Genomic DNA, 56152 nt, shown 5'->3' with positions numbered 1-56152 from the left:
AGGCATCGGCTTTCGCGGGGGTGTCGGCCTTGGCGGTTACCGCGGACTTGGCCTCGCTCTTGGCGGGCTTCTCCGCCTTGGCTGCCGCCGCCCTTCCGGCGGCCTGATTCTCCTTGATGGCGGCGATGAGATCGCCCTTGCGCATCCCGGAGGTGCCTCGGATACCGAGCTCCCCCGCAAGCGCGCGCAACTGCGGCAACAACATTCCAGTCAGCCCCGATCGTGCGACGTCGGTGTGTTCGCTCATCTTCGAAATCTGTCCGGATTCACTTTCGCGCTCGCCCGTCGGGTTCGATTCCACGCCGGGTGTCGCGAGCAGGTCCGTATCTGTCACGGAAATCCTTTCCTTCCCTCGATCGCCGTGTGCTGTTTCGAGGGTTCGTCCCGCAGCCCGGGCATTCTGCCGGACTGGGATGCGTCCGTCCGGGCGCTTTGTGCCGTATCACCTGCTCCGCCGGACCGGCGGCTTCTCCACCATTGGTGAAAGGTGGGGAGAGATCATTCCAGTTGCGCAGCTACGCAGCACCCCCATGGCCTGGAGGCTCGAGCCTGGAGCCTGCTGGAGCGATTGCCCTGATGAAGCACCGGCGTCTGATGCGCACGATGTACGGACTTGCCCAGGATAGCTGTCTATTGCGAATCTCGGCAAGACAGACTCGCCGTCAGTCGACCAGGACACCTTCGGCGATTCCCGGCTCCACCACGCGCAGGCCGTCGGCCGCCGCCAGTTCGCGCAGTTCCGCTGGAAATTCGCTGGTACCCAGGGCCAGGATGGTCGGGCCCGCCCCGGAGACGGTGGCCGCGATCCCCGCCGTGCGCAGGCGGGTGATCCAGGCCGTGGTCAGCGGTAGCGCGGGGGCACGCTGGGCCTGGTGCAGACGGTCCGCGGTGGCCGGCATCAGCAGGTCGGGACGCTGGGTCAGCGCCACCACCGCCAGCGCGGCGCGGCTGACGTTGAACGCGGCGTCGCCGTGCGACACGACGTCGGGCAGCAGGCCGCGGGTGTGCGCGGTGGACGAGCGCTCCTCGGGGATCAGCACGACCGGACGCAGCGCGGGATGAGCCTCGAGCCGCACCGCGCGGTAGGTGCGGCCGTGGTATTCGGTGCCCGGAGCCTCGTCCGCGGGATGCTCGCTCTCGGTCCACGAGACCACGATCCCGCCGAGCACACTGGCCGCCGCGTTGTCCGGATGACCCTCGAATTCCGCGGCCAGCTGGACCATTCGGTCGGCCGACGTGGCCAGCGCCGGGTCCAGCTTCGCGGCAAGGGCGCACCCCGCGGCGAGTCCGCCGACCACCGCCGAGGCCGAAGAGCCCAGCCCGCGCGAATGCGGAATCACGTTGCGGCACACCACATCGAGACCGTCGGCCCATACACCGGCCGACTCCAGGCCGCGCTCGATCGCGCGGACCACGAGATGTGAGGGGCCCCAGGGGACATCGTCGGCGCCCTCGCCCTCGACCCGGATGGTGAGCCCGGAATCGGTGGTGCGCACCTGGATCTCGTCGTAGATCCCCAATGCCATACCGAGCGAGTCGAACCCGGGACCGAGGTTCGCGGTGGACGCGGGTACCCGCGCGGTCACGGTCAGACCGGCGGGCAGCGTCGCGCTCATGAGCTGGCTCTCGCGCGAATTCAACTCAGGCCAGCTCTAACTCGGCGGCGACCGCGACCGGGTCGACCGAGATCGGCTGCACCTGCGGCATGCCCGACAGTGCGGTGTCGGGATCCTTCAGACCGTTGCCGGTCACGGTGCACACCACGGTGAGCCCGGAGTCCAGCCAGCCTTCCTTGCGGGCGGCGAGCACACCGGCCACACTGGCCGCCGACGCGGGCTCGACGAACACGCCTTCGGTGGCCGCGACGAGGCGGTACGCGTCGAGGATCTCCTCGTCGGTGGCGGCGCGGAACGCGCCATCCGACTGCTCCTTGGCCTCGACGGCGCCGTTCCAGGAGGCGGGCGCGCCGATCCGGATCGCGGTCGCGATGGTCTCGGGGTCCTTCACCGGTGCGCCGTTGACCAGCGGGGCAGCGCCCGCGGCCTGCACGCCGAGCATGCGCGGCAACCCGCCGGTGACGCCGTCGGCGTAGTACTCCCGGTAGCCCCGCCAGTACGCGGTGATGTTGCCCGCGTTGCCGACGGGAAGGGCGTGCACGTCGGGCGCCTTGCCGAGCACGTCGCAGATCTCGAAGGCCGCGGTCTTCTGGCCCTCGATGCGCGCCGGGTTCACCGAGTTCACCAGGCCGACACTGGGGAAATCGGCGGTGACCTTGCGGGCGAGTTCGAGGCAGTCGTCGAAGTTGCCCTGCACCTGGATGATCTTCGCGCCGAGCATGACCGCCTGGGCCAGCTTGCCCATCGCGATCTTGCCCTGCGGGATCAGCACGGCGCAGCTCATGCCCGCGCGGGTGGCGTACGCCGCGGCGGATGCCGAGGTGTTACCCGTGGACGCGCACAGCACCGCTTGCTGGCCGCGGTACTTGGCGTCGGTCATCGCCATCGTCATGCCGCGGTCCTTGAACGAACCGGTCGGGTTCAGGCCCTCCACCTTGAGGTACACGTCGCACCCGGTGATTTCCGACAGGTGCGGCGCGGGCACCAAGGGCGTGCCGCCCTCGTACAACGTGACCGGCTCCCAGTCGGCGGCGCCCGCGAGCCGGTCGCGGTAGGCCGCGATCAGGCCCGGCCAGCGGGAGTGCACTCCTGCCTGGGGCGCGACGCCGGTCGTACGGCCCCCCGGCTCCCGGCCGCCACCCCTCATGGAGTCGCTGCGCGACGCTGTGGTCATTCTTCGGTGCCTTCCAATCTCAGAACGCTGGTCACAGATGTGACGGATGCCATTTCCGCCAGGGCGGCCACGGTGTCCGCGAGCGCCGACTCCACTGCGTGGTGGGTCACCACGACGAGGCGCGCACCCGAGCCGTGCCCTTCTTGACGGACGGTCGAGATGCTCACCCCGTGATTGGCGAATTCGCCCGCCACCGCCGCCAGAACCCCAGGACGGTCCTCGACCTGCAAGTTGACGTGATAGCGGGTGGGCGTATCGCCGATCGGCGCGATCGGTAGCTCAGCATAAACCGATTCGCCGGGAGCGCGACCCCCGTAGAACTTGTTCCGGGCCGCCATCACCAGATCGCCGAGGACGGCGGAGGCGGTCGGGGCGCCGCCGGCGCCCTGCCCGTAGAACATCAGCCGCCCGGCGTTCTCCGCCTCCACGACTACGGCGTTGAAGGCTCCGGTCACCGCCGCCAGCGGGTGCTTACGCGGAATGAGCGCGGGGTAGACGCGCACCGAGACGCGCTCTTTGCCGCCGTCCTCCGGTCCCGGCTCGCCGGGACCCGCGTCTACCCGCTCGCAGATGGCCAGCAGTTTGACCGTGCAGTCGAGCGCCGACGCGGTCTCCAGATCCTCGGCGGAGATCCGCGAGATCCCCTCGCGGTACACGTCGGCGGCGGTGACCCGGGTGTGGAAGGCCAGCGAGGCGAGGATCGCGGCCTTGGCCGCGGCGTCGTAACCCTCCACGTCGGCGGTCGGATCGGCTTCCGCGTAGCCCAGCCGGGTGGCCTCGGCCAGCGTCGCCGAGTAGTCGGCGCCGGTCTCGTCCATCGCGGAGAGGATGAAGTTGGTGGTGCCGTTGACGATGCCGACGACCCGGTTCACCCGGTCGCCCGCCAGCGACTGGATCAACGGGCGCACCACGGGGATGGCGCCCGCGACTGCGGCCTCGAAGTACAGGTCGGCGCGGCTGCGCTCGGCGGCGGCGGCGAGTTCGCCGGTGTAGTCGGCCAGCAGGGCCTTGTTCGCGGTCACCACGGATTTGCCCGCGTTCAGCGCGGCCAGGATCAACCGGCGCGGCGGATCGATGCCGCCGATCACCTCCACCACCAGGTCGACGTCGTCGCGGGCGACCAGTGCGTCGGCGTCGGTAGTCAGCAGGCCCGCGGGAAGACCGCGGTCGGTGTCGAGGTTGCGGACCGCCACACCGCGTAGCACCACGGGGGCGCCGACGCGGGAACGCAGGTCCTCGGCGTGCTCGCGCAGGATGCGCACGACCTCGGTGCCGACATTGCCCATGCCCAGGACCGCGACACCGATCGGGCGATCGGTCCCCCACGCACCCTTGTTCGCGTTCGCCGTCACGCTTCCACCTCCAAGCTGAGCAGGTCCGCCACCGTCTCCCGGCGAAGGATCAGGCGTGGCTGTCCGTCCCGCACCGCGACGACCGCGGGACGGGTCAACTGGTTGTACCGACTGGACATCGAGTAGCAGTACGCGCCGGTGGCGGCGACGGCGACGAGGTCGCCGGGGCCGACATCGGCGGGCATCCAGGTGTCCCGGATGACGATGTCGCCGCTCTCGCAATGCTTTCCGACGACGCGCGCGACCACCGGTCCGGCCTGCGACGACCGCGAGACCAGGCGGCAGTCGTAGTCGGCCTGATACAGCGCGGGCCGGATGTTGTCGCTCATACCGCCGTCGACGCTCACGTAGCGGCGGCGCAGGCCACCGTCCAGCGAGACGTCCTTGATGGTGCCCACCTCGTAGAGCGTCACCGTGCCGGGCCCCGCGATGGCACGGCCGGGCTCCACCGCGATCACCGGCGTGGGCAGGCCCGCGCGTTCGGCTTCGGCCGCGACCAGCTCGCGCAGGTTCGCGGCGAACCGGTCCAGCGGCGGCGGGTCGTCCGACGGCAGGTACGAGATCCCCAGTCCGCCACCGAGGTCCAGCGTCGCGATCTGCGCGGTGCGCTCGACGCCGAACTTGTCGATGGCCTCCCGCAGCAAGCCGAGCATGCGCCGCGCGGCGATCTCGAAGCCGTCGATCTCGAAGATCTGCGAGCCGATGTGGCTGTGCAGACCGACCAGACGCAGGTTGTCGGCGTCGAAGACGCGCGCGAGCGCCTCCATCGCGTCGCCGCCCGCGATCGAGAAGCCGAACTTCTGGTCCTCGTGCGCGGTCGAGATGTATTCGTGGGTATGGGCTTCCACCCCGACGGTGACCCGGACCAGCACGTCCTGCACCACGCCCGCGCGGATCGCGACGGCTTCCAGGCGCTCGATCTCGATGAGCGAGTCGACCACCACGTGGCCGACACCGGCGGACACCGCGGCTTCCAGCTCCGCGACGGATTTATTGTTGCCGTGCAACGCGATTCGCTCGGCGGGGAAGCCCGCGTGCAACGCGATGGCCAGTTCGCCGCCGGAGCAGACGTCCAGCGCCAGGCCCTCGTCCCGGATCCAGCGGGCGACCTCGCCGCACAGGAACGCCTTGGACGCGTAGTGGACTCGCGCGTTCGCCCCGAAGGCGCGGACCATGTCACGGCAGCGGGAACGGAAGTCGTCCTCGTCGACCACGAACAGCGGAGTGCCGAACCGCTCGGCCAGCTCGTACACCGGCACGCCCGCCAAGTGGACGATGCCGGCCTCGTCGCGAGTGGCGTTGCGCGGCCATACGTTGGCGGGCAGGTCGATCATCTGCTTCGGATCGCTCGGACGCTCCGGCAGGTTCGGCGCGTGCGGAATCTCGGCATGCCGTGGACCGGCCGGATGCGCGCTCATTCTCCGACCTCGCTGTGCTCGCTCACTGAGCCTTCCTTCCTCGCTGTGGTCGACCGGCCGGTCACATGCGCTCCGGCGCGCCGACGCCGAGCAGGGCCAAGCCGTTGGCCAGGACCTGGCGGGTCGCGTTGACCAGAGCGAGCCGGGCCGCGTTCGTCGGGGAGACGGGGTCGTCACCCAGCGGCAGGACGCGCAGGTTCTTGTTGGTCTGGAAACGGTGGTACGCGCCGGCCAGCTCCTCCAGGTAGCGGGCCACCCGGTGCGGTTCACGCAGGCTCGCCGCACCGGCCACCACGCGCGGGTACTCGCCGAGGGTGCGGATCAGCTCGCCCTCCTCCTCCGCCGACAGCAGCGCGAGGTCGGCAGTGACGGAGTCGTAATCGAACTCGGCGGCGTTGCGGGCGATGGACGCGGTGCGCGCGTGCGCGTACTGCACGTAGTAGACCGGGTTCTCGTTGCTCTGGCTGGCCCACAGGTTCAGGTCGATGTCGATGCTCGAGTTCACCGACGAGCGCACCAGCGAGTACCGCGCCGCGTCCACGCCGATCGCCTCGACCAGGTCGTCGAGCGTCACCACGGTGCCCGCCCGCTTGCTCATCTTCACCGCGACGCCGTCGCGCAGCAGGTTCACCATCTGGCCGATCAGCACCTCGACGGTCGCCGGATCGTCGCCGAACGCGGCCGCGGCGGCCTTCAGCCTGCCGATGTAACCGTGGTGGTCGGCGCCGAGCATGTAGATGCACAGGTCGAAGCCGCGGGAGCGCTTGTCCTGGAAGTAGGCGATGTCGCCTGCGATGTAGGCGGCTTTGCCATCGCTCTTGAGGACCACCCGGTCCTGGTCGTCACCGTATTCCGAGCTGGCGATCCACCAGGCGCCGTCCTTCTCGTACAGGTCGCCGGAGTTCTTCAGCCGCTCCACGGCCTGCTCGACCGCGCCGGAGGCGAACAGCGAGCTCTCGTTGAAGTAGACGTCGAAGTCGGTGCCGAACTCGTGCAGCGACTCCCTGATGTGGGCGAACATCAGCTCGACGCCCTCGGCCCGGAACACCTCGAGGCGCTCGGCCTCCGGCTTGCTCAGCGCGTCCGGGTGCGCGGCCAGGATCTTGTCGGCGATCTCGCCGATGTAGGCGCCCGCGTATCCGTTCTCCGGGGTCGGCGCGCCGGTGGCGGCCGCGACCAGCGAGGCGGCGAACCGATCGATCTGCGCCCCGTGGTCGTTGAAGTAGTACTCGCGCACCACGTCGGCGCCCTGCGCGGCCAGAATGCGGCCCAGCGCGTCGCCGACCGAAGCCCACCGGGTTCCGCCCAGATGCACGGGACCGGTCGGGTTCGCCGAGACGAACTCGAGGTTGATCCGGGTGCCCTTCAGCGTCTCCGCGGTGCCGTACGCGGCGCCCGCGGCGAGTATCCGCTCGATGATCGCGCCCTGCGCGGAGGCCGCGAGGCGGATGTTCAGGAACCCGGGCCCGGCGACTTCGGCGGCGGCGACGCCGTCGGCCTCGGCCAGCGCGTCGGCCAGCCAGGTGGCCAGGTCACGCGGCTTGGTTCCGGCGCGCTTGGCCACCTGCATCGCGACATTCGTGGCATAGTCGCCGTGTTCGGGGTTGCGGGGGCGTTCCACGGTGACCTCGTCGGGCAGGACCGCAGGGTCCAGTCCACGTTCGACAAGCACCTTCGCCGCTGTCGAGCGAAGGAGATCTGCAAGGTCAGCTGGAGTCACGAGTCTCTATCCTATGGTCTTGGCGGGTGTACACCTCGGGGTGGGCACTGCGCAGCCAGCGGATCCATCAACGTCGAAAGAGCACACTGAGCGATGCCTAGCAGTCCCAGCGCCAAATCGGCCAAGGCCGCCAAGGCCGCGGCGAAGTTGTCCGATCCCCGCAAGCGAGGCAGACAAGGACAGCTTCCGAAGAAGAACCGGCAGATCCCCTGGCCGGCCATCGGCGCGGCCGTAGTAATCATCGCATTGATCGGCGCGCTGGCTTACAACCTGGTCCCCAAGTACCGGGAAAAGGCCGACCTGGACAAGTACACGCCGAGCGCGCAGAAGAAGGATCCGTCCGACGGGATCGCGGGTGTGGTGAAGAAGGAATACCCCGCGGGTCTGCACATCACGTCCAACCAGCGCGTGGCCTACGACCAGGCGCCGCCGTTCGGCGGTCCGCACGACCAGTCCTGGGCGACCTGCACCGGCATCGTCTACAGCAAGCCGATCCGGGTGGAGAACGCGGTGCACTCCCTCGAGCACGGCGCGGTGTGGATCGCCTACAACCCGGACAAGGTGAACGCCGACGGTATCGCCACGCTGAAGGCGAAGGTCGAGGGCAAGCCGTACACGATGATGTCGCCTTACCCCGGCCTCGATTCCGCCGTCTCGCTGCAGTCCTGGGGTCATCAGCTGAAGCTGGACAGCCCGGACGACAAGCGCGTCGGCCAGTTCATCACCGCGCTGCGGCTGAACAACTACGCCTACCCCGAAGTGGGCGCCGACTGCTCGACCATCGTCTTCGACACCGACAACCCGCCGCCGTTCGACCCGACGCCGCCCGGACCGGACGCGGTGCCGATGGACGGCAAGGGCCTGCAGCAGGACCAGTCCGAACTCGGTGGTGCGCCCGGCGGCCTGCCCGGTGTGCCCGGCGTTCCCGGTCTTCCCGGCCTGCCGGGCATGCCCGGCGCTCCGGTGCCCGCGCAGCCCGCCCCTGCCCAGCCCGCCCCCGGCGCGGGGCAGTAGTGGCCGACGATCGGAATCGCGGAGCCTCCGCTGCGCCCGGTGATCCCGAAGCCACCGGCTCGGGCCGAGGCAAAGCCGCGAGGTCCGGTGGTGCCGAAGCCACCGGATCCGGCGACCGCGCGGCGTCTACCCAACCCGGCACTCGTGCGGCGACCGGGACCGGTGGTGGCGAAGTCATCGGGTCCGTCACTCCCGAAACCATCGGCTCCGGCACTCGCGAGGTCGCCGGACCGGGCGGTCGCGACGCCACCGGATCCGATGAACGCACGGCGGGCACCGAACCCGGCACTCGCGAGGTCACTGGGCCGGAAGGTCGCGACGCCACCGGATCCGGCACTTCCGAAACCGTCGGCTCCGGCACTCGCGAGGTCACCGGACCGGGCGGTCGCGAAGCGTCGCGCGAGAGCAACCGAGTCGCCCAGGAGGCTCACATTTCGGCCGAGAAAGCACCTACCAGATCCGGCACGGGCGAAGCACCAGCCGGATCCCGCGATAGCGAAGCGGCCGGTTCAGATGCCCGCGAAGCACCGGCCGGGTCCGGCAGCGGGGGACAGTTCCGCCGACAGCGCACCGCGCTGCTGACCCTCGGCATCATCGGGGCCATTCTCATCGGCTTCGCGATCGGCGTGCTGGCCCGGATTCCGCTGGACAGGTCCCCGGAACCGGATCCGGGGCCGGTCGACGTCGGTTTCAGCCAGGACATGTCGGCGCATCACGCGCAAGCGGTCGAAATGGCGGGCGTGGTGCTGGTTCGTTCCACCGACACCGAGGTGCGCCGTCTGGCCTACGACATCCTCACCACCCAGCAGAGCCAGATCGGGCGCATGCAGGGGTGGCTGCAGCTGTGGGGCGAACCCGCGCAGGGCCTGGACGGGTTCATGGGCTGGATGACCGAACCGATGGGCGGCCACGACCACGCCGGGGGCGACATGCCGCATCACTCCGGCCCGGTGTCCGCCATGCCCGGCATGGCCACGCCCGCCGAACTCGCGGCGCTGCGCCAGGCCACCGGCCCCGCCCTGGACACCAAGTTCCTACAGCTCATGCTGCGCCACCATCAGGGTGGGCTGTCGATGATCGACTACGCCGCCCTGCACGCGGCCACCACAGCGGTGCGCACCCTCGCCGAAACCATGGCCACAACCCAGCGCGGCGAATCCGATCTGATGACCACCATGCTCACCGCCCGAGGCGCCGCCCCCCTCCCCTGACCCGAAACCACACCGCCGCCCGCGCTTTTTGGCGGACGGCCACCGATACGATAGGCTGACCCAGCCCGATCGGACCGCCTCCCCGGCCCCGACCGAGCCCTATCCCGCCCTCGTAGCTCAGGGGATAGAGCGTCTGCCTCCGGAGCAGAAGGCCGCAGGTTCGAATCCTGCCGAGGGCACGCACGACAAAGGCCCCATGACCAGCACTCGCTGGCAGGGGCCTTTCTCGTCCGCACCGTCAGCCCGCCTCGTTGACACGAGTCGACCCAACCTCGCCCGAAGTCTTCGCCGCCTCCCCCAGCGCCCCGGCGCACTTCGCACCGCCGCCGCGCCGAGACGCGCAGCGCGTACTGATGAGGCGTCGCCCGCACTGATGTTCCCCTCCGGTCGCATCAGCATGAACCGAAGGAGTGCTCGGCACGGCGAGAACCGTACCCGCGACCTACCTCCCGCCGACAGCACGGGCCGGACGCATAACGTCGAAGTCCGAAAGACGAAGCTTCGACTTGTTCGGGGGCGGCCCTCGGTCGCGTGCACCTGCGGTGGTCGCACCCGCTTTGATTACTCGTAGTGGAAGCGACAGGCGATGATCACGACCGTATCGTCCTCGATGACGTACACGATCCGGTGTTCAGTCGTGATCCGTCGCGACCAGTAGCCAGCCAAATTGTGTTTCAGCGCTTCTGGCTTTCCGATGCCTTCGTAGCCGTTGCGCTTGATGTCCGCGATCAGCGTGTTGATGCGCCGCAAGATCTTCTTGTCGTTGGCCAGCCACCATTGGTAGTCGTCCCAGGCAGGTTCCGTGAACGTAAGTTTCACTTACCCGCCTTGCGACGAGTCACCTTGCGCTCGGACTCAGGAAGACCCACTCGCGACAACCATGCACTGACCATGCGCAGGGCGGCTGAGAATTCCTCCGGATCGACGTCTGCGGGGGCCGCAAACGTCGGGGAAACCAGATCATTGAGGTAGAGAGCGGCCCTAGAAAACTCGGCGTCGAAGTGAGGGGGCCGCGCGGAATAGACCCGCACCCACTGACGCTTCGTCTCCCCATCATCCTCGTCCTCAGCAACCTCGACCAGTTCCCGAGGCGTTGCGCCGCCGCCACGATGCTCTGCGATAGAACGTTCGAGATGTCGCGCATTGGCCGGACTGCCCAGCAAGTACGCGGTCTCCTGGAGTGCCTGATACTCGCTGAGCGCGACAACGACGGCAGGCTCGTGACCCGCGCGAGTGATCACCACCTCTTCCAGGTCTTCGGTGGCAGTGTCGAGAACCGATGCGAAGTTAGCTCGCGCCTCGGTATAGCTCATCGGCTTCATGACTTCACTGTACAGGATTCTGTACAGATCGACCGTCGCGATGTCACCACGTCTCACAGCCGCAAGCGAATGAACGCCGCCGGACACCAGCGGACTGAACCGCCAGGTGACGGAACCACGATGACCGTGCAGATACTCCAGCGTCCGACCCGGGGGACTGCGGGGGCGGAGTCAGTCCAGTAGGCGGTGACAGACGCTTGCGTCCGCGCCACGACCGTATGCCCGTTCGAAGTCCTCGTAGCCCGGATCTATCTTGTCGTCCAGGTAGTACGGGACGAGAGCCGCCTCGACGCTGTTGCACACCCACGCCTCACCCGATCCGCTGTTTCGCAGCTGGAAGGTGATCCAGTGGTGGCCGGTGAGAGGAGCGCCCGCCGAGGCCGTGCATTCGCGACCTTTGACGGAGCCGAACTGGGGTAGGTCGATCGTGTAGCCGCAGGTGTAGGTCGGCAGAGTTTGGGCCTCCGCGGCGGGGGCGGTCACCAGACCGGCGGTGGCGGCCAGCAGGAATATCGGCAGCCCGAGTCGGGCCGTGCGGGTCGTTTTCATCACGGGTTCCTGTTCGAAAGAGAAATCAGTACTTCTCGGCACTCATAAGCAGCTGTCGCGCGCGCATCGCGGTCAGATCGGGCGACAGTTGCTGGCGTCCACACCGGCGTTGAGCACCGCCTCCGCCTCGTAAGATCCCATTTCCGGATGGATCGGCTTGCCGAGGTACGGAAACGCGCCACCGCACTCCCATTTCTCACCGGTGACGCTGTTCTCCATCCTGACCGGATAGAAGTAATTGCCGTCCAGCGGAGCGCCCGGAGACGCCGCGCACCTGCGCGCTCGCATCGAGCTGAATACCGCGAGGTAGCTGGTGATAGGCGTGTATCTGCAGGTGTAGGTCGGCAGCGGGGGCTGCGCCACGGCAGTCGGTGCCGTCGCCAGACCAGCAGTCGCGGCCAGCACGAGCACGGGAAGTCCTAGGAGGGTCAGACGGGCTGTGATCATCAAGGCTCCTACGCGAGAAGGTAATCACTGTCGCGCGACCCTCACAGGACGGCCTGAAGGAATCCTTAACGACTGGTAAGCACGGGCGGGTCGACCGGCCGCGGCTTCCGCGCCGGACCGGCCGCTGGAGTGTCCGGACCGTCCCGCTGGGATCGGCTACCTCGACCGACCGCGGAACAGCGACGCACTGCGCGCCGACGTCGCCGCTGGGCGAAGCGCTCGTCCGCCGAGTCGCGGTAGCCCTATGCCCGGTCGAACCTGCCACGGACGACGCCGACGGTGAAGGTGTCCCATGCGCCGGGCGTGAAGATCAGCGCCGGGCCGGTCGGGTTCTTCGAGTCACGAACGCCGACCGTGCCTCCGGCGAGGTGGGCGACCTCGACACAGTCGGCTCCGCCTTGGCTGTGGCTCGATTTGAACCAGCGCGCTCCGGACAAGTCAGCGTTCACGATCGAACTCCCTCGCAATCTCTCGCAACAGGTCACGGCTCGGTCGGGCGTCCGGACCTGCCTGTTGAAGCATCGCGAACGCCTCACGGAATCTGAGCACGTCCGCTCGCCTTTCAAGGTACGCGGCGCCAGTGTAGTTCTCGCAGTAGATGACCGGAGGCTCCGCCGTCTTGCCGCGCCCGTCGCGGACGAAATCCAAAATGGTGAACGGTGGCAGAGCTGCGCCGAGCGGAATTCCGGCGTGGAACGGCAGGATTCGGATATCTACGTTGGCGAGAGTGCTCATGTCCGCCAGGTGCCTAGACTGGGCAGCCATGACACGTCGGTTTCCGACCACAGTTCGCAAGACGGATTCGTGAAGCACGAACGACGCTCTTGTCGGGTTGCGAGACCGGGTGAGGATGCGTTGCCGCTGAGCACGAACCTGAATACGGCGTTCCAACTCCTCCTCTGTGTCTTCGGTGAAGTAACGGCGGTCGATGGCTCGCGTGTAGTCCGGTGTCTGTAGCAGTCCGGGTATGAGCAATGGCTGATAACTCGCCAATTCTGTCGCGCTGGCTTCCAATCCGACATACAGGTTGAACCAGGCCGGGATCAAGTCACCATAGGTATGCCACCACGACTTCGCCGGTGTCTGTTCGGCGAGCACCTTGGCGACAGCCGCGTTCTCGTCACTCAATCCATAGATTTCACAAAGCCCGGAAACATCCCGAACTCTGACCTTTTCGGTCAAACCGCGCTCCAGGCGGCTCAAAGTCGATTTGTTCCACTCCATGAGGGACGCGGCTCGCTCCAGGGTGAACCCGGCCCCCTACCGAGCCTCTTTCAGATACCTGCCGAGCTGCCGACGCGGCAGTGTGCTGCCCGTTTCCTCCGCGCGGTCGTCTGCCATGCACGCCTCCCCTGCCGTTGCATTCCGCGATCTCTGTTTGTTGCGGTCCGCGCCGATCGTAGGGGGCCTTGCACAACCGGAGCTGCCAATTTGCGCGAATTTGTGCACGTAATCCGTTGCAGGAACCGGCTATCCGCACTTCGCACATCCTTTGCCGCATGCCACCGGACATCCGACTCAGCAGAACTCAGGCCGACGTGCTGGCAGCACTCGAGCCGGGCGGAATCTTGTCCGTCGATGCGCTGATGAAGACGGTGAACCTGGCCGGATGGCAGGTCCGCCGCACTTTGCCACATCTCCAGTCGGCGGGGCTGATCATGCATGCCGGGCTGATCAGCCGTCGCGGATACCAGATCACCGCCCTCGGCAGGCGGGCGCTCGCCACCTACGGCGGGATCGACACCACGCGAGGGAGGCCCGATGTTGCGCCGCACGACATGTGGTGATCACACCGTCCTCTGGCGGATCATCCGAGAGTCACGGATCGCGATCGAATCACTGATCGACGATGCCGCGACGACCCCTGCCTGCCGGATGAGAATGGACGGCTCCATTGTCGATATCCCGAACGGCGACCCCGGCGTGGTCCTTTTCGGCCAGGGCGACCACCGCCCCGACCTCGCCCAAGTCCGCGAGTGGTTCCCCAGACACTTCCACCTCTGGAATGCGGTGAAATCCGACTACTGGAACGCCGTAGCGCCCCGTCGATAACGCGAGTGGCACACCACCGAGAGGTCTACTCGGCGTTTGCCTCAGCCATGTGCCACTCGTCGATTAGGCCGCCGGGAGGCGAGGCGCCGGTCGGGGGGACGGTTTGCGTTATCGGGGCGCCTACTATGGCACCGTGTGAGGTTGTCGACGCTGGTCATCGGAGGCGTGCGCGATGTGGTGCAGCGGGGTGTGTTTACTCGGAGGAGGGTGAACAGTATTGGCTGACAGTGGGATTCGGCGCGGATCGGTACTGCGCTGGATCATGGCGGGGATCCTGGCGACGGTCGCGGGGCTCGGGATCGTACTGCTGGCCGAGATCACCGGAAGTCGGCCGCCTTTCGATCCGGACGTGGTTCCGGGAACGCAAGTCGTTTGGGTGACAGCCCCGGCAGGCGCCGATCGAGGGACGTTGGAATTGTGGCAGCGGAACCGGTTTCGACGGTGGGAGCGCACGTTGGCGGTACCCGCCTGGGTGGGCTCGGCGGGGATTTCACGGGAGGCCAGAGAAGGGGCGGCGTACACGCCGGAGGGGACGTTCACGTTGACCGAAGGGTTCGGTCGATTGCCCGGTGCGGACGCGAAGCTTCCCTATCTGGCGGTGGATGAGTCCATGTGGTGGGTGTCCGATACGGAGAGCCCGCTGTACAACCAGGAATATCGGTGTGCCGAGGGCGAATGTCCGTTCGACACCACGCTCAGCGAGAATCTCGGCCGGACCGACCCGCAATACAATTACGCGCTGGTCATCGACTACAACCGTTTTCCGGTCGTGCCGAATCGGGGCTCGGCTTTCTTCGTCCATGTGGAGGTCGGCAGGCCGACGGCAGGGTGCGTCGCGGTCGGTGACGACGTCATGCGTACGTTGCTGACCACCCTCGAGCCGTCGCGGAAGCCTGTTATCGGCATCTACGCGATCTGATCCGTTGCCGCGACCGGCTCGATGGCGATGCTCGGTTACTCGGCCGGAGCGACTCCGCTTCGCGCCGCCGGTCACCAGGTCGGCCACCCGGCGGCACGTAGCCCGCCGACAGCTGCGAACGAATCCGGCGATCGACGGCGTTGCGTACGTAGACGAGGGTTTTCTCGAATGCCGCCGTGATATGAGCGAAGGGCCCCGGAAGCCGGAGCCCTTCTCGAATGGTGGGTGACGCGTGCGATCAGAGGGTCACGACAAAGGTTCGGTGGGCTTGGCGGCGGACGTGAGGACGCCTGCGTTGGTGAGGTAGGTGAAGGCGGGGGCCGTCAGACCAGGCTGGAGGAAATAGAAATGAGCCTTGGTGACGGTGCCGTTCTCGGTGGCGTCGCAGAGGGCGTGCAGGGCGGTGGGGTCGACGGTGAGGGCGGTGAGCTTGCCCGCCTCGTAGTCCATCTCCACCCACTTCGCGTGGATGGCGGCGCTCATGACGCTGCCGGTGAAACTCTCCCGGTCGGAAGCGGCGCTCAGGCCCATTTCGAGACCGTCGTCGAGGTCGGTCGGCGTGTGCTGCCAGCGGCCGAACTCCCACCAGCGCACGAAGCTGACCGGGCCGTCGACGCCGCCGGGCAGCTTCGCCGTCGGTTCCACCGAGCGCACCCAGGCGGGCGCCGCGGCAAGCGGATCGTAGGAGGTCCCAGCGACCTCGTTGTCCTCGTCCCGCCCGAATAGCAGCGCGCGGTCGCCGGGGTATCTGACCAGCGAGTACCAGTTGCCCTCGCCGTCGTCGCTGATCAGCCGGCCACCTTCCACTCCGGCCGTCTGCCCGATCTCCTGTCCGCTCGCGACCCGATCCGTGCGAGTGGCGGCGGTGATCACGTCCAAGACGGTCACGCGCGCCCACAGCACCTCGGGATGCGGCAACTGAAATCCCATGCCGGGCAACGTATCACCGGCCCCCTACGGCGACAACCGATCGGCAACCGGCCGGACAACCCCGTCGGTCGCACGTGCCCACCCCGGCAAACAGGGTGGGACAGGGCGCTCACAGGGGTCCCTCGAGCTCGGGAAGAAGGGGCAAATTCATAGCTATGACGCTCGGGCCGGTGCAGCATCCCGGACCGATCAGGCGGACTCCGGTTCGGATCGCTCGGTGCGCCGGGGGCGCAGGGCGTAGGCCGGGACCAGTTGGTCGCGCACGTGCAGGTCCGGGCGACCGTCGGCGAACTGGATGCTGTAGGTCACCCGTCCCATCCAGTCCCCGTCGACGGTGGGGAACCAGTGCGTCAAGGTGCCGGGGCGCTCGCCGCGCATGACGACTCCCGCGCCGTTCACGTGCCGCGGGGCGCCGGGGTCGCGGACCAGGATCGCGTCCAGTCGGACCCACACCGGGCGCGGCGGGTAGGTCAGTGTCCGGTAGTAGTGGCCGGTCCTGTTCGGGTAGACCAGCTCCGGTCCCGTGCCTTCGGTTCGCGGCGTTTCATCGCTAATCGAACCCATGTTCGAATGTTAGCCGGACATATGCGGCAAGCACCAGGCAACCCGGTCTCGAATCGGACGACATGACACCGACCACACGCCTATGGCAGTCGCGCCAGTGACGTTCTAATATGATCGTTCTAGAACAATCACTTCAGAAGGAGTCGGACATGTCCGTGAAGAGCGAGGTCGTCAAGGGTTTCTACACCGCTACGCAGACGGGTGACGGACCGGCGATCCTGGCCCTGCTGCATCCGGAGTTCGAAGTGCGCACCGCCCCGGGCATGCCGTGCGGCGCGGGCGGCGCCTTCCACGGCCCGCTGGCGGCCATGGCGCGGATCTGGGGCGCGGTTGCCAGGGACTTCGACACCGCGCCGTTCGACGAGACCTGGCAGGAGACCACGGACGGCACCGTCGTGGTGACAGGTCACTATCGGGGCGCGGCCCGCGCGACCGGCCGTGCGTACGAGGCCGAGTTCGTGCACCTGTGGCAGGTCGACGACGAAGGCCGCATCACGCGACTGCACCAGTACACCGACACCGCGCGCTGGCACGCCGCATTGGCCGCCTGACGTCGCGGAACCGTTCACCGCGCGTCCGACCACCGCACCGCGGCGACATCGCCCGTCGCCCCGCCCGAACGATCCGACCCGTTTGGTTTCCGCTACCCCGGGCACGCCTTGGCGTAAAGATCCAGGCACCGGGGGTAGACCGGAGGACGAGATGACTTATCCGCCGGGCGGGCAACCGCCGGATGATCGACCGCCCCACCCGCAACAGCCCTCGCCCGGCTATCCTCCGCCCGAACAAGGGCAGCCACCCTCGACCCCGGGTAATCCGCCCCCCGGACCCGGTCAGCCACACTGGAACGCTGGTTATCCGCCCCCCGGACCCGGTCAGCCGCCCTCGGCCCCTGGTTATCCGCCCCCCGGACCTGGGCAACCCCCCTCGGCCCCTGGTTATCCACCCCCCGGCTACCCGCCCTGGGGATATCCGCCGCCGTCCAAGAAGAGCCACACCGGCTTGATCGTCGGCTTGGTGGCGATAGTCGCTCTGGTGATCGCGGGCGCGGTGATCGCGGGGGTGTTCCTGACCTCGCAGGGCAGAGGTCCGCTCGCCTCGGACGAGAAACGGATCGAACTCGCGATTCGCGACTTCTACGAGACCCTCGACACCCGAGGCTTCCGCGCGGCGGCCGAGCAGGCGTGCGCGCACGAACGCGCCGCGTTCGAGGCGATGACCGAGAGCGAGAAGAGCGAATTCGACAGCACCTCGATTTCGGTCATCATCGATAGGATCGACGACATCGTCGTCACCGGAGACACCGCGACCGCGAAGGTCACCGGCAAGCTCACCGTCGCGGTGCCCGGCGAGCAGCCCGATACCGAATCAAGCACGACCGAGCATCTGACGAAAGAAGACGGCAAGTGGAAGGTCTGCTCCGCGGAGGGCACGCGCTGATCGCATGCACCCACGCATGAGTTGTTGCGGACCGAACCGCAGAACCGTTCTCGGGGCACTCGGCCTCGCCGCACTCCTCCCCTTCGCCGGTCGAACGAAAGCTCGGGCACTGCCGGACGCGGCGGTCGCCACCGATCTGGAAGTCGTGACGATCACCGACACCACGGTGATCCTCACCTGGACCACGCTCGCCCCCGACCCGGCCGGACGGCTGATCCCCGTCGACGCCGACACCCACGTACGGATCGGTCCCGCCGACTCGGCGCGCGCGCCGGTGCCGGTCTTCGCCGACGACCACCCGACGCCGTTCCACTATGCCGAGATCGGCGGGCTCGAACCGGGCCGCGCCTACCGCTTCGAAGCCTGGTCGGCGGGTCTGCGCGCCACGCCCGCGCTATCGCTCACCACGTCCGATCCCGCCGCGCCGGAAGCACGCGGCGAGTTCACCACCCTAATTCCGCCGCCCGGCCGCAGGCTGCGCACCCTTGCGCTGGCCAACGATGTGCACTTCGGCGAGCAGGTCAGCGGGCTGATCGCCGGTGACCTGCCGCCCGGCTTCCGGCAGGGCCCCGGCCTCGCGCCCTATCCCGAGGTGATGCTGGCCGCGGTGCTGGACGACCTGCGCCGTCCCGACCGGGGAGCCGAACTGCTGCTGCTCGCGGGCGACCTGACCGCCGAAGCCTCCGAGCTCGACACCCGCACGGTGCGGGCCCGTCTCGACGGGTGGGGGGCGCTCGGCCGCGACTACCTCGCCGTGCGCGGCAATCACGACCGGCCGCATACGGGCGGCGAGTACGCCGGTTGCGCCCCCGCGCCCGCCGACCACCGTGACTGCTGGGCCGATGCCTTCTCCGCGCGCCAGCAACTCGTCGGGCACGAGGTGGGCGGGCTGCGCGTGCTCGGCTTGGATACCAGCAGCCTGGACGGCGCGGGCGGGTCCATCGAGCGCGCGCAATTCGATCATCTCGCCGAACGTCTGCGCGCCGATCCGGACAGGCCGACCCTGCTGTTCGGCCACCACCCCGTCACGACCGAGTCCGGGCTGACCAACCTCGCCGGCCCGGGTTTCGTGCTCGACGGACGCGACAGCGGCGAACTGCAAGCGCTCTATGCCCGCTCCCCCGGCGTCTTCTTGCAGCACAGCGGCCACACCCACCGCAACCGCCGCACCAGGCCGGACGTGCAGTGCGCGGTGGAGTTCCTCGAGGTCGCCGCGGTCAAGGAGTATCCGGGCGGCTACAGCCTGCTGCGCCTCTACGAGGGCGGCTACATGGTCAACTTCTACAAGACCCGCACCGAGGACGCGCGGCGCTGGAGCGCGCTCACCCGTGGCGAGTACTTCGGACTGCTTCCGGATTACACGCTCGGCACCTGCGCCGATCGCAATCACGTTGTGCCGCGCGATTTCTCGGGTCTGCGGTAGCGGGCGCGCGGGTTCGCCGCATCCGGGAAACGTTTGCGCACGTCGGACGCTGTATCTTCCTTAGGTAAGCCTCAACATATGCAACGGGGAACGCGGTCGGAAGGACGAGGATGAAGCCGGTCAGATGGAAGACGATTGCCGCTGGATTGGTCCTCGCGATGACGGCGCTCGGCAGCACGGCTTGCTCGAATTCCTCCGACGACGCGAACGAGATCACCGTCTACAACGCGCAGCACGAGTCGCTCACCAAAGAATGGGCCGACGCGTTCACCAAGGAAACCGGCATCAAGGTGACGTTGCGCCAGGGCGGTGACACGGCGCTGGGCAACCAGCTGGTCGCCGAGGGCGGTGCCTCGCCCGCCGACGTCTTCCTCACCGAGAACTCCCCCGCCATGGCGCTGGTGGAGAACGCGGGCCTGTTCGCCGACGTGAACGCCGAGACGCTGGCGCAGGTGCCCGCGCAGTTCCGCCCGTCCACCGGCAAGTGGACCGGCGTGGCCGCGCGCTCGACGGTTTTCGTCTACAACAAGAACAAGGTCCAGCCCGGCCAATTGCCTGCCTCGCTGCTCGACCTGGCGCAACCGCAGTGGAAGGGGCGCTGGGGCGCGGGCGTTTCCGGCGCCGACTTCCAGGCCATCGTCGCCGCCCTGCTCGCGCTGAAGGGCGAGGACGCCACCCGCGCCTGGCTGAAGGGCATGACGGAGAACGCGACACCGTTCCCGAACAACGTCGCCACCATGAAGGCGGTCAACTCGGGCAGCCCGGACGGCGGCGTCATCTACCACTACTACTGGTACCGCGACCAGGCGAATACGAAGGAGAGCAGCGCCGACACCGCCCTGCACTACTTCAGGAACCAGGATCCGGGCGCCTTCGTCAGCGTCTCCGGCGGCGGCGTGCTGAAGGCGAGCAAGAAGCAGGAGGCGGCGCAGAAGTTCCTGGCGTTCATCGTCGGCAAGGCGGGGCAAGAGGTGTTGCGTGACGGCACATCGCTGGAATACCCGGTCGCCAGTGGCGTCGCCGCGAACCCGGCGCTGCCGCCGCTGGCCGACTTGCAGGCTCCGGCGATCGACCCGTCGAAGCTCGATTCGAAGAAGGTCACGCAGCTGATGACCGAAGCCGGTCTGCTGTAGCCGTGGCGCTCCGGAACGTCGTCGCGGCGCCCCGGGTCGGCAGACCGGGGCCGGTGGTCACGGGCGTCGCGCTGCTGCTGGTGGCGGCGACGTTCGTGCCGCTCGGGTACATCGTTTCGACCGTTTTCTCCACCGGTGTCGATCAGGCGGCAGAACTGGTGTTCCGGCCCAGAGTCGGTGAGCTGCTGGGCAATACGGCCGCGCTGGTGGCGTGCACCGTGCCGATCTGCGTGGCGCTCGGCGTCGGGCTGGCGTGGGTGGTGGAACGCACCGACGTGCCTGGGAAGTCGTGGTGGGGGCCGGTTTTCGCGGCTCCGCTGGCGGTGCCCGCCTTCGTCAACAGCTACGCCTGGGTCAGCGTCTTCCCGACCATGCACGGTCTTCGGGCGGGCGTGGTGATCTCCACGATGTCCTATTTCCCGCTGGTCTATCTGCCCGCCGCCGCCACGCTGCGCCGCCTGGATCCGGCGGTGGAGGAGTCGGCGCGGGCGCTGGGGTCGGGACCGGTCGCGGTGTTCGCGCGGATCGTGCTACCGCAGCTGCGCTTGGCCGTCCTCGGTGGCGGGCTGCTCATCGGGCTGCATCTGCTCGCCGAGTACGGCGCCTTCGTGATGGTCCGGTTCGACACGTTCACCACGGCCATCTTCGAGCAGTACCAGTCCAGCTTCGCCGGTCCGGCGGGCAGCATGCTGGCCGGTGTGCTCGTGCTGTGCTGCCTGGCGCTGCTCGGGGCCGAGGCGGGACTGCGCGGCCGGGCGCGCTACGCGCGGATCGGCAGCGGGGCTCCGCGCGCCGCGGCCCGGATCCGGTTGGGCGCCGGCACGTTACCGGTTCTGGCCGTGCTCGTCGCGGTGACGGCGGCCGCGCTGGGCGTGCCGCTGTGGACCATCGGGCGCTGGTTGCGCATCGGCGGAGCGGCGGTATGGGATGTCACCGACATCGGCAACGCGCTCGGGCAGACGGTCGGCCTCGCGGCCGTCGCCGCGCTGCTCACCACCCTGTGCGCGTTCCCGGTGGCGTGGATCGCGGTGCGTTCCACCTCGGCGTTCGCGCGGCTGGTCGAGGGCGCCAACTACGTCACCAGCTCGTTGCCCGGCATCGTGATCGCGCTGGCCATGGTGACCGTGACGATCCGGTGGGTGCCCGCGCTCTACCAGACGGCGGGCATGGTGATCGCCGCCTATCTCCTGCTGTTCCTGCCGCGTGCCCTGGTCAGCGTGCGGGCCGGGCTCGCCCAGGTGCCGGTCGGCTTGGAGGAGGCGTCCCGTTCGCTGGGTAAATCGGCGCCGGCGACGTTCTTCCTGGTCACGCTGCGTCTCGCGGCGCCGGCCGCGGCCGCCGCCGCCGCACTGGTGTTCGTCGCGGTGGCGACCGAGCTGACCGCGACCCTCTTGCTGGCGCCCAACGGAACTCGCACGCTGGCGATGCGATTCTGGGGCCTGTCCGGCGAATTGGATTACGCCGCCGCCGCTCCGTACGCCCTGATCATGATCGCCGCCGCCGTGCCCGTGACGTACTTGCTGTTCACCAACTCGCAGAAGGCGGCCGGGATATGAGTCGCGTTGTCGTCACGGATGTGTCGAAGACCTTCGGTCACACCCGGGTTCTCGGTGGCATCACCCTGGACGTGCCGAACCGCACCGCCACCGCCGTGGTCGGGTCGTCGGGATGCGGCAAGACCACGCTGCTGCGCGTGATCGCCGGATTCGAGTCGCCGGACACGGGTTCGGTGTCGATCGGGACGGAAACCGTTGTCGGCGAACGAGTCTCGGTGCCGCCGCAGCGTCGCAACATCGGATACGTCGCCCAGGACGGGGCACTGTTCCCCCATCTGACCGTCGGCCAGAACATCGCCTACGGCCTGCCCGGCTCGGCCCGCCGCAACGACCGGCGGGTGCGCGAACTGCTGGAGATGGTGTCGCTGCACGCGTCCTACGCCGACCGGCGGCCGCATCAGCTCTCCGGCGGCCAGCAGCAGCGCGTGGCCCTGGCCCGCGCACTGGCGCGCAAACCGTCGGTGATGCTGCTGGACGAGCCGTTCAGCGCGCTGGACGCGGGCTTGCGCGCCACGACCAGGCAGGCCGTGGCCGACACGCTGCGCGAGGCGGGCATGACCAGCATCCTGGTGACCCACGACCAGGAGGAGGCGCTGAGCTTCGCCGAACAGGTCGCGGTGATGCGGGAGGGGCGCTTCACCCAGGTCGGGACGCCGGAGCAGGTCTACGCCACGCCGAAGGACCTGTTCACCGCCCGGTTCCTCGGCGATTGCGTGCTGCTGGAGGCGGTGGTCGAGGGCGATGTGGCCAAGTGCGCTCTGGGCCGGATTCCGGTGCAGCGCAACGCCGCGAGCGGACCGGCCACCGTCATGCTGCGACCGGAACAGCTCGTGGCCGATGTCGCTTCGGAGAACGAGGCGGAGAGCGGCCGGATCAGCGCCGTCGACTTCCGCGGCGCCGATGTCATCCTGACCATCGACCTGGACGGCGCGAGCACTCCCATCCGGGTACGCCGCGCCAGCGTGGCCGCCCCAGTGACCGGGCAGCGGGTGCGCCTCGACGTGGTCGGCACGGCCGTGGCGTACACCGAACCGAACGACGCCGTCTGACGCGGCACGCTGCGCGAGAACCCGGGCATACCGGGTAGCGGCATGCCTCGAAATGCTCGACTCGGCGATGACGCGCACCGAGCCGAGCACCGAGGACACTTGGAGCGAGCGGCGGGAATTGAACCCGCGTAAACGGCTTTGCAGACCGTTGCCTAAACCACTCAGCCACGCCCGCCTCGCCTTAGATAGTGCCCCCGGCGGGTAGGCCCGGCCTACCATTGCGCTCACGGTGATCCGAAGCCTGGTCGGATGTCCCCGTCCGCCCATGGCGGCATGGAATGATCGGAACATGTCTCGGCCACGCCCGCTTCCGAACGACCCGATCGAGGAGGCCCACCGCCAGTGGGTCGGCCACGGCTGGGGGGATGTCGCCGACGGCATGGCCGCGGTGACGTCACTGGTGCGGGCTCAGCAAATCGTGATGGCGCGGGTGGACGAGGCGCTCAAACCCACCGGTTTGACCTTCTCCCGCTACGAGCTGCTCATGCTGCTCAATTTCAGCAAAACCGGTGCGCTGCCGATGGCGAAGGCCAGCGCGCGCCTGCAGGTGCACCCCACCAGCGTCACCAACACCGTGGACCGGCTGGAGGCGGCGAAGCTCGTCGAGCGCGTACCGCATCCCAGCGACCGGCGCGCTACCCTGATCGAAATCACCGACGCGGGACGGGAATTGGTGGCGAAGGCGACCGAGGAACTCAACGCGAAGGTTTTCGCGCTCCCCGGACTCCCCCCGGAACGATTGCACACTCTGCTGCAACTGCTCGCCGAATTCCGACATGCCGCGGGCGACTTCGACACCGCCGAGGGAACGGCGCGCTGGTCGGCTACGGCCACAGACTGATTCGACGTACCGGTCGGTCGCATACCCGGTGCGACCGACCGGCGGGTGACGATCGGGCATCCAACCGGCGAATTGCCGGGCATGCCGTCTTGGCAGCGGAAGCGAAAAGGTCCACCATGTAAATCATGGTGCTGGTCTTGGGGGTATCGGCGGGCGCTGGCGGCGCCCATGCGATGCTGACACACTCCGATCAGCCACACCTACCCCCGATCGATCGCTGCGAAGTGCCGCGCCGGGCGGGCGGCGGTGTCGAGGAATCGGTCTTCGAGGCGATCCGCCGGATGAACGGCGCCGCCGACCGGCGTGACGAGCTGATCTCGGGCACGGCGGTGACGTGCCGCTGTCCGCTGCACGCCGACGCCATCCGCGCGGGCGTGCGCGGCCGCGGCGTGACCATCGTCGACGAACCCCTCGCCCAGCTGCGCTATCTGCGCTTCACCGGGCAACTGCCGGACAGCGGCTCGGTGATCCTCTACGACCTGGGCAGCTCGGGGCTGACCATCACGCATGTCGATTGCCGCACCGACGCGATCCTGTCCAGCAAGCGCAGCACGGTGCTCGGTGGCGACGGCTACGACGCGCTGTTGCGCTGGCGGCTGGCCCGCGACGGCGTACTCACCGACACGCCGACCATCCGGCGCCACCGCGAGGAACTGAGCGAGGCGCGGGTGGTCACCGCCATCGACGACGGCACCGGCGACCGTGCCGTCGTCACCCGCAGCGATCTGGCCGAATTGTGCGCGGCGGGCATCCATCACTCGGTGTCGTTCGTGCGGCAGATCATCGACGAGACCGGTGTGCGGCCGGAGGCGATGGTGCTGCTCGGCGGCTGCACGCGCAGTCCGAGCATTCGCGCCGAACTGGCGGAACTGATCGACCTGCCGATCGTCTACGATCCCGAGCCCGAGGTCGTCTCCGCGCGCGGCGCCGTGTTGCTCGCCGCCGAACGAAGGGGCGGCGACGTGCGGATGGCCCGGCTGCGCGCCGGAGCCACCCTCGTCCCGGTCGCCGTCGACCGGCGCAAACTCATCGCGGCGGCCGCGGTCACCGTCGCCCTGGGCGCCACGATCGCCGGACTGCTCGCCGCGCAGAAGGACGCGCCGACGCCGGAGGGCAACAAGGTGCCCACACCCGCGGAGATCGTCGCGCCCACATCGGGGCCCTTCGGATGACTCGCGACGAACCCGCCCGGCCGGAGGGATCGGCCGGGCGGGTCGGACGTCAGCGGTTGGTGAACTTCGCCGGACGCTTCTCGACGAAGGCGCTCATGCCTTCCTTCTGATCCTCGATCGCGAACAGCGAGTGGAACACTCGGCGTTCGAAGCGCAGGCCCTCGGCGAGCGTCGTCTCGAACGAGCGGTTCACCGCTTCCTTGGCGATCATGGCGACCGGCAGCGACATGGACGCGATGGTCTCGGCGACCTCGGCCGCGGTGTCGAGCAGCTCCGCCGCGGGCACGATGCGCGAGACCAGCCCCGCCCGCTCGGCCTCCTCGGCGTCCATGTTGCGGCCGGTGAGCACCAGATCCATGGCCTTGGCCTTGCCGATCGCGCGGGTCAGGCGCTGCGAGCCGCCGATGCCGGGGATGACGCCCAGCTTGATCTCCGGCTGCCCGAACTTCGCCGTATCGGCCGCGAGCAGGACGTCGCAGATCATCGCCAGCTCACAGCCGCCGCCCAGCGCGTAGCCCGCCACCGCGGCGATGGTGGGCTTGCGGAACTGCGCCAGCCGGTCCCAGCGGGCGAAGTAGTCGTCCATGAACATGTCCATGTACGACTTGGGCTGCATCTCCTTGATGTCGGCGCCCGCCGCGAAGGCCCGCTCCGAGCCGGTGATCACGATGGCACCGATCTCGTGGTCGTGCTCGAGTTCGTCGAGCGCGGCGATGACGTCGTCGAGCACCTGCGCGTTCAGCGCGTTCAGCGCCTTCGGGCGGTTCAGGGTGATCCAGCCGACCCGGCCCTTGCGTTCCAGCAGAATCGTCTCGAAGTCTGTCACTCGGCACCCTCTTGGTCGGAACGGTCACGGATATCGGTGACGATAGCCGAGAAGTCCCGTCCGGCATCCGTCTGGTTGAAGCGGTCGTAGATCGCGGCGGCCAGCAACCCGAGCTGTCCGTCGATGTTGTTCTCGCGCAGGGCGTTCGCGGCCAGACCCAGGTCCTTCGCCATCAGGGCGGTGGCGAAACCCGGCTGGTAGTCGTTGTTGGCCGGGCTGGTCGGCACCGGGCCCGGAACCGGGCAGTAGCTGGTCAGCGCCCAGCTCTGGCCGGAGGCGGTGGAGACCACGTCGAAGAACGACTGATGGCTCAGGCCCAGCTTCTCGCCGAGCACCAGCGATTCCGACAGCGCGATCATCGACACGCCCAGCAGCATGTTGTTGCAGATCTTCGCCGCCTGACCGACGCCGGAGCCGCCGCAGTGCACGACCTTGCCGCCCATCACCCCGAGCACCGGAAGCGCGGCGGCGAAGTCCTCGGCGGCCCCGCCGACCATGAAGGTCAACGTGCCCGCCGCCGCGCCCGCGACACCGCCGGAAACCGGCGCGTCCAGCGCACGGTGCCCGGCGGCGGTGGCGCGTTCGGCCGCGGTCTTGGCGTCGGCGACGTCGATGGTGGAGCAGTCGATGAACAAGGTGCCCGGTGCCGCGGCCGGGAGCAGTTCGGCGTATACGTCGAGGACGAGTTTGCCGTTGGGCAGCATGGTGATCACGGTGTCGGCCGCGGCGGTCTCGGTGGCAGTGCCGACCACGATCGCGCCGTCGCGCTCGGCCTGTTCCCGCGCGGCGGGCACCGGGTCGAAGGCGAGCACCTCGTAGCCCGCGCGCACCAGGTTGGCCGCCATCGGCCCGCCCATGTGGCCGAGGCCGAGGAAACCGATTCGCTTGCTCATCACGCCACCTCCTGGGTCGGCAGACCCAGCTCTCGATCGCCCAGCTCGGCGAAGTATGCGTCCACCTGCGCGTCCGTGACCGCTTCGAGCGTCGCGGGCGACCACCGCGGGTTGCGGTCCTTGTCGATCACCTGCGCGCGAATGCCCTCGACCAGGTCGTGCGACGACAGCGACGCGATGGACACCCGGTACTCCTCGTTCAGCACCGCCTCCAGGCTCGGCGCGGTGCGGGCCGCGCGCAGCGAACGCAGCGTGACCTTCAGCGCCACCGGGGATTTGGCCAGGATCTCGTCGGCCGCCGCCCGCGCGTCGGGTGCCTCGTGCGCCTGCAACCGCGCGACGATCTCCTCCACGGTGTCGGCTCCGTAGCAGTCATCGATCCAGTCCTGCGCGGCGGCCAGCGCGGAATCCGGCGCGTCCGTGGCGAACTTGGCGATCGCGATGTCGGCGCTCTCCGTGCGCAGCGTCTCCAGCAGCGCGGGCAGATGCTCGGAGGCGACGAAATAGTCGGCGAAGTTCGCGGCGATGGCGTCACCAGCGCTCATGCGCGCGGTGGTGAGCCCGACGTGCGTGCCGATCTCACCCGGGGTGCGCGCCAGCAGGTAGGTGCCGCCGACGTCCGGGACGAAGCCGATGCCCACCTCGGGCATGCCGATCTTGGACCGCTCGGTGACGATGCGATGGCTGCCGTGCCCGGAAAGCCCTACGCCGCCTCCCATCACGATGCCGTCCATGATCACCACATACGGCTTCGAGTAGCGGCCGATCAGCGCGTTGAGGATGTACTCGTCGCGCCAGAACCGTCCGGTCGCCGAATCGGCGCTGGTGGCACCGCTTTTCGCGTCGGCGTGGATGGCGACGATGTCACCGCCCGCGCACAGGCCGCGCTCGCCCGCGCCGGTGACGACGACGGTGCGCACCGAGTCGTCCTCGGCCCAGGTACGCAGCGCGTCGGTGATGGCGAGGGCCATCGAGTGATTCAGCGCGTTGATGGCCTTGGGCCGGTTCAGCGTGATCAGGCCCAGCCCGTCGCGCTGTTCGAGAAGAACCTCGGGTTCACTCGTGGTCTGTCCGCTCATGCCGCTCCTACCAGTGCGCGGGCGACGACCACCCGCATGATTTCGTTGGTGCCCTCGAGGATCTGGTGCACCCGCAGATCCCGGACGATCTTCTCCACGCCGTATTCGGTCAGGTAGCCGTAGCCGCCGTGCAGTTGCAGGGCCTTGTTGGCCACCTCGAAGCCGGCGTCGGTGGCGAAACGCTTCGCCATGGCGCACAGCTCCACCTTGTCCGGTGTGTCGGCGTCCAGCGCAGCGGCGGCCCGCCACAGCAGCGTGCGGGCGGCCTCCAATTCGATGCGCATATCGGCGAGGTCGAATTGCAGCGCCTGATTGCGCAGCAATGGCTTGCCGAACGCCTGCCGCTCGGCCAGATACGGCACCGTCTTGTCCAGCGCCGCCTGCGCGCCGCCCACCGAGCACGCGGCGATGTTGAGCCTGCCGCCGTTGAGGCCGTTCATCGCGATGCGGAAGCCGTCGCCCTCCGCGCCGAGCCGGTTGGCCACCGGGACCCTGGCATCGGAGAAGATCACCTGGCGGGTCGGTTGGGCGTTCCAGCCCATCTTCTTCTCATTGGCGCCCACGGAGATGCCGGGCGTGTCGGCGGGCACGATGAACGCCGAGATCCCGCGCGCACCATCGTCGCCGGTCCGGGCCATGACGACGTAGACGTCGGTGGAGCCCGCGCCGGAGATGAACTGCTTGGCGCCGTTGAAGATGTAGTCGTCACCGTCGCGAACGGCCTTGGTGCTCAACGCCGCCGCGTCGGAGCCGACCCCCGGCTCGGTGAGCGCGTAGCTGGCCAGCAGTTCCATCGCGGTCAGCCGGGGCAGCCAGCGATTGCGCTGCTCGTCGTCGCCGTAGCGGTCGATCATCCACGTCGCCATGTTGTGGATGGAGATGTACGCGGCGATGGCGGGGCAGCCGGTGGCCAGCTGCTCGAAGATGCGCACGGCGTCGAGCCTGCGCAGGCCCGAACCGCCCACGTCCTCGCGCACGTAGATGCCGCCGAGACCGAGCGGGCCCGCCTTGCGCAGCACGTCCACCGGAAAATGCTTCTGCTCGTCCCACTCCAGCGCGTTCGGGGCGAGGAATTCGTCGGCGAAGCCGCGCGCGGTGTCGCGGATCGCCTTCTCGTCGTCGTCGAGGATGAACATCCGGGTCAGTCCATCGTCGGGATGACGAACGCGTTGCTCTCCTCGAGCCCGGCGGGCCAGCGCTGCGTCACCGTCTTGGTCTTGGTGTAGAAGCGGATCGAATCCGGGCCGTGCTGGTTCAGGTCGCCGAAGCCGGAACGCTTCCATCCGCCGAAGGTGTAGTACGCGATCGGCACCGGGATCGGCACGTTGATGCCGACCATGCCGACCTGCACGCGCGCGGCGAAGTCGCGGGCGGTGTCGCCGTCGCGGGTGAAGATCGCCACGCCGTTGCCGTATTCGTGCTCGTTGGCCAGCCGCAGGCCCTCCTCGTAGTCCTTGGCGCGGACCACGGTGAGCACCGGACCGAAGATCTCCTCGCGGTAGATCCGCATCTGCGGGGTCACCTTGTCGAACAACGTCGCGCCGACGAAGTAGCCGTCCTCGGCGCCTTCCACGACCAGGCCGCGTCCGTCCACCACCAGCTCGGCGCCCTCGTCGACACCGATCTGGACGTAGTTGTTCACGCGGTTCACGCCGTCCTGGCCGACCAGCGGCCCGTAATCGGCGCCAGGGTCGTCGGAACGACCGACGTTGAGCTTGTGCACCCGCTCGGTCAGCTTGGCCACCAGGCGGTCGGCGGTCTCCGCACCGACCGGGACGGCCACCGAAATGGCCATGCAACGCTCGCCCGCTGACCCGTAGCCCGCGCCGATCAACTGGTCGGCGACGTCGTCGAGATCGGCGTCCGGCATGACGATCGCGTGGTTCTTCGCGCCGCCGAAGCACTGGGCGCGCTTGCCGTTCGCGGTCGCGGTCTCGTAGATGTACTGCGCGATGGGGGTGGAGCCGACGAAGCCGACGGCCTTGACGCGCGGATCGTGCAGCAGTGTGTCGACGGCTTCCTTGTCACCGTTGACCACGTTGAACACCCCTGGGGGCAGACCGGCCTCGAGGAACAGCTCGGCCAGCCGCAGCGGCACCGAGGGGTCGCGCTCGGAGGGCTTGAGCACGAACGCGTTGCCGGTGGCCAGCGCGGGACCGGCCTTCCACAGCGGGATCATGGCCGGGAAGTTGAACGGGGTGATCCCCGCGACGACGCCGAGCGGCTGGCGCATCGAGTACACGTCGATGCCGGTGCCGGCGCCCTCGGTGTATTCGCCCTTGAGCAGGTGCGGGATACCGACGGCGAACTCGATCACCTCGAGGCCGCGCTGGATGTCGCCCTTGGCGTCGGCGATGGTCTTGCCGTGCTCGGAGGACAGCAGCGCCGCCAGCGAATCCATCTCGTCCTGCACCAGGGTGAGGAACTTCATGAGAACGCGCGCCCGCTTCTGCGGGTTGAACGCGGCCCATGTCGGCTGCGCGGCCTCGGCGTTCGCGATGACCGCCTCGACCTCGGATTTGCTCGCCAGCGGTACCCGCGCCTGCACCTGGCCGAGATTGGGGTCGAAGACGTCGCCGAACTTGCCGGAAGCGCCCGGCACATGCTGTCCGCCGATGAAGTGGGTGAGTTCGCGAACCATGCCAGTCCTGTTCTCGTAGCGATCGGGACACCGCGGTGCGGTATGCGGTCATCCTATAGTTGGACGTCCAAGTATCAGCAATGCCGAGGGGCCGATGTGATTCATCCCACGCCTTCCCCAGCTGAGGTTCGTTCAGCCCCCGCCTACGGCTTCGGCACGGGAACGGCCGGATCGGCTTCCTTCGTCCGCCGCGGCCGCACCAACCGGAACGCGCCCAACCCGAGCGTGACCGCGCCGATCGCTACGACCACCGCCGCCGCGCCGAGCGAATCGCCGGTCCATTCCGAGACCGCCTCCCCCGCCGCCACCGCGATGGCCACACCGCCCCCGACGACGAGCACCGCCGACCGCTGGGTCGCGTACAACGCGAAGCAGACCACGGCGATCAGCGCCGTGATCCCGTAAGCCCAGGTCCGGCCATCGATGTCGAGACTCTGCGCGGCCGCGACGGACGTGACGATCGCGATCAGGTATCCGATCCGGAGGTCCACGAGGGCGCCGAGCCTGGTCAGCGCGAACCACGCACCACCGAGCAGCAGTACCGCCGTGCTGCCCCAGGTGTCGTCGAGTCCGATCACTTCGGTGATGATCCCCGCGACGGCCGCGGGCACGAAGCAGGCGCAGACCAGCAGTCCGATCACCGATGGCAGCGCGAGGTAACCGAGTACGGCGATCACCGCTCCCGCCGCACAGGCGAAAACCCACGCGGCATCGGTGCTCGCGTTCTCGAGCGCGGTGCCGACGGACCCGGCGAGCGCGACGGACCCGAGCGCGAAGAGCACGGCCGCCAGCCTCGCGCGGGCACTGTTCGCGCTCGTGCGGCCGGTCGGCACCCCGGCGAGCAGAACGCCCCCGAACAGCAGACCCGCCGACACGACGGCGAGCACGCCCACCCGCACCGGCCGGTCGAGCGTGTCCCAGGACGAGGCCGCCACCAGGGCGATTCCGCCGAACAGCAAACCCGCTCCGACGTAGGAGGCGATCTCGGCGAGCACCTTCCCACGCGCCACCACCGCCGCCCGCTCGACGGCGAGCGCCGCGAGCACCGCGTCGGCCTGATCGCGGGTCAGCACACGCTCGGCGACCAGCCGCCCTACCGCGGCTTCCGCCCTGTCGTCGCTCACCATGGGCCCAGTATGTCCGAGTCGGCCGTCCTGACAACACAATCGGCCGGAGCGAGGTATCGCCCACGGTCACCGCCGTCTGAGCCATCCGTCCCGCGACGATCCCCGCCGAAATGCCCGCAGTCACGATGCCAACCGCCGTGGCCTGCCGCGACAGTTGCGCGAAACGCCCCGCGATCGAACTCGTCGACCGCCACCGAAATCCGCCGGCCGCCGACCCGAAACGGAACGGCAACAGCGACGCGGACAGCCCGGCGGCGACGCTGGCGATGTGATCGCAGTCACCGTACGATTAGTTTGACGTCCTAGTATCGGGCGACAATGGAATCCCGAGAGGAATCCCGTGGCCGACAGCAGCGCGCTCTACGCTCCCACCCATCCCGTTCGCTTCGTCACCTCGGCGGCCCTGTTCGACGGCCACGACGCGGCGATCAACATCATGCGCCGCATCCTGCAAAGCCAGGGCGCGGAGGTGATCCACCTCGGCCACAACCGCTCGGTCAGCGAGGTGGTCGACGCCGTGCTCACCGAGGACGCCCAAGGCGTCGCGGTCAGCTCCTACCAGGGTGGCCACGTCGAGTACTTCGAATACCTCGCCGACGCCCTGAAGAAGGCCGGAGCCGAGCACGTGCGGATCTTCGGCGGCGGCGGTGGCGTGATCGTGGCGGAGGAGATCGCGCGACTGGCCGCGTCCGGCGTGACCATCTTCTCTCCCGAGGACGGACAGCGACTCGGCCTGCCCGGCATGATCAATCAGCTGATCCGCGCCTGCGACGTCGACCTCGCGACCGAGCCGCCGGTGCCGGACGCGGTGCTCTCCGGCGAGCGCGCCGCGTTGGCGCGCGCCATCACCTGCCTGCAAGCGGATGCGCTGCCGGAGGCCGACCGGCGGAAGCTGGCCGAGGCCGCGGCGGCGCGCACCGTGCCGGTGCTCGGCATCACCGGGACGGGCGGCTCCGGAAAGTCCTCGCTCACCGACGAATTGGTGCGCAGGCTGCGTTCGGATCAGCAGGACAAGGTGCGGGTGGCGATTCTCGCGGTGGACCCGACCCGGCGGCGCGGGGGCGGCGCACTGCTCGGCGACCGCATCCGGATGAACGCCCTCGACGGCGAGCACGTCTTCTTCCGCTCGCTGGCCACCCGCGGTGGACGCGAACTGCCGGACAATATTGATCTGATCGTGACCGCCTGCAAGGCAGCGGGTTACGACCTGGTCGTCCTGGAGACCCCCGGCATCGGTCAGGGCGACGCCGCGGTGACCGACCACGTCGACGTGTCGATGTACGTGATGACGCCCGAGTTCGGCGCCGCCTCCCAGCTGGAGAAGATCGACATGCTGGACTACGCGGACGTGGTGGCGATCAACAAGTTCGAGCGTCGCGGAGCCGCGGACGCGCTGCGTGACGTGGCCAGGCAGTTGATCCGCAACCGCGAGGAGTTCCATGCCGCGCCGGAGGACATGCCGGTCTTCGGCACCAGCGCGGCGACGTTCAACGACGACGGGGTGACCGCGCTCTACCAGCACCTGACGGGCCTGCTGGCCGGCCACGGCCTGCGGCTGGAGCCCGGCGCGCTGCCCCGGGTGAACACCCGCACGTCCACGCGCTTCGCCCAGCTCGTCCCGCCCGCGCGGGTGCGCTACCTGGCCGAGATCGCCGAGACCGTGCGCGGCTACCACGCCGAGACCGCGGCGCAGGTCGCCGCCGCGCAACGGCTGCAACGCCTCGAGCAGGTGGCGGCCGAACTGCCCGGGGACACGGCCGTCGCCGAACTGGCCGAACGCGCCCGCGCCGACCTGACGCCCGCGAACGCCGCACTGCTGGCCGAGTGGCCCGCCCTCGCCGAGTCCTATCGCGGGGAGGAACAAGTGGTCCGGGTGCGCGACCGGGAGATCCGCACCCCGCTGCGCCGGGAAACCCTGTCCGGCAACTCCGTTTCGCGCGTGGCCTTACCTCGATTCACCGATCACGGCGAGCTGCTGCGCTTCCTGCGCGCCGAGCACCTGCCCGGGCGGTTCCCGTTCACCGCAGGGGTTTTCCCGTTCAAACGGGACAACGAGGATCCGGCGCGCATGTTCGCGGGCGAGGGCGACCCGTTCCGCACCAACCGCCGGTTCAAAGTGCTCAGCGAGCATTCCGACGCGAAAAGGCTGTCCACGGCCTTCGATTCGGTGACGCTCTACGGCCACGATCCCGCCGAGCGCCCCGACATCTACGGCAAGGTCGGCACGTCCGGCGTGTCGATCGCCTCGCTCGACGACATGAAGGTGCTCTACGACGGCTTCGATCTGACCGCGCCGACCACCTCGGTGTCGATGACGATCAACGGCCCCGCGCCGACCATCCTGGCCTACTTCCTGAACACCGCGATCGATCAGGCGCTGGACCGCTTCGCGGCGGAGCAGGGGCGTCCGCCGACCGACACCGAGGCCGCCGACCTGCGCGCCCGCACCCTGGCCACGGTGCGCGGCACGGTGCAGGCCGACATCCTCAAGGAGGACCAGGGCCAGAACACTTGCATCTTCTCCACCGAGTTCAGCCTGCGCATGATGGCCGACATCCAGGAATGGTTCGTGCGCAACGGCGTGCGCAATTTCTACTCGGTGTCGATCTCCGGCTACCACATCGCCGAGGCGGGCGCGAACCCGATCAGCCAGCTGGCTTTCACCCTGGCCAACGGTTTCACGTATGTGGAGGCGTATCTCGCGCGGGGCATGCACATCGACGACTTCGCGCCGAACCTGTCGTTCTTCTTCTCCAACGGGATGGACCCGGAGTATTCGGTGATCGGCCGGGTGGCCCGCCGCATCTGGGCCGTCGCCATGCGGGACCGCTACGGCGCCAACGAGCGGTCGCAGAAGCTGAAGTACCACATCCAGACCTCCGGCCGGTCGCTGCACGCGCAGGAGATGAACTTCAACGACATCCGCACCACGCTGCAGGCGCTGATCGCGATCTACGACAACTGCAACAGCCTGCACACCAACGCCTACGACGAGGCGGTCACCACCCCGACCGAGGAATCGGTACGCCGCGCCCTGGCCATCCAGCTCATCATCAACCGGGAGTGGGGGGTCGCGATGAACGAGAACCCGCTGCAGGGCAGCTTCCTGATCGATGAACTCACCGATCTGGTCGAGGAGGCCGTGCTGGCCGAGTTCGAGCGGATCAGCGAACGCGGCGGCGTGCTCGGCGCGATGGAGACCGGCTACCAGCGCGGCAAGATCCAGGACGAATCGATGCGCTACGAACAGCGCAAGCACGACGGTTCGCTGCCGATCGTCGGGGTGAACACCTTCCGCAACTCCCACGACGAGCCGCACAGGGAGCTGGAGCTGGCCCGCGGCACCGAAGCGGAGAAGCAGTCGCAGCTGCGACGGGTGCGCGAATTCCAGCAGCGCCACCGGGACGGCGCCCATGCCGCACTCGCCCGGCTCGAAGCGGTCGCCCGCACCGACGACAATATTTTCGAGGTGCTGATGGAGGCCGCCCGGGTGTGCACGTTGCAGCAGATCACCGACACGTTCTTCACCGTCGGCGGACAGTACCGCCGCAACGTGTGAGCCGGTAGCTGCGCGCACGTCGAGCAGCCGGTGCGCCCGCGTCGGCCGGTAGGCCCGGCTCGCGCGAGGGAGCCGGGCGGACACCGTTGAATCCGGCCGGGGCCACCGCGCGGGGCGGCTCCCGCGGATTACGGGCCCGCCGTGTGCGGGGCATGTGACAATCGCCGAGCAAACCTTCGGCGCGGTTGGGATGGCAGACATGGAGCTCTCGGGTATTCGGATCATCGACGCACACATCCACCAGTGGGATCCGTTCACCACACCGCGAGATTTCAGCGCCTTGGCGAAACTGTTCCGGCTGCTGCCGGTCCCGGTGGACGCGGCCAAGCGCCTGGCACCGCGGCGCGACCGTGAGTTCGTCGGAGATCCGGTCGCCTACCTGCGGCCCTACCTTCCGTTCGACTACCGCGCCGACGCGGGCAACGCGCACATCGAGGTGATCGCGCACATCGAAGTCGAATGGTCGCAGCGGGGACCGCTGGGGAAGGCCGGGGAGACCGCCTGGGTGGCCGGGCTGCCGCTGGAGGCGGCCCCGCGGCTCGGCGCGATCCTCGCGGGCGGCGACCCGGCCGATCCGGCCTTCGCGGAGCTGCTCGACGCGCACGCCGCCGCGTCACCGCTGCTGCGCGGTGTCCGCACCATGGTCGCCCACCATCCCGATCCCGGCGTGCGATCGTTCACCGACGCGGCCGGCAAGCTCACCACCAAGGAATTCCTGGACGGCTTCGCGCGGCTGGCCGAGCGCGGCCTCTCGTTCGAAGCGTGGGTGTACTCGCACGCCATTCCCGACGTCACGGCGCTGGCCGAACGCTATCCCGAGGTGCCGATCGTGCTGAACCACCTCGGCACCCCCGCGGGGATCTTCGGCGCGGTCGGCAAACACACCGGTACCAATCCCGGGCTGCGCAGGCAGTTGCTGGTGCGGTGGCGCGACGATCTCGCCGAACTGGCCGCGCGCCCGAACGTGGTCGCGAAGGTGAGCGGGCTGATGATGCCGATCCTGGGCCACCCGATCCCGCCGCGGGGCACGCCGACGCCCGCGGGGGACCTGCTCGACCGGATCGGCCCGCTGGTCGAGCACGCGCTGGACGTCTTCGGCGCGGACCGTCTCATCTGGGGCTCGAACTTCCCCGTGGACAAGCCGGTCACCAGCATCGGCAACAGCATCGAGGCGATCGCGACCGCCGTCACCGGCCACGGCGGCGGAAGGACGGAATTGGAGCAGGTCTTCCGGACCACCGCGCAGCGCGTCTACCGGATCGCGGACTGAACCAGGACCGGCGCCCGGGACGGTCGGTCATGTCGGTGCCCGTGGTTACCATCGGCCGCGTGAAAGCTACCGGCACCTTCTCTGTGCACAATTTCGTCCCGACCGAGGTGGTGCCCGATCCCGCCATCGCTACCGCGTTGCCGGTCGGCGTCGCCCTCATCACCAAGCAGTTCGCCGGCGCGATCGACGGCCGCTCCTCCACGATCTTCACCGCCGCGTTCGACCAGGCCACGGGCGTGGGAAGCTACACGGCGATGGAGTCGTTCGAGGGCGCGCTCGACGGTGTCGCGGGTACCTTCAACTTCCTGCACGTCGCTAGTACCACCGGCGCGGATCGCACGAACGAGTTCTGCGTGATCGTCCCGCACAGCGGCACCGGTGACCTCGCGGGCATCACGGGCACGGGCGGAATCGGCGTGGACGCCGACGGCACGCACCACATCTGGTTCGACTACGACCTGGGTTGAGCCGCCCGGGCGAGTTGCGCGGTGAGCGTGCCGCGCGCGGTCGCCAGGGACGGCCCGTACCAGGTGAGGGCCCTGCCCTCCACCAGCGCGACCGGGATATCCGGAAATGCCTCGGGCCCATCGTCTTCGGTGAAGACATACGGCTCGTCGGGCAGCACCGCCAGGTCGACGCCCACGGTCAGCTCGGCCTCGGTGAGACGCGGATAGCGATCGGGCCGATCGGCATGCACCAGCCGCAGGCCCAGACGGTGCGCGATGTCTCCGGTGAACGTGTTCCGGCCGACCACCATCCACGGATCGCGCCAGACCGGAATGACGGCGGCTCGGGCCGGTTCCTGCGGCGGTGGCGCCCAAGCGGATTCGGCTTCGGCCAGCCATGCCGGAACACCGGCGCCGAGCGCCTCCACGCAGAGCCGGGTGAGCGAGACCATGGCCTCGTCGACCGTCTCCACCTCGGTGACCCACACCGCGACACCGGCCGCGCGCAGCCGCTCGACATCGATGCGGCGGTTCTCCTCTTTGTTGCACAGCACCAGGTCCGGGGCGAGTTCGATGATGCGCCGCACGTCCGGGTTCTTGGTCCCGCGGACCCGTTCGACCGCCAGATCGGCGGGGTGCGTGCACCATTGCGTGGCGGCGGCCAGGACTTCCGGGCAGGTGTGCGCCACCGCCTCGGTCAGCGACGGAACGAGCGACACCACCCGGCGCGGGGGTGTGCGGAGGTCCACGGGGGTACCGAGGTCGTCGCGAGGCAACCCGGACGCTGGGCTCTTCCCTGCCACACCGTCAGCCTATAACAGGAGATCTGCGCTGCTCGGCGCTCTTTTCCGGCTGGACGGGGCCGGGGGCGACCGTTGGGCAAGTTCGGCGCAAGGGCAGCGTCCGGGCGTCACTGGGGCAGTTCCGTGCCGAGTTCCGCTGCGCGAGACTGGATAGCGGCACCCGGTGTCGGGAAGTCTCCGGTCCCTTCGCTCCGCCGGTATCGATCCCGCCCCGACAGGCCGGCGGTAACCGACAGCCCCGACGCTGGGTGCCCACCAACTTTCAGCGGTCGAACAGCCGATAGAGCGCGGTGAGTTCGCGCAGGCCGGTCGCGGCGGTCGTCTCCTCGGCCGAGGTCATCCGCAGCGCCTTGCGCAGCAGCATCGGATCGAGATCCTCCGGGGCCGGGCGGAATTCGACGGCGGGCAGGTCCGGCAGTGGAATGCGCTCACCGTAGGGGTCATCGGAAGCAGGCGGTCGCGGCTCGCGTTCGATGCCGCCGATCAGGGTGTCCAGGTCGAGCCCGCGGAGGGTCAGGATCTCGCGCGGGTGTTCGTCGAGCCGCTCGGCCAGCAGGTAGCAGACCGCGGCCACATGCTTGCACGGCCAGCCGGGGTCCGGGCAGGTGCAGGTGAAATCCAGCTCCGCCGCGGTGCTCGGCAACAGCACCGGTCCCAGCTCGCTCGGCAACGCGCCCGAGGCGATCTCGGCGAGCATGCCCGGAGCCGAGCGGATGGTCTCGATGAGTTCCTCGAGTTCGTCCTCGCGCAACGGACGCACGGTGAACACCGCGGTGAAGGGTCGCGGTTGGCTGCCCTGCACTTCCGCCGTCACCGCCCCCGGCTCGATCCGGTAGTTCACCACCTGACCGGACCTGGCGTAGTTGCGGCCGCGCGCCAGCCGGCCTGGCTCCGCCATCCGCTCCACCGATTCCACCAGCGCCTTGCCCCACCAGGTGCGCCCGAAGCCGCCGCGCCTGCTGCGAGCTTCCACGCCACCGCGCACCGGCAGCTTCTTGCCGTACTCGGAGTAGTCGACGAAAGGACTCATTCGCCCACCGCCGCCGCGCCGAGGGTGAACAGGTCGCGCAGTTCGTCGGTGCTCAGCTCGGTGATCCAGTTCTCTCCCGCGCCAACGGCCAGGTCGGCGAGTTGCCGCTTGCCGTTGATCATCTCGTCGATCCGCTCCTCGATCGTGTCCACGCAGACCAGCTTGCGCACCTGCACATTGCGCCGCTGGCCGATCCGGTAGGCGCGGTCGGTGGCCTGGTTCTCCACCGCGGGATTCCACCAGCGGTCCAGGTGCACCACGTGATTGGCGGCGGTGAGGTTGAGCCCGGTGCCGCCGGCTTTGAGCGACAGCAGCATCAGCGGCGGGCCGTCCGGCGCCTGGAATCCGGTGACCATCGCGTCGCGTTTCTTCTTCGGCACACCGCCGTGCAGGAACGGGATCGCGGTGCCGAACCGTTCGGCCAGGTAGGGCGCGACCAGTTCGCCGAATTCCCGGAATTGCGTGAACAGCAGCGCCTTCTCGCCGTCGGCCAGCACCGCGTCCACGACGTCCTCGACGAGGGCTAGTTTGCCGGAACGGTGCGCCCCGCGGTGCAGCACACCCGACCCGTCGCCCAGGAAATGCGCGGGATGGTTGCACACCTGCTTGAGCCGGGTGAGCGCGCCGAGCACGGCGCCTTTGCGCGCCATGCCCTTGGCGTCCTCGAGCTTGGCCAGCATGTCGTCCACGACCGCCTGGTAGAGGGCGGCCTGCTCGACGGTGAGGTTGGCCCGCACGGTCATCTCGAGTTTCTCCGGCAGGTCACTGATCACCGTGGGGTCGGTCTTCACCCGGCGCAGCACGAACGGCTGGGTGAGCCAGCGCAGGCGGCTGATCGCGTTCTGGTCGCGTTCGCGTTCGATGGGCACCGCGAAGCGGGCGCGGAACGACTGGGCACTGCCGAGCACCTTCGGCATCGCGAAATCCATGATGGAGCGCAGCTCTTCCAACCGGTTCTCCACCGGAGTGCCGGTCAGCGCCAGCCGATGCCGCGCGGGCAGCGACCGCGCCGCCCGCGCCTGTCGCGTTCCCGCGTTCTTGATGTGCTGTGCTTCGTCCAGGACCACGCGGTCCCAATCCTGCCTGCCGAGTTCCTCGGCGTCGCGCGCGAGCAGCGCGTAGGTGGTGACTACCAGATCCGCGGCGGCGACCGTCTCGTCGAGGTCGGCGCCTGCCCGCCGTCCCGCGCCGTGGTGCACCCACACCCGCAGGTCGGGCGCGAACCGTTCCGCCTCGCGCTGCCAGTTGCCGACCACCGACATCGGGCACACCAGCAAGGTCGGGCCGGGCCGCTCCGGCTCGGACGCGGTCTCGCGCTCGTGGACCAGCAGGGCGAGCACCTGCACCGTCTTGCCCAGGCCCATGTCGTCGGCCAGGATCGCGCCGCACCCCATCCTGCTCATGGTGGCCAGCCAGGCCAGGCCGCGTTCCTGGTAGGGGCGCAGCTGTGCCTTCAGCCCGACGGGCGGGGCGAGGGCTTCGGGCTCGCGCGTGCGATCGAGCAGGTCCTCCACCCATCCCGAGGCCGTGACCTCGGTGATCGGCACCTGCGGCACCCGGGAGACCGCGATCTCGCCGAGCATGTCCGCGAAGGTGACCGGGGAGTCGTCGGCATGCGCGGCGACATACCGGGCCGCGGCGGCCAGCGCCTTGTGATCGGCCTGCACCCACTGGCCGCGCAGCTGGACCAGATCGGACTTGCCGCGCACCAGGCGTTCCATCTCGGCCCGGGTCAGCACCATGTCGCCCAGCGCAAGCTCCCAGCGGTAGGACACCAGGCCGCGCAGACCGACCGTGCTCTGCGCGGCGGGCACCGCGCTGTCCACCCGCAGCCGCATGCTCGGCTCCGCGACACTCCAGGCGCGCGGCAGCAGCAACCGCACCCCCGCGGCGTGCAGGGCGTTCGCACCGTGCGCGACCAGATCGAGCACCACTTCGGTGGGCAGCAGCAGATCCATGCTGCGCGGATCGCTCGGCAGATCACGCAACCTCGGATACGCGCGCTTGGCCGCCCCGAGCTTGTCCACCGCGATCCGCACGAGATTCGGATCTTCGTGCAGCGGGATCGTTTTGGGCGCCTCACCGGTCAGGCGCAGGCAGACCTCCAGCCGCCACAGCGCCACCGACTCGTCGGCGAGGCCGAGTTCGCCGTCCGGTTCCAGCAGCCGCAGCACCAGTTCCGGCTCGTCGCCGGTCAGACTGGCCCGCCAGCGCTCCAGCACCTCGGCGACCTGATAGCTGCCGTTGTCCAGCGGAGTGTCGCCGACCAGGGCGGCTACCAGGGGATGCGGCGAGTCCGGCGGTTCGGCCAGCGACCGGGCGATCGGATCGGTGAGTTCGGTGACCATGTCGTCGAGCAGCGCGGCCGGACGCCCGGCTACCCGCAGCGCCTCCGGCATGGCGACCGCCAGTTCGGCCAGCCATGCCCGTTGCCGCTCCCCGCCGACCAGCCGCCAGCGCACCCACCATTGGCCGTCCTCCCTGCGCAGATCCGGCACGACACGCCCGGCGCGCACCCAGCGTTCGACGCCACGGGCGACGTGCGCGAGGTAACGCAGATCCCCGGACACCAGCTCGACGGGCAGCCGCTGCCGGAGGGCCTCCGCCGCCGCGACCGGGGCCAGCGCGTGCGCACGGACCTGCTCGGTACCGGCGACGCCGTTCGCGACCACCAGGACCTCGGCACGGTGCCGGAACTTCGACGCCCGCAGCACGCCGCCCAGCGGATCGGGAAGCTCGGCGGAGGTCGCGGCGACCGGTGCGTCGTGCCAGAGCAGCAACCCGGATCCCGGCGACCACAGTCCGTGCAGCATCACCCCATCAAAGCAGGCGGCTCCGACACGGCCGCGCACACCGCGGCCCGAGCGTTGTGGATTTCTGCGCGATACCGGAACATACTGGGATATCCGCAGGTCATCGCAGAATAATCGCAGCTCGGCGTCAACGAAGCGGAGGAAGCAGCATGACAATTCTGCTCCAGGTTCTCGAGCAGAGCTTCACACCGACGACCGCGTGGGAACGGCGTAAATTCACCTTCGTGCATGCCGACAAGATCGTCGGCATGCGGCTGGACGGGCAGTGCGGCGTGTGGCTGGACCTGTCGCGTCCCGGCGAATCCCAGCGGCTGGCCCGCACCGCCGACCCGCACGAGGCGATCACGTTCCTGCTCACCACCTTCGCCAAGCTGGCCGAATGCGAGGAGCGCGGCGGCTCGTGGGTGATCGGGCACGACGGAACGCATATCGAGTCGATCGCGGCCACCCGGTTCCCGCCGCGAGCCAGCGAGGTCACCGATGACGACCTCCTGGCCCGCGCCTGGCTGTAGGGGCCCTTGCAGCGGCGGGTCAGCTACCTGTCGCTACCGGCCGTTTCGGATCGTTCGACCACTGCGACCACGACCCGGGATACAACGCCGCCTCCACACCGACGATGGCGAGCGCCGCCACCTGGTGCGCCGCTGTGACGCCGGAACCGCAGTACACGGCCACCGGCCCGGATCCGAACCCGGCGAAACGGTCGCGCAGTTCCGGTACCGCGCGGAAGCGCCCGTCGGCGTCGAGATTGTCGGCGGTCGGGGCGCTGAGCGCACCGGGGATGTGCCCCGCGCGGGGGTCGATCGGCTCCACGTCACCGCGGAAGCGCTCGCTCGCGCGGGCATCCAGCAGGACGCCCTTCCAGCGAGCGGCCGCGTCGGCATCGATCACGGGCAGGTGGCCGGGGCTCAGTTCGACATCTCCGGGCTCCGGGTCGGGCTCGGCGCCGGTCGCGACGGGGCCGCCCGCCTCCACCCACGCGGGCAGCCCGCCGTCGAGGATGCGCACGTCCGCGACTCCCGCCCAACGCAGCAGCCACCAGGCGCGTGCGGCGGCCATGCCGCCGGTGGCGTCGTAGACGACCACCGGATCGTTTTGGCGCAGCCCCCAGCTGCGCGCGCACTTCTCCAGCTGCGCGAGATCCGGCAGCGGATGCCTGCCGCGCGCCGGCGACGGCGGCGCGGCCAGTTCGGTCTCCAGATCGACGAACACCGCACCGGGGATGTGCCCGTCGAGATAGTGCTGCGGGCCGTCCGGGTCGCCCAGTGCCCATCGGACGTCCAGCAGCCGAATCTGCTTGTCCGCCAACGCTTCCCGAAGCTCTCCCGGTGAGATCAGTACCGCGCTCAACTCAGCTCCTCGTCCCGAATGACGTCCTCGCGCACCGACTCCCCCACCCTACGCACCGGATGTGCCGATGTCGCCGTACTCTCGCCTCGCGTGCCCCGGCCGGTCCAAGTCAGGCCAGTTTCGCGGTACTGGCAGGCGACACACCCTCGTGACCAGCGGCAATATCCGACCGATGTCGAACGTTTCCGCCGAAGCCACCGCGACACCGGCGCCCGAACGGCCGCCGGCCGGACCGGCGCCGGCGATCGGCGCGGGCATGGTGACCGCGCTGGTCGGTTTCACCAGCTCGTTCGCCGTGGTGCTGAGCGGGTTGACCGCGGTGGGCGCGAGCCCAGCGCAAGCCGCGTCGGGCCTGCTCGCGCTGTGCGTCACGCTGGCGATCGGCATGATGGCGCTGAGCTACCGCTACCGGATGCCGATCACGCTGGCCTGGTCCACGCCGGGCGCGGCGCTGCTGGCCGGGGCGGGCGCGGTGGAAGGTGGCTGGCCCGCCGCGATCGGGGCGTTCGTGCTGGCGGGAGCGCTGATCGTGGTCACCGGACTGTGGCGGCGGCTTGGCGGGCTGGTGGCGGCGATCCCCGTGGAGATAGCGCAGGCCATGCTGGCCGGGGTGCTGCTGCCGCTGTGCCTGGCTCCGGTCCGGGCGGTGCAGACGAGTCCGGCGGTGGTGGCGCCGGTGATCCTGGTCTGGCTCGTGTTGCAACGGTATGCCCAGCGGTGGGCCGTGATCGCCGCCTTCGTGACCGCGGCGACCGGAGCGGCGATCAGCATCGTGGCGGGGCACCGGCACCTCGACGTCGGCGCGATGGCGCCGCGGCTGGAACTGACGCTGCCGCACTGGAGCTGGCAGGCGCTGATCGGCGTCGCGATCCCGCTCTACATCGTCACCATGGCGTCGCAGAACATCCCGGGCACCGCGGTGCTGGCCTCGTTCGACTACCGGGTGCCCTGGCGCGCGGCTATGACCGTCACCGGGCTCGGCACCGTCATCGGTGCGCCCGCGGGCGGGCACGCGATCAATCTCGCCGCCATCAGCGCCGCGCTCTCGGCGGCCCCGGCGGCGCATCCGGACCCGAAGCGGCGCTGGATCGCCGCGTTCACCGCGGGCGCGACGTACCTGCTGCTCGCGCTGGGCTCGGCCGCGCTGGTCACGCTGATCGCGACCGCTCCGGCGGGCACGCTGGAAACCGTCGCCGGTCTCGCGCTGCTGGCGACCTTGGCCGCGGCCCTCGGGGCGGCACTGCGCTCCGAGCACCGCGAGGCGGGCGTCGTGACCTTCCTGATCGCCGCCTCCGGGGTCGGCTTCGCCGGCATCGGCGCCGCCTTCTGGGCGTTGCTCGCGGGGTTGATCGTGCGAAAGGTGCTGCGCTAGGGCGCGCTACTCGGTCAGAGCGGCCTGGAAGCGGCGCATTCCGTCGAGCCAGCGATCGTAGTCGGAACCCTTGTGGCGGTACATCTTCAGCACCTCGGGATGCGGGAGGATCAGGAAGCGCTCGTCGGCCACCCCGGCGAGCACGATCTCGGCGACCTCGTCCGGGGACAGCACCGCGCCCGCGCTGGTGACGGCCTTCACCGCGAGTTCCGCCTCGGCGGCGTGCTCCGGCGGAACGAGGCCGCCGTGCAGCAGCCGCGTGTCCACGCCCATCGGGCACACGCAGCTCACCCGGACCCCGCGGTCGCCGTAGGTGACCGAAAGCCATTCCGCGAAACCGACGGCCGCGTGCTTCGACACCGCGTAGGGCGCCGATCCGAGCTGGGTGAGCAATCCCGCCGCCGACGCCGTGGCGACGAAGTAGCCGCCGCCCCGCGCCAGCCATCCGGGCACCAGCAGCCGCGCGGCGCGCACGTGGGCCATGACGTTGACCTCCAGCGCCGCCGCCCACTGCCCGTCGGTGCTGTCCAGCCCCGCACCTCCGCCGATGCCCGCGTTCGCGAAATACACGTCGACCGGGCCGAACTCCGCCTCGGCGCGATCGATCAGCGTGCGGATCACCGCCTCATCCGCCACATCCCCGCCGACCGCGACCGCGCCGGGCCCGAGAGACTCCGCCACCCGCATCGCACTCGCCTCGTCGAGGTCGGCGAGCACCACGCGCGCACCGGCGGCGACGAGCCGGGCGGCCAAAGCCGCCCCGATCCCCGCGCCCGCCCCCGTGACAATGGCAACTTTGCCCGAAATCTCCATTCCCGCACCCTAGCGGGGCGGTCACCGGGAATCCGCCGACCACCTCGCACCGAGGCCTCAGCTCGAGTTCGCCAGGCGGTCCAGCAGCGGAGCGGTGCGCGGGCCCACCAGTTCGCGCATCACCAGCGCCATGTTGGTCCGCTCGACGCCGGGGATCTTGAGGATCTGCCCGGCGATGCGATACAAGTCGTCGGCGTCCCTGGCGACCACCCGCACCGTGAGATCGGTGAGCCCGGTCATGCCGCACACCTCGGTGACCTCGGGCACCTCGGCGAGTTCGTCCACCACGGAGTCCAGGCGATGCTGATCGACGACGACCGCGACGAACGCCGCCAGCGGATAGCCGAGCGCGCGCGGCTCGACGCGCCGCTCGAAGCTGCCCAGCACGCCCCCGGCCTCCCAGCGGGACAACCGGGCCTGCACGGTGTTGCGGGACAGGCCGAGCCGCGCGGCCAGCTCCACGCCCGTCGCCCGGGGGTTGGCGACCAGTTCCAGTAACAGCCTGGCGTCGGTGGCGTCCAGGCTCACGCCAGCGTTTTCTCTGGTCATACCACGCAGTATGACATTCGGCCGTCGGTCGCAATTGAGCATTCTGCTCATCGACCGGTCGGCCACTTGCGCAGTTCGCATTCGAGGGGATGCTGTGAGGTAGGACATATCATCGATGTGGCGACCACCTGGTAGGAGGCGAACACCATGCCGGGCAAGCCCGAGTTTCCGGTGCAGTTGGTGCAGCCGGACGGCCGCCGCGTCCTCGATCGCGAGCACGCGTCGCTGGTCGCCGACGTCGGGCCCGACGAGTTGCGGGCGCTGTACGAGGACATGGTGGTCGCCCGCCGGATCGACGTCGAGGCCACCACGCTGCAACGCCAAGGCCAGCTCGGCCTGTGGGCGCCCATGCTCGGACAGGAGGCCGCCCAGGTCGGCTCCGCGCACGCGCTGCGTCCCGACGACTACGTCTTCTCCAGCTATCGGGAGACGGCGGTGGCCTACTGCCGAGGCGTGCCGCCCACCGATCTCACCCGCCTGTGGCGCGGCGTAGCCCACCATTGCTGGGATCCGCACGCGGTGAACATGACCAACCCCAATATCGTGGTCGGCTCCCAGGGCCTGCACGCGACCGGTTACGCGTTCGCGGCGCACCTGGACGGCGCCGAGATAGCCACCATCGCCTACTTCGGCGACGGCGCCAGCAGCCAGGGCGATCTGGCCGAAGCGCTCGGGTTCGCCGCGACCTGGAGCGCGCCCGTCGTGTTCTTCTGCCAGAACAACCAGTGGGCGATCAGTGCCCCGGTGCGGGTGCAGAGCGCGACGCCGATCGCCCGCCGCGCCTACGGCTACGGCATGCCGGGCAGGCAGGTCGACGGCAACGACGTGCTCGCCGTGCTCGCCGTCACCAGGCAGGCGGTGGCCAGGGCGCGCTCCGGCGGCGGCCCGTCGTTCATCGAGGCGCTCACCTACCGGATGGGTCCGCACACCACGGCGGACGATCCCACCCGTTACCGCTCGGCCGCCGAGACCGAGCAGTGGGCGCGGCGCGATCCGATCGACCGGATGCGCAGGCTGCTCGAGCGCGAGGGCCACTGGGACGACGCGTTCGCGAGCCGGGTCGCCGAGCGGTCGGACGCGGTGGCCCGAGCGGTGCGAGCCGCGACCATCGACACACCCGATCCCGCGCCGAGCGAGCTGTTCGAGCACGTCTACACCACCCCGCATCCGCTGATCACCGAACAGCGGAGGGCGTACACGGAGTACCTGGCCGGTGATCCCGGCGGGGCCTCCGCACGAGGAGAAGGAGTCCCGCGATGATCACCACCTTCGCCGCCGCGCTCAACACCGGCTTGCGCCGCGCGCTGGAGGACGATCCGAAGGTCTTGCTGATGGGCGAGGACATCGGCCGCCTCGGCGGGGTGTTCCGGGTGACCGACACGTTGCAGAAGGACTTCGGCGACAACCGCGTCATCGATACGCCGCTGGCCGAATCCGGCATCATCGGAACGGCTTTCGGCATGGCGCTGCGCGGATACCGGCCGGTGTGCGAGATCCAGTTCGACGGTTTCGTCTATCCCGCCTTCGACCAGATCGTCTCGCACGTCGCCAAGATCAACTATCGAACGCAGGGAAAAGTGCACGCTCCCTTGACGATTCGCATCCCGTTCGGCGGCGGCATCGGTTCGGTGGAGCACCACTCCGAATCACCCGAGGCCTATTTCGCGCATACCGCCGGGTTGCGCGTGGTGACACCGAGCAACCCGGCCGACGCGTACGCGATGATCCGCCGGGCGATCGCACTGGACGATCCGGTCATCTTCTTCGAGCCCAAGCGCAGGTACTGGGACAAGGCCGACGTCGACTTCGCCGCGCTCGACCGTGACGGCGGCCTGCCGCTGGACCGCGCGCGCGTGTGCGCCACGGGATCGGACGCGACCGTCGTCGCCTACGGCGGGACCGTGGCCACCGCGCTGTCGGCCGCGGGAATCGCCGCGCGGGAGGGCCACTCGCTCGAGGTGATCGATTTGCGCAGCCTGTCGCCGATCGATTTCGACACCATCGAGGAGTCGGTCGCGAAGACCGGGCGGCTGATCGTCACGCACGAGGCGCCGGTCTTCGCGGGGCTCGGCGCCGAGATCGCCGCGCGGATCACCGAACGCTGCTTCTACCACCTGGAAGCGCCCGTGCTGCGCGTCGGCGGATTCGACATCCCCTACCCCCCGGCTAAGCTCGAGAAGCACCATCTGCCCGATCCCGACCGCATTCTCGACGCGGTCGACCGCTCCCTCGCCGCGTGAGGCGGGGTTCGCCGTAGTGAGAGGTGCCGCGTGGAAAACCCTGCCCGCCAGGACCTTCCGTCGTCCGTGCTGGAGTTCCGGCTGCCGGACCTCGGCGAAGGCCTGGCCGACGCCGAACTGGTGTCGTGGGCGGTGGCCGTGGGCGACGTCGTCGAGTTGAACCAGACGATCGCCGACGTGGAGACGGCCAAGGCGGTCGTCTCGTTGCCGTCGCCGTTCGCCGGCCGGGTGGTCGAATTGCTGGCGCGGCCGGGCGACACCGTCGCGGTCGGCGCGCCGCTCATCCGCGTGCGGGCAGCCGGAGCGGACGACGCGGCGAGCGCCACGGGCCGCACTTCCGTCCTGGTCGGCTACGGCCCCGAAGCGGAGGCGACATCGCGGCGGCGTCCCGTCGGGCCGCCCTCGCACAGCGTTTCACCGCCCGGCGAAGCGGACACCGAGCCGCGCCGACCGGGTAACGCGGCAGCGACACCCGCCGCGCGAAAGCTGGCGCGCGAACTCGGCTTGGATCTGTGGTTCATCGCGGGTTCCGGGCCGGGCGGCGCGGTCACCGTCGAGGACGTGCGCGGCGCGGTACCCGTCTCACAGCCCCGTCCGGCCGCACCGGCTACCGTGCCCGGCGCGGACAGCGCGGCGGTCCGCCCGTCCGTGCGCGAGGAACGCACTCCGATCAGCGGCATTCGCAAGCGCACCGCGGCGGCGATGTCGAACAGCGCGCGCACCATCCCGCAGGCCGCCGCGTTCGTCACCGTCGACTGCACCGCCTCGATGGAACTCCTCGACCATCTGCGCAGCACGAAATCCTTCGCGGGCCTCAGTTTGACGCCGCTGGCGCTGGTCGCCAAAGCGGCACTGGCCGCGCTCGCGGATTTTCCCGGCATGAACGTCTGCTGGGACGAGGCCGCTCAGGAGATCGTCACCAAGCACTACGTCAACCTGGGCATCGCGGTGGCCACCGAGCGCGGCCTGCTGGTCCCGAATATCAAGGAGGCGCAAACGCTGAGCCTGCGCGACCTGGCCCGCGAGATCGCCTGGCTGGCCGAGACCGCACGCGCGGGCGGCGCGACGACCGCCGAACTGCGCGGCGGCACGTTCACCATCACCAACATCGGCGTCTTCGGCGTGGACACCGGCGTCCCGCTGGTCAACCCGGGCGAGTCCGCGATCCTGTGTCTCGGTTCGATCCGCAAGCAACCGTGGGTCGTACGTGACGAGATCGCGGTCAGGTGGGTGACCACCCTCGGCGTCGGCTTCGACCATCGCATGATCGACGGCGAGCAGGCGGCCCGCTTCCTGGCGACCACCGCGGGATTCCTGGAGGACCCGCTCACCCTGCTCGGCCGGGCCTGACCCGGCGTTCAGTCGGTGACGAGCGCCGTCGCGGCGGTGCGGATGACCTCCGGGATCTCGACCGGTTTGCGGGTCTCGGCATCCACATAGACGTGCACGAAGACACCGGTGGCGGACAGTTCCAGCCCGCCGTCGGCCTCCCGGAAGATGGCCAGATCGTAGGTGATGCTGGAGCGGCCGAGCCGGGAGATGCGCAAGCCGACCTGTAACTGGTCCGGGAAGCTGATCGAGCCTTGGTAAGTGCAAGAGGTCTGCGCCACAACGCCGAGCGCGGGCAGTTCGCGGATGTCGGTTCCGGTGGCGTGCATCAACCACGCGTTGACCGCGGTGTCGAAGTACGAGTAGTAGGTCACGTTGTTCACGTGCCCGTAGTGGTCGTTGTCGGCCCACCGGGTCGGCACCGGCCAGAGCACCGGATACTGCTGCGTCACCCGGCCGACGATAGCTCAGTGGGGACGATGCGGTACCCATCGCGCCACGTGCGGGGCCCTACGTGGCTACGCGCACTCCCTCCTCCGGGCCTGACCGCACGCCACTGTGCCGGTGGTCACGCGGAGAGAGGCCGAAGTGCCGTTTGAACGCCGTGCTCAGCGCGAAGGCGCTGCCGTACCCGACTTGCCGGGCGATGGCCTCGATGGTGGCGTCCGATTCCTGTAGCAGGTCGGCGGCCAGTGCCAGCCGCCATTCGGTGAGGAACGCCATCGGCGGCTCGCCCACCAGATCGGTGAAGCGGCGCGCCAGCGCGGCCCGCGAGACACCCACCGCCTCGGCCAGGCCCGCGACCGTCCAGCCGTGCGCCGGATTGTGCTGGAGCAGGCGCAGGGCCTTGCCGACCAGCGGGTCACCGTAGGCGTGGTACCAGGCGGGCGCGTCGTTACGGGCGAACCAGGCGCGCAGCGCGGCGATCAGCACCAGGTCCAGCAGGCGGTCCAGCACCGCGCTCTGCGCGGGCTCGTCCTTGGTCACCTCGTCGACCAGGATGTCGAGCACCCGGCTGTCGAACTCGCCGCGCCGCAACACCAGCACCGACGGGAGCGCGCGCAGCAGGCGCTGACCGGCCGCGCCCGCGGACTCGTAGGTTCCGGTGACCATCAGGGTCGCCCCGTCCGGGTCGGTCCCCCACTGCCGAACACCCAGGCTGAGTGTCTCGCAAAGAATCTCACCCTGCGGCGTCTTCGTCACCTGGCCGGGATGGATGACGATCTGCGGTTCGGTCGTCGGGTCGTCGGCCACTGTGTACGGCGCGGGCCCGCGGAAGATCGCGACGTCGCTCGCGCCCAGCTGCCGCGGCTCACCCTCGTCGGTGACGATCCACGCGTTGCCGCGGATCATCGACAACACGGTCAGCGGTGCCTCGTCCTGGATGCGCAGCGACCACGGCGGATTCAGCAGCGAACACATCAGGAACGCGCCGCGGGCGCGGGGGCCTTCGAGCAGACTTGCGAGCACATCCACCCGTCCACAGTAGACGATGGCGCATGATTTTGGGCCGCCGAGCCACGATCCGTCTCTGCCTCGACGGCGTGCCCGAGCGGTGGCGGAAGAGAGCCCTCAGCGGAAATCCGGAATGTCCCGGCCCCTCGAGACGTTGACAATGTAAACAGGCCCGCTCGCGGACGTGACGCGCAGAGCCGAGCGTCACGCACGGTCGCACGACCAGGTCAACGGCGCCCTGGACCGCCGCCGCGGGCGGGGCTGTTGGATCGGACGATCCGTCGGTACCGTCGAAATGGTGTTGAGCCCGACGGTCGATCGTCCGATCCGCGTCGCGCGCGCCGCGGTGTTCACGGTCTTCGCGTTGAACGGCTTCCTGCTCGCCATGTGGGTGGTGCACATTCCGGTCATCACCGACCGCACGGGCGTCTCGAAATCCATGCTGGGCATGTTCATCCTGCTGATGTCCGGTGCGGGCATCGCCGGAATGCGGCTGGCGGGGCCGCTCGCCGATCGGTTCGGCAGCAGGACGCTGGTCGGCACGGCCGCGTGCATCGCGTCGGTGGCGGTGGTCGGCCCCGGCCTCGCCACCGGACCGTTCACCTTGGCACTCGCCCTGGCCTGTTTCGGTTTCGGCAACGGCGCGCTGGACGTGTCGATGAATACCCAAGCGGTGCTGGTGGAACGGGCCTATCGGCGTCCGATCATGGCCGCATTCCACGCGCTGTTCTCCGGCGGCGGCCTGCTCGGTTCACTGCTCGGAGCCGCCACGCTGCGGGCGGGCTGGGATATCCGGTTGACGCTGGTCCTCGCCGCGGTGAGCTGCGTCGCGCTGACCCTCACCCTGGTGCCGCGGTTACTGCGGGAAACCGAGTTCCACGACGTCATACCGATCGGGTCCGACGCCGTGCCGTCGGCGGATCAGCCCGGCCACGACCGGATGACGCGCGATCACGTGACGACGCCCCTCGACGCCCGTGATCTGGGCCGAAAGGTGTTCGCGCTGGCCGCGATCGCCTTCGCACTGCTGCTGGCCGAAGGGGTGGCCGCCGACTGGAGCGCCTTGCAACTGCGCGAGCATCTGAACGCGGACGCGGCCACCGCGGCGCTCGCCTTCGGAGCCTTCTCCACCACGATGACGATCGGGCGTTTCGGCGCCGACCGGGTCAGCCACGCCTTCGGCCGGGTCGCGGTGGTGCGCTACGGCTCGCTCATCGCGGCCGCCGGCCTGGCGGTGATCGTCGTCTCGCCGTGGATTCCGCTGACACTGCTGGGCTGGACCATGGCCGGGCTCGGACTCGCGGGGGGGATTCCGCAGATCTTCACCGCGGCGGGGAATCTCGGCTCCACCAGGGCCGCTACCGACATGTCGCGGGTATTCAGCATCGGCTATCTCGGACTGCTCGCCGGTCCCACGGTCATCGGCTGGCTCACCGCCGTGATGTCACTGACCACGGCGATGGTCGTGCCGATGATCGCGATCCTGTTCTGCTGCCGGTACGCGAGCGTCGTCGACACGCCGCGGGCCGACTGACCGGATCAACGATCCATCGTCAGCTCGACCATCGGCACCTCGTCGATGCCCGTACCCGTGGCTTCCTCGACTATCCGGCCGAGACTCCGGTATGCCCGCGGATGGTCGCGCCGATAGCCCTCGAGGACGGCGGCGGACTCGTCCGGGCTCAACACCCGGGCCAGAGCCGGAACCCTGAAGCGCACGCCGATACTCACGTGACAGCGCGGATCGGCGGCGAGATTGCGGAACCACTGCGCCTGTGTGCCGAAGCCGGACGCGATCACCACGCGGTCCCGGCTCGGCCGCGCCACCGTCTCCAGCACCACATAGCGTGGAAGGCCCGAGCTGCGGCCGATGTGCTCCAGCAGCAGGAGCCGCCCTCCGAACAGGAAGCCGAGCCGGGCGCGGAACATCGAGATCGGCGCACGCACGAACCATCTGGTCCGCAGCAACCGCGCGCCGACGCTCGTCATCGCTCCAGGCTAGCCGCGCACTACTTGGGCGGCACCAGGCACAGAGTGATCGGCTCGGGCTTGGGGTAGACGATCGTGTCGTTCTCGGTCGCCTTCGCCCCGCACGCGGATTTGTCCGCGGTGCCGCGCACGATCCGGCCGATCTTGAAGTCCGCCGTCGACCCACAGGCCACCTTGGTGCTGGCGCCGAGGAAACCGCCGTCGATGCAGTCGCCCTCCTTGACGTTCAGCCGCAGGCACAGCGTGTATTCGTTGCTGCCGGTCTGGTAGTAGCTGGCGTAGTCCTTGGTGGCGCAGTCCGCGTTCGCGCCGTCGAGCCGTTGCGCCACCACGTAATTGGCTTCGGCGTCGGAGCATTCCTTGGTTTCGAACTCCGCTTTCACGGTGGTGCCCGACAGCTTCGCGCACTGACCGATATCGATCTTCTCGCCGTCCGAACGGAACACGGTGCGACCGCCGATGACCAGCAGGCCGATCACCACGACGACACCCAGCACGGCGAGGATCTTGCCCACTCCGCCACCGCCGCTCCGATTCTGCTGGGGTGGCGGTCCCGGCGGCGGGAAACCCCCACCGGGGTAGCCCGGCTGCTGCGGGAACCCTCCCTGTGGCGGATAGCCCGGCTGGCCAGGGTAGCCGGGCTGGGGCTGCGGCTGACCGGGATAGCCCTGCTGCCCCGGAAAGCCTTGCGGCGCACCGGCAGGCGGTTGCTGCGGATAGCCGGGCCGACCTGGCGGTGGATAGCCGGGCTGCCCTGGCTGCGGATGGTTCGGTGGTGTTGTCATGGATCCCCTCCCCGGGTCTCGCGTGGTTCCGTGCGCACAGGCGACGGGCGAACCCATGGAATCTAGCCGATCACCGCGAACCCCGCCGGACCGGTGAACCGCCGCAACGACTTCGGCGCACGCCAGTTCTCACAGATACAGTCCCGGATTGACCGCATCCCGCGCGACGGCATCGATCCTGGCCTCGCCGTCGCGCACCGCCACGAGCTCGGCCAAGGTCGCGCCGTCCGGATAAGCGCCTGCCTCGCACCGCTGCTCCCGCTCCAGCCAGGCCGCCGCCTCCACACCGGACAGCCGCCCGATCTCGATCCGCGCCAGGCACCGGCCCGGCCGCGTCACCGCCGGGTGCAGGCGCGACAGGTCCTCGTTGGTGGTGATGGCGACGAGCACGTCCCGGCCCTGGCCGAGCATGCCGTCGGTCAGGTTCAACAGCCGCGAGAGTCCCTGCCCGGCCGCCTCCTTGGCTTCGCCACGGATCAGCTCGTCGCAGTCCTCCAAGACCAGCATCCGCCAGCGGGGCGCGCCCTCGTCGGCATTGTCGACTCCCGCGGCCACGTCCATCAGGTAGCCGGGCTTGCCGAACATCACCTCGGGATCGAGCACGCAATCGAATTGACACCAGGCGCCCCAGGCACGCGCCAGCGCGCGCAGCGCCGTGGTCTTCCCCGTGCCGGGAGGTCCGTGCAGCAGCACCAGGCGGCCGCGGACGTCGGCGGCGGTGAGCGACATCAGGCGATCCATCGCGGTGGCGACCTCGCCCGTGTAGTTATCCCGGATCGACGACCACTCGGGCGCCGAGATCGAGCGCGCACGCCGCTGCGGGCCGTGGGTGTGCATGTGCCAGAAGCCCATCTCCACGGTGTCGCCCACCTCCGGCGGCGCCGCCGCGTCCCGGATGGCCTCGGCGAGCAGCTCGTCCGCGAGCGTCTCGCTGACGGCGGTGACCTCGACCATCGCCGAACCGCCCGACCAGCGCACCGACCGCAGCGACCAGCCGGGACCCACCACCAGCGTCGCCCCGCTGTCGTTGTCGCGCACCGTGCGCACCACGCGGCCGCGGCCGGGACGCAGCGGCGCTTCCGGCCGCACCCGCTCCAGATGCGCGGTGCGCGCGCACGGCTGATCGCCGCGCAGGAACGGACCGAGCGCGAGGGCATCGATCGCGTCGCGGATCGAGTACGTGGAATCGACTACGACGGTCCACGGCAGCCGCTCGGCGGGATCGGCCGAGGGCTCCCCGGGACCGATCAACCGAAGAGGCTCATGACGTGCGGACACCCGGAGAATGATCCGGGGCGGCCTGCCGCGATGTCCATCGAATTACGAAAGCGCCCCTCCACCGAAGGTGAAGGGGCGCTTCGCGGGAACCTCCGGCCTACAACGCCTTCAGTTCCTCGGTGACCGCTCCGACGGACTTCTTGGCGTCGCCGAACAGCATGGAGGTGTGGTCGGCGTAGAACAGCGGGTTGTCGATACCGGCGAAACCACTGTTCATCGACCGCTTGAGCACGATGACGCTCTTGGCCTGGTCGACGTTGAGCACGGGCATGCCGTAGATCGGGCTGGAGGCGTCCTCGCGGGCGGCGGGGTTGGTGACGTCGTTGGCGCCGATCACCAAGGCGACATCGGTGCGATTGAACTCGCCGTTGATGTCGTCCATTTCCTTGAGCGCGTCATAGGACACCTCGGCCTCGGCCAGCAGCACGTTCATGTGACCGGGCATGCGACCGGCGACCGGGTGGATGGCGTATTTGACCTCCACACCCTTAGCCTCCAGCAGCGAAGCCATCTCCTTGACCGCGTGCTGCGCCTGCGCCACCGCCATGCCGTAACCGGGCACCACGATCACCTGGTTCGCATACGCCATCTGGATCGCGGCGTCCGCGGCGGAAGTGGCCTTGGCCTGCTTCTGCTCACCATCCGCACCGCCGGGCGCGGCACCGCCGCCACCGAAACCGCCCGCGACGATCGCCGGGATGGACCGGTTCATCGCCTTGGCCATCAGGTTGGTCAGGATGGTGCCGGACGCGCCGACGATCATGCCCGCGACGATCATCGCGGTGTTGTTCAACGCCAGACCCGCCGCGGCGGCCGACAATCCGGTCAGCGCGTTGAGCAGCGAGATGACCACCGGCATGTCCGCGCCGCCGATCGGCAGCACCACCATCAACCCGAGCACACCGGCTGCCACCAGCACCGCGATCATCCACAGCTGTGACACCCCGTCACCGGTGGCGCCGACGCCGATCACCACCGCCGCGGCGACCGCGCCCAGCAGCAGCAGCAGGTTCAACGGTTGCTGCAATTTGCCGATCCCGATCGGGCGGCCGGGCAGGATCTCCTGCAACTTCCCGAACGCGATCAGCGAACCCCAAAACGACACCGAACCGATGATCGCCGCGAACAGCGACCCGATCACGATGTGCACGGTCGGTTCCTCGTCGAAGTGCGAGAAACCCTGGGAGTTGATGAATTCCGACCACGCGATCAACGCGACCGTGCCACCGCCGACACCGTTGAACGCGGCCACCAGCTGCGGCATCGCGGTCATCTTGGTGTACTTCGCGGGCGGCACACCCAGCACGACGCCGACCACCAGACCGGCGACGATGAGAATCCAGTTGTCGGTGTGCCGGATCGAGATCAGCGTCGCGACCACCGCCAGCGCCATGCCCACCGCGGCGATCAAGTTGCCGCGCACCGCGGTCTTCGGGCCGGTCAAGCCCATCAAACCGTAGATGAACATGCCGAAGGCGATAATGTAGAGACCGTTCACCAGATAGGTGACGTTGTCGAAGGTGTGCATCACTCACCCGCCTTCTGCGCGGCAGCGGGCTTCTTGCCCTTGAACATCCCCAACATCCGGTCGGTCACCACGAAA

54 protein-coding genes, 2 tRNA genes and 1 pseudogene (2 of these 57 cut by a window edge) are annotated in these 56152 nt (G+C 69.2%); 23 read left to right on the top strand and 34 right to left on the bottom strand.

Annotation, left to right across the window (positions count from 1 at the left end; translation table 11 throughout):
• The 6 genes from rho to argS form a co-directional block, all read right to left on the bottom strand.
• On the bottom strand, positions 1-247 hold the 5' end (the start) of the coding sequence (gene rho, locus ABZ420_RS22615; RefSeq protein WP_357125936.1) for a transcription termination factor Rho. 1790 nt of this gene lie to the left of the window's left edge; 247 of the gene's 2037 nt are visible here — the first part of the coding sequence; the start codon lies at positions 245-247; the stop codon falls past the left edge of the window.
• A 415-nt stretch (positions 248-662) separates the two neighbouring features.
• Complete coding sequence (gene thrB, locus ABZ420_RS22610; RefSeq protein ID WP_357125933.1) at positions 663-1616, bottom strand: homoserine kinase; 954 nt, start codon at positions 1614-1616, stop codon at positions 663-665.
• Between the two features lie 25 nt (positions 1617-1641).
• Complete coding sequence (gene thrC, locus ABZ420_RS22605) at positions 1642-2763, bottom strand: threonine synthase (protein ID WP_357125986.1); 1122 nt, start codon at positions 2761-2763, stop codon at positions 1642-1644.
• A gap of 23 nt (positions 2764-2786) precedes the next feature.
• Positions 2787-4142: a homoserine dehydrogenase gene (locus tag ABZ420_RS22600; protein WP_083863263.1), complete on the bottom strand. Its 1356-nt coding sequence runs from the start codon at positions 4140-4142 to the stop codon at positions 2787-2789.
• Entirely contained in the window at positions 4139-5560 is a 1422-nt protein-coding gene (gene lysA / locus ABZ420_RS22595; RefSeq protein ID WP_357125929.1) for a diaminopimelate decarboxylase, read from the bottom strand. Before lysA ends, ABZ420_RS22600 begins: the two co-directional genes overlap by 4 nt.
• Positions 5561-5621: 61 nt before the next feature.
• A complete protein-coding gene (gene argS, locus ABZ420_RS22590; RefSeq protein ID WP_357045147.1) occupies positions 5622-7280 on the bottom strand; it encodes an arginine--tRNA ligase in 1659 nt (552 codons plus the stop codon).
• A gap of 93 nt (positions 7281-7373) precedes the next feature.
• Here argS and ABZ420_RS22585 point away from each other — a divergent pair, with 93 nt between their 5' ends.
• The 3 genes from ABZ420_RS22585 (at position 7374) to ABZ420_RS22575 (ending at position 9684) form a co-directional block, all read left to right on the top strand.
• On the top strand, positions 7374-8294 hold the full coding sequence (locus ABZ420_RS22585; RefSeq protein WP_357125926.1) for a DUF3105 domain-containing protein: 921 nt from the start codon (positions 7374-7376) through the stop codon (positions 8292-8294).
• A 575-nt stretch (positions 8295-8869) separates the two neighbouring features.
• Positions 8870-9505 carry a DUF305 domain-containing protein gene (locus tag ABZ420_RS22580; RefSeq protein WP_357125983.1) on the top strand — a complete coding sequence of 212 codons (636 nt, stop codon included), beginning with the start codon at positions 8870-8872 and terminating at the stop codon, positions 9503-9505.
• A 106-nt stretch (positions 9506-9611) separates the two neighbouring features.
• A tRNA-Arg gene (locus tag ABZ420_RS22575) sits at positions 9612-9684 on the top strand.
• A 382-nt stretch (positions 9685-10066) separates the two neighbouring features.
• Here the strand turns inward: ABZ420_RS22575 and ABZ420_RS22570 are convergent.
• From ABZ420_RS22570 to ABZ420_RS22545, 6 genes and pseudogenes are all read right to left on the bottom strand, one after another.
• Entirely contained in the window at positions 10067-10324 is a 258-nt protein-coding gene (locus ABZ420_RS22570) for a Txe/YoeB family addiction module toxin (protein WP_355157322.1), read from the bottom strand.
• Between the two features lie 287 nt (positions 10325-10611).
• A pseudogene (locus ABZ420_RS22565) lies at positions 10612-10827 on the bottom strand (type II toxin-antitoxin system prevent-host-death family antitoxin); the annotation flags it as partial.
• Positions 10828-10998: 171 nt separating this feature from the next.
• Positions 10999-11376, bottom strand: coding sequence for a hypothetical protein (locus tag ABZ420_RS22560; protein ID WP_357125923.1), 378 nt, complete (start codon positions 11374-11376; stop codon positions 10999-11001).
• Positions 11377-11448: 72 nt separating this feature from the next.
• Positions 11449-11823, bottom strand: a complete 375-nt coding sequence (locus tag ABZ420_RS22555; protein ID WP_357125920.1) for a hypothetical protein — start codon at positions 11821-11823, stop codon at positions 11449-11451.
• 242 nt (positions 11824-12065) lie between these two features.
• Positions 12066-12272 carry a DUF397 domain-containing protein gene (locus tag ABZ420_RS22550; RefSeq protein WP_357125917.1) on the bottom strand — a complete coding sequence of 69 codons (207 nt, stop codon included), beginning with the start codon at positions 12270-12272 and terminating at the stop codon, positions 12066-12068.
• Entirely contained in the window at positions 12262-13068 is an 807-nt protein-coding gene (locus ABZ420_RS22545; protein ID WP_357125980.1) for a helix-turn-helix transcriptional regulator, read from the bottom strand. The genes ABZ420_RS22550 and ABZ420_RS22545 overlap by 11 nt, the downstream gene beginning before the upstream one ends.
• A 254-nt stretch (positions 13069-13322) precedes the next feature.
• On the opposite strand from ABZ420_RS22545, the gene ABZ420_RS22540 reads away from it, so the two are divergent.
• The 3 genes from ABZ420_RS22540 (at position 13323) to ABZ420_RS22530 (ending at position 14794) form a co-directional block, all read left to right on the top strand.
• Positions 13323-13610, top strand: a complete 288-nt coding sequence (locus ABZ420_RS22540) for a hypothetical protein (RefSeq protein WP_357125915.1) — start codon at positions 13323-13325, stop codon at positions 13608-13610.
• A complete protein-coding gene (locus ABZ420_RS22535; RefSeq protein WP_357125912.1) occupies positions 13585-13875 on the top strand; it encodes a hypothetical protein in 291 nt (96 codons plus the stop codon). The genes ABZ420_RS22540 and ABZ420_RS22535 overlap by 26 nt, the downstream gene beginning before the upstream one ends.
• A 217-nt stretch (positions 13876-14092) precedes the next feature.
• A complete protein-coding gene (locus tag ABZ420_RS22530) occupies positions 14093-14794 on the top strand; it encodes a L,D-transpeptidase family protein (RefSeq protein WP_357125909.1) in 702 nt (233 codons plus the stop codon).
• A gap of 246 nt (positions 14795-15040) precedes the next feature.
• On the opposite strand, the gene ABZ420_RS22525 is transcribed toward ABZ420_RS22530, so the two are convergent.
• Both ABZ420_RS22525 and ABZ420_RS22520 read right to left on the bottom strand, forming a co-directional pair.
• Entirely contained in the window at positions 15041-15724 is a 684-nt protein-coding gene (locus ABZ420_RS22525; RefSeq protein WP_357125906.1) for a hypothetical protein, read from the bottom strand.
• Between the two features lie 189 nt (positions 15725-15913).
• Positions 15914-16288, bottom strand: coding sequence for a hypothetical protein (locus ABZ420_RS22520; RefSeq protein ID WP_357125903.1), 375 nt, complete (start codon positions 16286-16288; stop codon positions 15914-15916).
• 149 nt (positions 16289-16437) lie between these two features.
• Between ABZ420_RS22520 and ABZ420_RS22515 the strand changes: the two genes are divergently transcribed.
• The 6 genes from ABZ420_RS22515 to ABZ420_RS22490 all read left to right on the top strand — a co-directional run bounded on the left by ABZ420_RS22515 (position 16438) and on the right by ABZ420_RS22490 (position 22889).
• Positions 16438-16839 (top strand): nuclear transport factor 2 family protein, encoded by a 402-nt coding sequence (locus ABZ420_RS22515; RefSeq protein WP_357125900.1) that lies wholly within the window; start codon positions 16438-16440, stop codon positions 16837-16839.
• Positions 16840-17305: 466 nt separating this feature from the next.
• Entirely contained in the window at positions 17306-17728 is a 423-nt protein-coding gene (locus ABZ420_RS22510) for a hypothetical protein (RefSeq protein ID WP_357125897.1), read from the top strand.
• A 145-nt stretch (positions 17729-17873) separates the two neighbouring features.
• On the top strand, positions 17874-19151 hold the full coding sequence (locus ABZ420_RS22505; protein ID WP_357125894.1) for a metallophosphoesterase: 1278 nt from the start codon (positions 17874-17876) through the stop codon (positions 19149-19151).
• A gap of 110 nt (positions 19152-19261) precedes the next feature.
• Positions 19262-20284 (top strand): iron ABC transporter substrate-binding protein, encoded by a 1023-nt coding sequence (locus ABZ420_RS22500; RefSeq protein ID WP_357125891.1) that lies wholly within the window; start codon positions 19262-19264, stop codon positions 20282-20284.
• Positions 20285-20286: 2 nt separating this feature from the next.
• Positions 20287-21840 (top strand): iron ABC transporter permease, encoded by a 1554-nt coding sequence (locus ABZ420_RS22495; protein ID WP_357125888.1) that lies wholly within the window; start codon positions 20287-20289, stop codon positions 21838-21840.
• A complete protein-coding gene (locus ABZ420_RS22490) occupies positions 21837-22889 on the top strand; it encodes an ABC transporter ATP-binding protein (protein ID WP_357125885.1) in 1053 nt (350 codons plus the stop codon). The genes ABZ420_RS22495 and ABZ420_RS22490 overlap by 4 nt, the downstream gene beginning before the upstream one ends.
• A 100-nt stretch (positions 22890-22989) precedes the next feature.
• Here the strand turns inward: ABZ420_RS22490 and ABZ420_RS22485 are convergent.
• Positions 22990-23064: transfer RNA gene (locus ABZ420_RS22485), tRNA-Cys, on the bottom strand.
• Positions 23065-23178: 114 nt separating this feature from the next.
• Here ABZ420_RS22485 and ABZ420_RS22480 point away from each other — a divergent pair.
• Positions 23179-23730, top strand: a complete 552-nt coding sequence (locus ABZ420_RS22480) for a MarR family transcriptional regulator (protein ID WP_040865121.1) — start codon at positions 23179-23181, stop codon at positions 23728-23730.
• Between the two features lie 125 nt (positions 23731-23855).
• Positions 23856-24902 (top strand): Hsp70 family protein, encoded by a 1047-nt coding sequence (locus ABZ420_RS22475; protein WP_357125882.1) that lies wholly within the window; start codon positions 23856-23858, stop codon positions 24900-24902.
• 49 nt (positions 24903-24951) lie between these two features.
• Here the strand turns inward: ABZ420_RS22475 and ABZ420_RS22470 are convergent, their stop codons facing one another.
• The 6 genes from ABZ420_RS22470 to ABZ420_RS22445 form a co-directional block, all read right to left on the bottom strand.
• The gene (locus tag ABZ420_RS22470; protein ID WP_357125879.1) at positions 24952-25728 is read right to left on the bottom strand and encodes an enoyl-CoA hydratase; all 777 of its coding nucleotides are present in this window, start codon (positions 25726-25728) and stop codon (positions 24952-24954) included.
• On the bottom strand, positions 25725-26621 hold the full coding sequence (mmsB, locus tag ABZ420_RS22465; protein ID WP_357125877.1) for a 3-hydroxyisobutyrate dehydrogenase: 897 nt from the start codon (positions 26619-26621) through the stop codon (positions 25725-25727). Before mmsB ends, ABZ420_RS22470 begins: the two co-directional genes overlap by 4 nt.
• Positions 26621-27700: an enoyl-CoA hydratase/isomerase family protein gene (locus tag ABZ420_RS22460; RefSeq protein ID WP_357125874.1), complete on the bottom strand. Its 1080-nt coding sequence runs from the start codon at positions 27698-27700 to the stop codon at positions 26621-26623. The genes mmsB and ABZ420_RS22460 overlap by 1 nt, the downstream gene beginning before the upstream one ends.
• Positions 27697-28836, bottom strand: coding sequence for an isobutyryl-CoA dehydrogenase (locus tag ABZ420_RS22455; RefSeq protein ID WP_357125871.1), 1140 nt, complete (start codon positions 28834-28836; stop codon positions 27697-27699). Before ABZ420_RS22455 ends, ABZ420_RS22460 begins: the two co-directional genes overlap by 4 nt.
• 5 nt (positions 28837-28841) lie before the next feature.
• Complete coding sequence (locus ABZ420_RS22450; protein WP_357125869.1) at positions 28842-30341, bottom strand: CoA-acylating methylmalonate-semialdehyde dehydrogenase; 1500 nt, start codon at positions 30339-30341, stop codon at positions 28842-28844.
• A 143-nt stretch (positions 30342-30484) separates the two neighbouring features.
• Positions 30485-31468 (bottom strand): DUF2157 domain-containing protein, encoded by a 984-nt coding sequence (locus tag ABZ420_RS22445; protein ID WP_357125866.1) that lies wholly within the window; start codon positions 31466-31468, stop codon positions 30485-30487.
• A 340-nt stretch (positions 31469-31808) separates the two neighbouring features.
• Between ABZ420_RS22445 and icmF the strand changes: the two genes are divergently transcribed.
• From icmF to ABZ420_RS22430, 3 genes are all read left to right on the top strand, one after another.
• Positions 31809-35027, top strand: coding sequence for a fused isobutyryl-CoA mutase/GTPase IcmF (gene icmF, locus ABZ420_RS22440; RefSeq protein WP_357125863.1), 3219 nt, complete (start codon positions 31809-31811; stop codon positions 35025-35027).
• Between the two features lie 199 nt (positions 35028-35226).
• Positions 35227-36297 (top strand): amidohydrolase family protein, encoded by a 1071-nt coding sequence (locus ABZ420_RS22435; RefSeq protein WP_357125860.1) that lies wholly within the window; start codon positions 35227-35229, stop codon positions 36295-36297.
• Between the two features lie 59 nt (positions 36298-36356).
• Entirely contained in the window at positions 36357-36764 is a 408-nt protein-coding gene (locus tag ABZ420_RS22430) for a DUF3224 domain-containing protein (protein ID WP_357125858.1), read from the top strand.
• Here ABZ420_RS22430 and ABZ420_RS22425 read toward each other — a convergent pair.
• The 3 genes from ABZ420_RS22425 to ABZ420_RS22415 all read right to left on the bottom strand — a co-directional run bounded on the left by ABZ420_RS22425 (position 36749) and on the right by ABZ420_RS22415 (position 41389).
• Complete coding sequence (locus ABZ420_RS22425) at positions 36749-37546, bottom strand: helical backbone metal receptor (protein ID WP_357125855.1); 798 nt, start codon at positions 37544-37546, stop codon at positions 36749-36751. The genes ABZ420_RS22430 and ABZ420_RS22425 overlap by 16 nt on opposite strands.
• A gap of 262 nt (positions 37547-37808) precedes the next feature.
• Positions 37809-38576 carry an SWIM zinc finger family protein gene (locus ABZ420_RS22420; protein WP_357125852.1) on the bottom strand — a complete coding sequence of 256 codons (768 nt, stop codon included), beginning with the start codon at positions 38574-38576 and terminating at the stop codon, positions 37809-37811.
• Positions 38573-41389 carry a DEAD/DEAH box helicase gene (locus ABZ420_RS22415; RefSeq protein WP_357125849.1) on the bottom strand — a complete coding sequence of 939 codons (2817 nt, stop codon included), beginning with the start codon at positions 41387-41389 and terminating at the stop codon, positions 38573-38575. The genes ABZ420_RS22420 and ABZ420_RS22415 overlap by 4 nt, the downstream gene beginning before the upstream one ends.
• Positions 41390-41538: 149 nt before the next feature.
• Between ABZ420_RS22415 and ABZ420_RS22410 the strand changes: the two genes are divergently transcribed.
• Entirely contained in the window at positions 41539-41901 is a 363-nt protein-coding gene (locus ABZ420_RS22410; RefSeq protein WP_357125846.1) for a hypothetical protein, read from the top strand.
• Between the two features lie 19 nt (positions 41902-41920).
• Here ABZ420_RS22410 and ABZ420_RS22405 read toward each other — a convergent pair whose 3' ends face one another.
• On the bottom strand, positions 41921-42727 hold the full coding sequence (locus ABZ420_RS22405; RefSeq protein ID WP_357125977.1) for a sulfurtransferase: 807 nt from the start codon (positions 42725-42727) through the stop codon (positions 41921-41923).
• A gap of 184 nt (positions 42728-42911) precedes the next feature.
• Here ABZ420_RS22405 and ABZ420_RS22400 point away from each other — a divergent pair, with 184 nt between their 5' ends.
• Positions 42912-44111, top strand: a complete 1200-nt coding sequence (locus tag ABZ420_RS22400) for a benzoate/H(+) symporter BenE family transporter (RefSeq protein WP_357125843.1) — start codon at positions 42912-42914, stop codon at positions 44109-44111.
• A 6-nt stretch (positions 44112-44117) separates the two neighbouring features.
• Here the strand turns inward: ABZ420_RS22400 and ABZ420_RS22395 are convergent, their stop codons facing one another.
• Together ABZ420_RS22395 and ABZ420_RS22390 are read right to left on the bottom strand one after the other, a co-directional pair.
• Positions 44118-44924 (bottom strand): SDR family oxidoreductase, encoded by an 807-nt coding sequence (locus ABZ420_RS22395; protein WP_357125840.1) that lies wholly within the window; start codon positions 44922-44924, stop codon positions 44118-44120.
• Between the two features lie 57 nt (positions 44925-44981).
• The gene (locus tag ABZ420_RS22390; protein WP_040865136.1) at positions 44982-45473 is read right to left on the bottom strand and encodes an Lrp/AsnC family transcriptional regulator; all 492 of its coding nucleotides are present in this window, start codon (positions 45471-45473) and stop codon (positions 44982-44984) included.
• A 147-nt stretch (positions 45474-45620) separates the two neighbouring features.
• On the opposite strand from ABZ420_RS22390, the gene pdhA reads away from it, so the two are divergent.
• The 3 genes from pdhA to ABZ420_RS22375 are packed head-to-tail and all read left to right on the top strand — an operon-like array spanning position 45621 to position 49063.
• On the top strand, positions 45621-46733 hold the full coding sequence (pdhA, locus tag ABZ420_RS22385; protein ID WP_357125836.1) for a pyruvate dehydrogenase (acetyl-transferring) E1 component subunit alpha: 1113 nt from the start codon (positions 45621-45623) through the stop codon (positions 46731-46733).
• Positions 46730-47713 (top strand): alpha-ketoacid dehydrogenase subunit beta, encoded by a 984-nt coding sequence (locus tag ABZ420_RS22380; RefSeq protein WP_040865105.1) that lies wholly within the window; start codon positions 46730-46732, stop codon positions 47711-47713. Before pdhA ends, ABZ420_RS22380 begins: the two co-directional genes overlap by 4 nt.
• Positions 47714-47743: 30 nt before the next feature.
• Complete coding sequence (locus ABZ420_RS22375; RefSeq protein WP_357125833.1) at positions 47744-49063, top strand: dihydrolipoamide acetyltransferase family protein; 1320 nt, start codon at positions 47744-47746, stop codon at positions 49061-49063.
• An 8-nt stretch (positions 49064-49071) separates the two neighbouring features.
• Here ABZ420_RS22375 and ABZ420_RS22370 read toward each other — a convergent pair whose 3' ends face one another.
• Both ABZ420_RS22370 and ABZ420_RS22365 read right to left on the bottom strand, forming a co-directional pair.
• Complete coding sequence (locus ABZ420_RS22370; RefSeq protein ID WP_357125830.1) at positions 49072-49494, bottom strand: thioesterase family protein; 423 nt, start codon at positions 49492-49494, stop codon at positions 49072-49074.
• A gap of 58 nt (positions 49495-49552) precedes the next feature.
• The gene (locus ABZ420_RS22365; protein ID WP_357125827.1) at positions 49553-50518 is read right to left on the bottom strand and encodes an AraC family transcriptional regulator; all 966 of its coding nucleotides are present in this window, start codon (positions 50516-50518) and stop codon (positions 49553-49555) included.
• Positions 50519-50792: 274 nt separating this feature from the next.
• Between ABZ420_RS22365 and ABZ420_RS22360 the strand changes: the two genes are divergently transcribed.
• Positions 50793-52031: an MFS transporter gene (locus ABZ420_RS22360; RefSeq protein WP_357125824.1), complete on the top strand. Its 1239-nt coding sequence runs from the start codon at positions 50793-50795 to the stop codon at positions 52029-52031.
• 5 nt (positions 52032-52036) lie between these two features.
• Here the strand turns inward: ABZ420_RS22360 and ABZ420_RS22355 are convergent, their stop codons facing one another.
• From ABZ420_RS22355 to ABZ420_RS22335, 5 genes are all read right to left on the bottom strand, one after another.
• The gene (locus ABZ420_RS22355) at positions 52037-52486 is read right to left on the bottom strand and encodes a nitroreductase family deazaflavin-dependent oxidoreductase (protein WP_357125821.1); all 450 of its coding nucleotides are present in this window, start codon (positions 52484-52486) and stop codon (positions 52037-52039) included.
• Positions 52487-52506: 20 nt separating this feature from the next.
• A complete protein-coding gene (locus ABZ420_RS22350; protein ID WP_357125818.1) occupies positions 52507-53271 on the bottom strand; it encodes a hypothetical protein in 765 nt (254 codons plus the stop codon).
• 129 nt (positions 53272-53400) lie between these two features.
• Positions 53401-54522, bottom strand: a complete 1122-nt coding sequence (locus ABZ420_RS22345; protein ID WP_357125815.1) for a DUF5925 domain-containing protein — start codon at positions 54520-54522, stop codon at positions 53401-53403.
• Positions 54523-54646: 124 nt separating this feature from the next.
• Positions 54647-56077, bottom strand: a complete 1431-nt coding sequence (locus ABZ420_RS22340; RefSeq protein ID WP_357125812.1) for an NAD(P)(+) transhydrogenase (Re/Si-specific) subunit beta — start codon at positions 56075-56077, stop codon at positions 54647-54649.
• Positions 56077-56152: the 3' portion of an NAD(P) transhydrogenase subunit alpha gene (locus ABZ420_RS22335; RefSeq protein WP_062971051.1), read on the bottom strand. Its footprint extends 242 nt past the window's final position; the window shows 76 of its 318 coding nt (coding positions 243-318); its start codon lies beyond the right edge, outside the window — the gene reads right to left on this strand; the stop codon is at positions 56077-56079. The genes ABZ420_RS22340 and ABZ420_RS22335 overlap by 1 nt, the downstream gene beginning before the upstream one ends.

The organism is Nocardia sp. NPDC005745, assembly GCF_040630775.1.
Taxonomy (GTDB): domain Bacteria; phylum Actinomycetota; class Actinomycetes; order Mycobacteriales; family Mycobacteriaceae; genus Nocardia.
This window is presented reverse-complemented; position numbering and strand designations above follow the sequence as displayed.

What these genes read in the sequence shown, in the direction of transcription:
- thrB (WP_357125933.1), bottom strand. Translation starts at nt 1,616, where the DNA reads ATGAGCGCGACGCTGCCCGCCGGTCTGACCGTGACCGCGCGGGTACCC.
- thrC (WP_357125986.1), bottom strand. Translation starts at nt 2,763, where the DNA reads ATGAGGGGTGGCGGCCGGGAGCCGGGGGGCCGTACGACCGGCGTCGCG.
- lysA (WP_357125929.1), bottom strand. Translation starts at nt 5,560, where the DNA reads ATGAGCGCGCATCCGGCCGGTCCACGGCATGCCGAGATTCCGCACGCG.
- ABZ420_RS22585 (WP_357125926.1), top strand. Translation starts at nt 7,374, where the DNA reads ATGCCTAGCAGTCCCAGCGCCAAATCGGCCAAGGCCGCCAAGGCCGCG.
- ABZ420_RS22560 (WP_357125923.1), bottom strand. Translation starts at nt 11,376, where the DNA reads ATGAAAACGACCCGCACGGCCCGACTCGGGCTGCCGATATTCCTGCTG.
- ABZ420_RS22555 (WP_357125920.1), bottom strand. Translation starts at nt 11,823, where the DNA reads ATGATCACAGCCCGTCTGACCCTCCTAGGACTTCCCGTGCTCGTGCTG.
- ABZ420_RS22540 (WP_357125915.1), top strand. Translation starts at nt 13,323, where the DNA reads ATGCCACCGGACATCCGACTCAGCAGAACTCAGGCCGACGTGCTGGCA.
- ABZ420_RS22535 (WP_357125912.1), top strand. Translation starts at nt 13,585, where the DNA reads ATGTTGCGCCGCACGACATGTGGTGATCACACCGTCCTCTGGCGGATC.
- ABZ420_RS22525 (WP_357125906.1), bottom strand. Translation starts at nt 15,724, where the DNA reads ATGGGATTTCAGTTGCCGCATCCCGAGGTGCTGTGGGCGCGCGTGACC.
- ABZ420_RS22520 (WP_357125903.1), bottom strand. Translation starts at nt 16,288, where the DNA reads ATGGGTTCGATTAGCGATGAAACGCCGCGAACCGAAGGCACGGGACCG.
- ABZ420_RS22515 (WP_357125900.1), top strand. Translation starts at nt 16,438, where the DNA reads ATGTCCGTGAAGAGCGAGGTCGTCAAGGGTTTCTACACCGCTACGCAG.
- ABZ420_RS22500 (WP_357125891.1), top strand. Translation starts at nt 19,262, where the DNA reads ATGAAGCCGGTCAGATGGAAGACGATTGCCGCTGGATTGGTCCTCGCG.
- ABZ420_RS22490 (WP_357125885.1), top strand. Translation starts at nt 21,837, where the DNA reads ATGAGTCGCGTTGTCGTCACGGATGTGTCGAAGACCTTCGGTCACACC.
- ABZ420_RS22480 (WP_040865121.1), top strand. Translation starts at nt 23,179, where the DNA reads ATGTCTCGGCCACGCCCGCTTCCGAACGACCCGATCGAGGAGGCCCAC.
- ABZ420_RS22475 (WP_357125882.1), top strand. Translation starts at nt 23,856, where the DNA reads ATGGTGCTGGTCTTGGGGGTATCGGCGGGCGCTGGCGGCGCCCATGCG.
- mmsB (WP_357125877.1), bottom strand. Translation starts at nt 26,621, where the DNA reads ATGAGCAAGCGAATCGGTTTCCTCGGCCTCGGCCACATGGGCGGGCCG.
- ABZ420_RS22460 (WP_357125874.1), bottom strand. Translation starts at nt 27,700, where the DNA reads ATGAGCGGACAGACCACGAGTGAACCCGAGGTTCTTCTCGAACAGCGC.
- ABZ420_RS22455 (WP_357125871.1), bottom strand. Translation starts at nt 28,836, where the DNA reads ATGTTCATCCTCGACGACGACGAGAAGGCGATCCGCGACACCGCGCGC.
- ABZ420_RS22450 (WP_357125869.1), bottom strand. Translation starts at nt 30,341, where the DNA reads ATGGTTCGCGAACTCACCCACTTCATCGGCGGACAGCATGTGCCGGGC.
- ABZ420_RS22445 (WP_357125866.1), bottom strand. Translation starts at nt 31,468, where the DNA reads ATGGTGAGCGACGACAGGGCGGAAGCCGCGGTAGGGCGGCTGGTCGCC.
- ABZ420_RS22435 (WP_357125860.1), top strand. Translation starts at nt 35,227, where the DNA reads ATGGAGCTCTCGGGTATTCGGATCATCGACGCACACATCCACCAGTGG.
- ABZ420_RS22420 (WP_357125852.1), bottom strand. Translation starts at nt 38,576, where the DNA reads ATGAGTCCTTTCGTCGACTACTCCGAGTACGGCAAGAAGCTGCCGGTG.
- ABZ420_RS22415 (WP_357125849.1), bottom strand. Translation starts at nt 41,389, where the DNA reads ATGCTGCACGGACTGTGGTCGCCGGGATCCGGGTTGCTGCTCTGGCAC.
- ABZ420_RS22410 (WP_357125846.1), top strand. Translation starts at nt 41,539, where the DNA reads ATGACAATTCTGCTCCAGGTTCTCGAGCAGAGCTTCACACCGACGACC.
- ABZ420_RS22400 (WP_357125843.1), top strand. Translation starts at nt 42,912, where the DNA reads ATGTCGAACGTTTCCGCCGAAGCCACCGCGACACCGGCGCCCGAACGG.
- ABZ420_RS22395 (WP_357125840.1), bottom strand. Translation starts at nt 44,924, where the DNA reads ATGGAGATTTCGGGCAAAGTTGCCATTGTCACGGGGGCGGGCGCGGGG.
- ABZ420_RS22390 (WP_040865136.1), bottom strand. Translation starts at nt 45,473, where the DNA reads ATGACCAGAGAAAACGCTGGCGTGAGCCTGGACGCCACCGACGCCAGG.
- pdhA (WP_357125836.1), top strand. Translation starts at nt 45,621, where the DNA reads ATGCCGGGCAAGCCCGAGTTTCCGGTGCAGTTGGTGCAGCCGGACGGC.
- ABZ420_RS22380 (WP_040865105.1), top strand. Translation starts at nt 46,730, where the DNA reads ATGATCACCACCTTCGCCGCCGCGCTCAACACCGGCTTGCGCCGCGCG.
- ABZ420_RS22360 (WP_357125824.1), top strand. Translation starts at nt 50,793, where the DNA reads ATGGTGTTGAGCCCGACGGTCGATCGTCCGATCCGCGTCGCGCGCGCC.
- ABZ420_RS22355 (WP_357125821.1), bottom strand. Translation starts at nt 52,486, where the DNA reads ATGACGAGCGTCGGCGCGCGGTTGCTGCGGACCAGATGGTTCGTGCGT.
- ABZ420_RS22350 (WP_357125818.1), bottom strand. Translation starts at nt 53,271, where the DNA reads ATGACAACACCACCGAACCATCCGCAGCCAGGGCAGCCCGGCTATCCA.
- ABZ420_RS22340 (WP_357125812.1), bottom strand. Translation starts at nt 56,077, where the DNA reads ATGCACACCTTCGACAACGTCACCTATCTGGTGAACGGTCTCTACATT.